The organism is Clostridium sp. CAG:221, from assembly GCA_000435835.1.
GTDB lineage: Bacteria > Bacillota > Clostridia > Clostridiales > Clostridiaceae > Clostridium.
Map to the genome: position 1 here is coordinate 1 of FR883404.1, position 52,178 is coordinate 52,178.

Genomic DNA, 52,178 nt, shown 5'->3' on the forward strand with positions numbered 1-52,178 from the left:
GTTGGCTAACAAAAGTTGCTTTCTTCGCTGAAGCGTGGCGTCAGCCACTTTTGTACTGCATAAATTTTAGTACAAATGGCAAATAATAATCGTAAATATATATAAGAGAGGAAGTTATTATGGAATACACAGAAAGAATGAAAGAAAAATATATGGCAAAGGTAGATAAGATAAATAAAATAGATGATGAAGGTACAAGAGTTCATTTAAAATTAAAATTGATGGCAGATGTTATCAATGAATTATCTAAAAATTAGATAGGAAAAGCTGGAAAAGTATTTTTCAGCTTTTTTAATTTAGTTTTTAAAAAATAAAATTTTTAGAAGGATAATAAACATAAAATGAAGAATTAAATAAATATGGTTGTAGTAAAAATTTTTGATTAAATATATAAATTAATTCATATAATTAAACTTTTGATAATAATATATAATAGTTAGAATTAAAGAGGGTGATTGATATGATTAATAATAAAAAGATTATAGAGAAATATCACAAGAAAATGGAAACGATTAACAAGATTGAAGATGAATTCACCAAATCTCAAAATAAAATCAAGTTAATAATTGATATGATGATGTATGAAAAAAATAATAAAAAATGTAAAAAAGAAGCTTGAAATAAAAAAAGCAGTAATTAATTCTTTTATAGAGTTAATTATTGTTTTTTTTATTTTTTAAAGATTGTATAATAAAAGTGATATATGATAAATTATAAATTATACATAAATGATATTATGAGGTGGTGAATTATGGCTGTTGATTTATTAGGGATAATTCAGAATATGTTTATGGATAAATACAGTAGAACAGATATAAATGGCCAATTTGCTTCATATTTTAACAGAATTATAGGTGTAAGTAATAAGGAAAATTATGATAATATTCTTAGTACATTAAATAAAAAATGTTATGAAAATAGCAATGTATCATTAATTTTTGATGGTGAGATACCTTTAAACGGTGAAATGGAGCTTATTGAATACATTTATAATGAACTTAACTCTATGAATATATTTAATATAGTTAATGAAGAAATAGTTATTTTTGATGATTTAGCAATAAATACAGCTTTTTTAGAGGCTTTACAGTATGTAATTGAATTATCTGTAAAAAACGAAAATTTCTTTAATGATTCCGTAAGAAATAATTTTATAACTAAACTTATAGTATGGGCATATTCATGGATTAAAAATCTGGATTATAAAAATTCCATTAATCCTAAATGTATATATTATGGAAAGATAAATAAACATGAAATATATTTTTTAATAATGCTTTATAAGATGGGATTTGATGTTTTATATTTAAATCCTTTAAAAGAAGGGCACTGGACTGAGGTGGATACTGATAATTTAAGTAAATGTTATGTGGAAAATAGCATTACAGATCTTGAAAGTTTTAATATTAAGGCTCATAGAGGTCATGAAATAGAAGTTATTGAAACAGTAGCAAAGCAAATTGAAAAAAGTATTCATGAAGAATTATTTTCTAATACAGGAATGTATAAACCATGGCAGTTTAGAAAAGGATTTACTAAAAGTGTATTACTAGATACAATTTTAGAAGATATATATATTTATTGGAATGAACCAGCTAAGCTTAGACCAGGATTTAAAGTTGAAGATATGGTAGTTACAGTTCCAAGCATTTTTTATAAAATTGATGGACAGTATTGCAGTATTGCTGAAAATCAGAAAATACTAAAACATTGTTTAAATGCACCAAATACATTGTTTTTTAATGGAGGAAATATTTCCAGAGATATATCAGTATCTAATGATATGTTCGAATTAATGTTTTGTCAGTTAAGTGATGGTACATTTGATGTGGAAGAAATAAAAAAGAGTAGAGTTTATACATTAGGAAAGTATAATGAAGAGTTGCAAGATTTACTATTAAATAAGTTTAACCAGTTTATTAAAGAAAATAAGATATTAAAGATGAGTTTTGATAAAAAGCTATCTTTAAAGCTTTTAGCATTAATTTTATATCTAAATGAAAGCATAATAAGAATAATAGATAATTTCGATTTTGTTTTTTCTATACCAAAGATAGTTATTTATTTAAATGGTGAAGATACTATTAATGAATGGATGGTTATCTTATTATGCTATTTACATAATATAGGTATTGATATAGTTATTTTTAATCCATCAGGATCTTTCAATATAAATAAATATATTAAGGAGAATAAGATTGTTATTAATAGATTAGAAGAAATACGCTATGATTGTAAATTTGATGAGATAATAAATTATAAGCAAAGCTTTTTTTCAAGGATTATGAATAAGTAATTAATAAAAGAAAGTAAGGAGAGAATAATAGTGAATGGAAATAATTTTAATAGCATGATGAATATGACTGATAACACTATGTTTGCTACTGAAAATAGCATGGCGGAGATCACTAATAATTTAGAAGAATATAAAGAAAGATTAAGGTCTCTTAAGGAAGTACAAGATCTTACAAGTGAAATAGAAGTACAAAATCCAAATTCAATTGTTCAATTTGGTCAAAAAGCTAGTGAAAATATATCAAAAATTTCTGATGAACTTTTAAATTCTATGAAGGAAATAAAAGCTGAGGAAACAACAGAAATGTTAGTTAATTTAACAAAAATAATGGATAAGTTTGATGTTAAAGAAATTAAAAATATAAAACAAGAAAGTTTTGTTTCTAAGATTTTCAAAAGTGCAGGAAATACTATAGCTAGATTATTCCAAAAATATGACACCATGGGATATGAAGTGGAAAAGGTTTATGTATTATTAAAGAAATATGAAAGCGATATTAAGGAATCAAATAATAAATTGAAGAGATTATATGATGGCAACATGGCTTATTATCAAGAATTGGAAAAATATATAGTGGCAGGAGAATTAGCTTTAGAAGAAGTTGAACAATACATTTATCAAATTCCTCTAAATAATACTATCAGTGAAGAGGAAAAGAATATGATGGTACAAAAGCTTGAAATGTGTAAAGAGATGTTAAACCAACGTATATATGATTTAAGAATTGCTGAAAATGTAGCAATACAAGCCGCTCCAATGTTACAAAGCATGCAAATGTCTAATTTTAATTTAATGAGAAAAATAAATTCTTCATTTATTGTAACACTTCCTATTTTTAAACAATGCCTTGCACAAGCAGTTTTATTAAAGCGACAACAAATTCAAGCTAAGTCATTAAAGCAGTTAGATGATAAAACAAATGAACTTATCATGAGAAATGCAGCTAATACTTCTAGACAATCAGTAGAAATAGCTAAAATGGCTTCAAGTAGCTCTGTTGCCATTGAAACTTTAGAAAAATCATATGAAACAATAATGAGAGGTATTGAAGAAACAAAAGCTATACAACAAAGCAATGCATTAGCAAGAAAAGAAAATACAACTAAGCTTGAAAGTATAAAAATGACAATGAAAAAAAGTATTTCCTTATAAGGGTTGAAAATTAATTCTTAAAGTGGTAATATATACTACATAAAGAGGAGAAAGAAAAGAGGTGCATTGAATATGGCAATTAATTTAGGATCTATGATGGGAAACAGAAGTGGAGAAGTAGTTAATGCGTTGAATTTGCAAAAAAATCAAATTTTAGATTTAACTAAGAAAAATCCAGGCTTAGAAAAAGTAATTTTAGGAGCAGGTTGGGATATAGCAAAGAATGGTTATGATTTTGATTTAGATATTGCTGCTTTCTTATTAAATAGCAATGGTAAAGTACAGAATATACCGCAAGATGTTATATTCTTTAATAATATGGAAGCTCCAGGTATTGTCCTTGAAGGAGATAACAGAACTGGTGCAGGTGATGGTGATGATGAAAGAATAACTATAGATTTATCACAAATTAGAAGTGATATAGCAAAAATAGTTTTTGTAACTACAATTCATGAAGCGCAAGCTAAGAGACAAACATTTGGTATGGTAGAAAACTCATATATAAGATTATTAGATGCTAAAAATAATGAAAAAGAAGTATGTAGGTTTAATTTGAAAGAAGATGGTTCTACTAGTACGTCAGTAATATTTGCCGAACTATTTAGAGATGGTTTTGAATGGCAGTTTAAGGCTGTAGGCGAAGGGAAAATGGCAGATTTAAATGGTATTTTATCGCTTTACATGTAAATAAATAAGTAAAAAAAATATATATATAGGAGAAAAAATTATGGGAATTAATTTAGGTGGAAATTTTGGTATGTCAAATAATGATTCAATGCCAGTTTTAAATTTACAAAAAAATGATATATTAGATTTAACTAAGAAAAATCCAGGATTAAAGAAAGTAATTTTAGGTGCTGGTTGGGATATATCAAGAAATGGAGCAGATTTTGATTTAGATATTGCAGCATTTTTGTTAGATAGTAATAATAAGTTCAACACTGTATCTAATGTAATTTTCTTTAACAATCCAAATGGACAAGGAATTACACTAGGTGGAGATAATAGAACAGGTGCTGGTGATGGTGATGATGAAAGAATATTAATAGACTTACAAGCAATTGACTCTAATATAGCAAAGATAGCATTTGTAGTTACTATACATAATGCACAAGCTAAGAGACAAACATTTGGAATGATAGACAATTCATATGTAAGACTATTAGATGCAGAAAATAATGAAAAAGAACTTTGTAGATTCAATTTAAAGGAAGATGGTTCTACTAGTACTTCAGTTATATTTGCTGAATTATATAAAGCAGGTTCAGAATGGGAATTTAAAGCTGTTGGTGAAGGACGTATAGCTGATTTAAATGGTATTTTAGCATTATATGCATAATAGATAAAGGAGAATTGAGGATGTTATTAAATTTACAAAAAAATGATATATTAGATTTAACTAAAAAGGATCCTTCTTTAAAAAATGTGATTTTAGCAGCAGGTTGGGATGTAGCAAAAAAAGGTTTTTTTGGATTAGGTAAAGATTTCGATTTAGATTTAGTTGCGTTACTTTTAGATGAAAGTGGAAAGCTAATAGCTAAAGATGGAATGGTCTATTTTGGTAATAAAAAAAATAATGGAATATTTCTGCATGGAGATAACTTAACAGGTCATGGAGATGGCGATGATGAAAGAGTTTCAGTTTCATTAAATAATCTTCCAACAAGATGTTGTAGAATAATGTTTGCTGTTACAATATATGAAGGAAAAGCAAGAAAGCAGTCTTTTTCAAAGGTGAAAAATGCTTATGTTAGACTATTAAATGAAGATAAATCATATGAGGAGATATGTAGATATAATTTAACTGAAGATGCAGGTAATAATACTTGTGTTAAATTTGCAGAGCTTCGTAAAGAAAATGGTGAATGGCAATTTAAAGTTGTAAGTGAAGCTTTGGAAGCATCTATACAAGAGTTATATAATAGCTATAGATAACTATAATTATTAAATAGTTAACCAAGTAATAAGTAAAGTTTTACATATTTTTAAGAACTAGGAGGAAGTAAAGTGTTGCATGGATTAAATGATGAAGAAGTTTTAGAAAGTAGACAGAAATTTGGTGATAATAAAATAATTGAAGCAGAGCCAGAAACATTCCTAGATAAGTTTAAAGATGCATTTGGAGACCCAATGATAAAATTACTATTAGCCATTGCGTGTATAATGGCTATTATGGCTTTTTTAGGCTATGCTGAATGGGGAGAGCTTATAGGAATAGTTATTTCTGTATTATTAGTTACAGGTATATCAGCTAAAACTGAAATGTCCAGTGATAATGAATATAGAAAATTAAAAGATGGAACTAAAAAAGAACTTTGTAAAGTTTATAGAAATGGTAAAATAGTTGAAATAGAAGTAGATGATGTTGTAGTAGGTGATAGAATTATCATACAAAGTGGAGATAAGATTCCAGCAGATGGAGTATTGTGTTCAGGAGCAATTGCAGTAGATAATTCAGCACTTAATGGAGAATCAGAAGAGTGTAAGAAGTATGCTATTCCTAATGACTTTATTTATAGAGAAGTTGCTATTACTGGAGATACATTTGTAGACAAGCATTCTTTATTTAGAGGTGCTGTTGTGGTAAATGGTGAAGGTGTACTAGAAGTCAAAAAAGTTGGTATGATGACTATGATGGGTGAAATGGCTAAGGACATGCAAGATGATGATGTAGAAAGCCCATTAAAAGTTAAGCTTTCTAAATTAGCTGATAGTATATCAAAGTTTGGATATATAGGAGCAGTGGTTATTGCAATAACTTTAATGATTCATAAAGTTATAGTAGCTGGAGGAGTATCTCCATATTTTGATCTTGGTATGATGTATGTATTTAAAGACTTATTAGAAGTTTTAATGTTAGCAGTTGTTATTATAGTTATGGCTGTTCCAGAAGGACTTCCATTAATGATTGCCATTGTTTTAATGCAAAATACCTCTAAGATGCTGCAAAATAATGTATTGGTAAGAAAGCCTATAGGTATTGAAACAGCTGGTTCATTAAACATACTATTTTCTGATAAGACAGGGACAATTACTAAAGGTGAGCTAGAAGTAGTTGAATTTTTTGATGGAGATTTAAAGGATAGCTATCAATCTAGCAATTATATAAAAGAATATATGGGACTTTGTATTGGAAAAAATACAGGTGCTATGTTTGATAATAATGATAAAGTTATAGGTGGAAATGCTACAGATAAAGCTTTATTAAAGTTTTTAGGTAAAAATGAAATGAACTCATTAAATGATATAAAAGTCATTAAGAGTCAAGGTTTTAACTCTGCTAATAAATATTCAGGTGCTGAGCTTGAAAATGTTACAGTATATAAAGGTGCGCCAGAAAGATTGCTTGGTAAGGCTACTAAGTATATCAATGAAAATGGACAAGTAGTACAAATAGATAAAGATAAATTAAATGCTAAAATAGATGCATTAGCTGATAAAGCAATGAGAGTTTTATCATTTGCTTATTCTCAAAGTGAATTGGTTGAAGATACATTACCAGATGATTTAGTTATTGTAGGTTTTGTTGGAATAAGAGATGATGTAAGACCAGAAGCAAAACAAGCAATTAAAGAAGTACAAAACGCTGGTGTACAAGTTGTTATGATTACAGGTGATAGAAAAGAAACAGCTGTAGCTATAGCAAAAGATAGTGGATTAATTAAGAGCGATGATGAGTTAGCATTTACTTCTGAAGAATTAAATAAGATGACTGATGATGAAATAAAAGCTGTTATTACAAAGATAAGAGTTATTGCAAGAGCATTACCAACAGATAAATCAAGAATGGTAAGAATTGCACAAGAGCTAAATCTTGTTTGTGGTATGACTGGTGATGGTGTTAATGATGCACCGGCATTAAAGAGAGCAGACGTTGGTTTTGCAATGGGATCAGGTACTGATGTTGCAAAAGAAGCAGGTTCAATAGTTATCTTAGATGATAATTTTAAATCTATAGAAAATGCTATTTTATATGGTAGAACTATTTATAATAACATATTAAAGTTTATTAAATTCCAATTAACTATAAATGTAGCAGCAGTTGCAGTATCAGCTATTTCGCCTTTCTTTGGTGTTGAAGAGCCATTAAAGATTACACATATCTTATGGATAAACTTAGTTATGGATGGATTAGGTGCTTTAGCTTTAGGAGCTGAGCCAGCTTTAAAGAAATATATGAGTGAAAAACCTAAATCAAGAACTCAAAGTTTAGTGAATAAAAACATGATGTCTCAAGTTTTATGTGCAGGGGCATGGCTTGGAGTAATAAGTTTTGCATTCTTAAAGCTTCCGTTCTTTAAAGAATTCTTTGAAAATGAAGGACAACACTTAACTGCATATTTTTCAATGTTTGTTTTTTCTGCTGTGGCCAATGGATTTAATGTACGTAGTGAAGGTATTAATATATTTGACCACATAAAAGAAAATAAAGGTTTTATAAAGGTAATGTTAACAATTGTTTTAGTTCAAATAATTTTAACATTTGTAGGTGGGGAAATATTCTCATGTACACCTTTTGGAATTAAAGGATGGTTAATTATTATAGTTATGTCATTGACAATGATACCGGTAGATATGTTAAGAAAGATAATAATGAAATCATCTAAAAAATCTATAACATATGAAAATAATGTTGAAGCAGTATAACTGAAAATAAATTAATGAAAAAGACTATTTCTTTTGAGATAGTCTTTTTTATTAATTTTCAATTGAAAATATTTATATATTTTGTTCATAATTATATTTTATATTATAGGTAATCGATAAATGGGCTGGAAAAACCTCTAGATGTCAGCGCAATAATTTTATAATATGAAGACCTTACAAGTAAGAAAGCTTTTTTTATCCATAATTTGATATACTGATGGAAATTAGGAATTGAATCAGCATCAAGACTATTATCTTTAATATATGATTTTATATCAAGCAATTTAAAGTAGCTTTCTTTGGAAAATGGAATATAGAAGCCAGGTATGCTTTTACATATATCATATACCTCATATTTATTGTAATTTATTACTCCTGCAGTATAAGCTAAAATCGTTAGTGTATTACGGATTATATAGCCAACTCGCTTAATTAAGGTAGCTTTTGAAACAGTCTTAGTATTAAAGTCATAAGATATGTTTCTTAACTTCTTATAATTTGAAGCAATATCATTAGTCATGTTGGTATATAGTCTAAGATTATATAGGCAGTATTCGAAAAAACCGCTACGAGAATAAAGGATTAAACCTTCTAGCTTGATACTCCAGAGAAAACTATCGCCATATAAGCATAAATCATAAATTTCATCGGTAGTATAAATTGATATCCATGAAGGAGGAATTTGCATTTCTTCAGCAATATTAAGTTTAGTTATTAATTTTTCATTATAGGAACAGTTATCGATTACTATTAAAAAATCAATGTCGCTATGGATATTATTATCACCACGAATAAATGATCCAAAAACTATAATACTTTCTATGGAGTAGTCTTCAGGAGTTACATTATAAATTTTATCATTTAAAGTAATTTCCATATATTTTACTCCTTTAATTTATAAATATAAGGGATTTTTATATTTATATTATATGTAATGGAAATATGATTGTCCTCTATCATATAAAAGTTATAATGGGGAATTAGTTTTTAAGATGAAAATAATTAGATAATATTGAAGTTTTGTGGTAATAAATGTATAATTATAATAAAAAAGGTAAAAGGGTTGATTTGCGTGGATAAGTGCAGGTATGATAATAAAATTATTTATATATTTGATTTTTTTGATGAAAATGAACAAATATCTTCTGAACACGTGCAATTGTTAAAAAATGCAGGCAGTGAGGGTAAGCTGATTTGTGATTATTGTGGAGAAAAACTAAGGTTCAACTATGGGAAAGTAATAAAGCCTTATTTTTCTCATGTTCATGACAATGGCAAAGGAATTTGTAAAGCACTAAAGGAAAGTGTAAGTCAAAAAAAGATCAAAAGAGTTTTTTATGAGAAAATGCTTAAAGATAATTTTGAAATTTATGGAGAAATAAATTATAGATTTAAAAATGGATTATATACTGATTTATATTTTGAATTTAAAGATGGTGAAAAAATAGCCATTGATTATATAGATGATATACATAAATTAAATAGAATGGAGAAAACCATATTCTTTAATGCTGAAAATATAAAGTATATTAAAGTGGTAAATGTAAAAGTTCCGTTATTTAAAGAGATACAAGGTGAAAGTAATCATGGATATTTATATAGTTTTGTAGATTATGATTATAAGCATTTAATTATGTTAGATGATATAAAAAATGAAATAATACTCTTTGAAGAAAAAACAAATGATGAAAGTGATAACTTTTTTAATGAAATATTATTTCAAAAATATAATTTAAATGAAATTAGTTTTAAAGGTATTGGAAATTTTAAAATTGATAATTTTATTAATGGTGATGAAAATGATAATAAATCTGAAAAAGTAAATAAATTTAAAGTTATAGTAAAGGATAAGGGAAAAGAGAAAAGTATTAATGCCATTAAAGAAAATTATCAAATTTCTATGTTTTAAATAGGTAATGTTTTTAATACTAACAATAAGTGGTTCATAAAAATCTTCCTTAATAATATTTAATTTGTAAAACCATTGTGGTAGATAAATAATAAAAATATTTTATTAAAATGGTTCTTTAGTATATAATATATCTAAAATATGTTAAGGATATTTAATGTATACTATAAAAATATTTTAAGGAGTGGTTTTTTGTTTGGTTATGTTACTCCGCTTAAGCCAGAATTAAAGATAAGGGAATATGAATCTTTTAAAAGTTATTATTGTGGAATATGCATGCATATAAAAGAAAATTTTGGTAATATACCAAGAATGTCGCTAAATTATGATATGACTTTTTTAGGGTTGCTGCTAGATGGATTACATAAAGAAGAAAGGGAGCTAAAGATACAAAGATGCATAGCTCATCCATTAAAGAAGAAGCCTATGATAATTAACAATAAAGCTTTAGCTTATGCTGCAGCAATGAATGTTTCCCTTGTATATTATAAATTATTAGATGATGTTGCTGATGATAAGAGTATAAAAAGTAAAGTAAGTTCAATGATATTATCGTCATATAAGAGTAAATTTAACAGAAATGTTACAATGATAAATGATATAATAGAAGAAAATTTGAAGAAATTATCATATTTAGAAGTTGAAAAGAAGTTTTCGTCTATTGATGAAATAGCTCATCCCTTTAGTGAAATTGTAGGGAAGATATTAAATTTATACCCTGAAAAATTTGAAGGTGATAGTGAAGAAGTAAGAGGTAATTTATATGAACTAGGATATTCACTAGGAAAATGGATATATCTTATTGATGCTCTAGATGATTTAAAAGAGGATATGGAAAAAAATAAATTCAATCCTATTGATTACTTGTATAATACTGATAGTAAAACATATGAAGAGCTAATGGAAGAAATAAGGGATAGAATGGAGTTTACAATTTTCAATTGTGGATATACATGTAGGAATGCTTTAGAAAATCTTCCTATTAAACGTAACAAAGAAATATTAGAAAATATTATAAGCTTAGGTATGATGGACAAGTACACGAAAATAACTACTGAATGTGAATGTAATAAGAGGAGTGGTAAAAATGAATCCATATGAAGTGCTTGGAGTTAAACCTGGAGCGAGCCAGGATGAAATAAAATCAGCATATAGAAAATTAGTAAAACAATATCATCCAGATCAATACGTTGATAATCCATTAAAGGATTTGGCAGAAGAAAAGCTTGCAGAAGTAAATAGAGCTTATGAAATGCTTAAAAATACTTCTGGAAGTAGCAATACTTCTTATGGTAGCAGCAGTTCTTATAATAGCAGTAGTAATACTTCATATAATAATGGAGGAAGCTATGGTTCTGATGTAGCACAATATGCTGAAATAAGAAGAATGATACAAAGTGGTAATAATGCTGCTGCAGAAAGCAGATTAAACGGTATAAGTAATAGAAATGCAGAATGGTATTTCCTATATGGAATGGTAATGTTAAATAAAGGTTGGTTTGACGCAGCTATGAATAATTTAGAAACTGCTTGCAGAATGGATCCAAATAATTTTGAATACAGACAAAATTTAAACAATCTAAGAATGAGGACTAGGAGTTATACTAATACATATAGAACTACTGGTGGAAATGCTGATGCATTTGATTGCTGTATGAACTTATGGTGTTTAGATAGCATATGTGAATGTATGGGTGGCGACTTAATTGGTTGTTGTTAGAAAAATTTAGGGGGAATAAAATGAAGTCGGGAAATATAACATTAGGTGGAATTCTTATAGCACTAACTATAATAATATTATATTCAGCATCTATATTGCCTGTAAGCACAATTTCGGTGTTGACTATTGCATCAGCAATAGTTCCTGTATGCATAATTAGAAGTGATGTTAACACTGCAGTGATGGTTTATTTAGCATCTAGTATTATATCGGTATTTTTTATTCCATTAAATATATGGCTTTTATATACTCTTATTTTTGGAGGCTATGGTATTGTAAAATACTTTATTGAAAGATTAAGAAAAGAGAAAGTGGAAATTCTTTTAAAGTTTATTTATTATAACGTAATATTTATTTTGGCAGTAATATTAGCAAAAGCTATTTTAGGAATAGATGTATTGTTAGCTGCTGAAAAGATCATTTCTAAATATATTGCAGTTGGTGGAAGGCTACTTAGCGGAGTGTTTTATTGGGGTATTGGAGCAATTGTATATTATTTATATGATTATGCTATGACTTTGATTATTACTTTCTATATGGAGAGAATCCACAATAAAATTAAGTAATGGTAAAAGATTAATTGAATTTTTTCGATTAATCTTTTTAAGTTTGGAGGATGAAAATGGATTTTAATAAAATACATCATGTGGCAATTATATGCTCAAATTATGAGATATCAAAAGAATTTTATGTAGAGAAACTTGGTTTTGAGATAATAAGGGAAATATATAGAGAAGAAAGGCAATCTTATAAATTGGATTTAAAGCTTGGAGAGTCACAGATAGAATTATTCTCTTTTCCTAATTCACCAAAAAGACCAAGCTATCCAGAAGCTTGTGGATTAAGACATTTAGCTTTTGAAGTTGATGATATTGAAGAGGCTGTAAAAGAGCTTAAGGGTAAAAATATTCAAGTTGAAGAAATAAGAATTGATGAATATACAGAGAAAAAGTTTACCTTTTTCAATGATCCAGATGGACTTCCATTAGAATTATATGAAAAGTAGTAGTATTCTTAAAATTACCATGTATAAATTCTATTACTTCATCTAATCTCTTGTTGCAAATATGGCTATAGTTTTTTTGCTAAATCCCATATTTAGTGCAATATTTAATTCTAATCATACAAAAATGATGAAAGCTTTAATTATTGGATATTTAAGTATAGAAAAATTACTATACTAATAATATGTGTATAATATATAATGATTTATATTAAGAATGAGGTGTAGCATGGCTAAAGAAAAAATGTTAAAAACAAATGCAATGAGGATTTTGGATTCTAATAAAATAAATTATGAGATTCTTATGTATGAAAGTAAGGATGGGAAGATAGATGGTATATCTGTAGCTCATAAGATAGGTATAGATGAGAAGGAAGTATTTAAAACTTTAGTAGCTCAAGGAACAAGCAAAGAATTATATGTATTTGTTATACCAGTTGCAGAAGAATTGAATTTAAAAGTAGCAGCTAGTATTACAGGAGAAAAGAAAATAGAAATGATTAATGTGAAGGATATGCTTAAATATACGGGATATATTAGGGGAGGTTGTTCACCTATTGGATTAAAAAAGAATTACAAGACATATTTAGATAAGAGTTGTAAAGTATTAAAGTACATTATTGTAAGTGCAGGTAAAATTGGATATCAAATAAAGATATCACCTAATAATTTATTGAATGTAGTATCTGGAGAAGTAGAAGAGTTAACTAAATAATTATTAAAGGGACTGTTGAAATAATTGTGTAATATCAATTCTATCAGCAGTCCATTTAAGTATGATCTATAAAATATCAGTTATTTTTATCTATTAATAGCATAATCAATAGTATCAATTTTAAAAATTTTCTTGTATTATTTTATTAACTTAATATGCTCCTTTATTCCAAAGACATCTTTTTCTGTATCAGCTACTTTATGATTCAAGAACTTAACATCTGATTTCAATTCTTGTAACTGATTATAAAGTAGATTTCTAACTTCTTTACTAACTATTTCACCTAATTTACAAGAAAGATTATTCATTGCTGTAATATTAGCTATTTCATAGCTATTTTCTTTAGTTATTGCGCTCACATTAACTTCAATTAAATTATCAGTTTGCTCTATAACACTATCTAATTTTTTTTTTAGTTTTTCTTGAGAAAGTTCAAGAGTGGTTAATCTTTCATTAGTTTTAATGTGTTCTGTCTTTAGAGCATTAATATCATTTCTTAAGCTGTTAATTCCGTTAAGTATTTCATTTAATATTTGTTCCATAAATTTCACCTATTCTATTTTTAATTTATTAGAATGAGTATAACATATTAATTAGAAAAGTTATAGTTTTTTAAATAAAGTATTTGACATTCTTGTTAAAATAGTAATAATAACCATAGTATTGGCAAATACTATGGTTATTATATTTTACCTTAAAGAATGTAGAGGTGTTTATGATGATAAAAACACGATATTTCAATTTAATGAAGGTATATGATGCAACTGGAAAATATCTAGGTTCAGTGCAGGATATTGCTATAGATTTTTATAATGGAATGGTTACGGGATTTATTATAAATAGCTTTAGCTTAAATAAGAAAAAGAATTATATAGACGTATGTGATGTTATTTCCTTAGAAAATGTAATGATAGCAAAAAAGGTAAGTAATTTTTCAGGAATGAGACTAAAGGAAATTCAATCAATTGATATTGTTAATGAGAAAAATGTATTAAAAGGTGTTCTAGAAGATTTGATAATTGATGAGCGAAGCTTTGAAATAAGAGGTATTATAATGTGTTCAGGTATATTTGACCGAATGTTTAGAGGAAAGGAAATCTTGCTTATAAAGCATTGCATTTTATGTGAAGCTTATATTCTCTATAAAGAAAATGAAGGTGTAGTATTTAAGACTTTACCTCATATATTTAGGAGTGTAGATAAATGAGAAAAGATAAAAGAAAAAAGATAATAAAGAATGCAATAATTGTAGCAATACTTTTTGTATTGGTTTTAAGTTATTTATATATTGAAGGAATAAGAGATGTGGTAAATTTAGTTGTTATATCCTTTATTGTTTCATATACTTTAAAGCCTATAAGAGATTATATTGTGGAAAAGTATAGGCTTTCTATAAAGAAAGCATCAATGATTATAGTGTTGTTTTGTATAGTATCTTTCATAGCCATAATGTATTTTATGGTTCCTTCATTGTTAAGTGAAAGTAGGAATATAGGAGGTATGTTGGATAATTTAGAAAGCTATGCTATTTTAGCAGCAGAAAAATTTGACCTTGATCAAATACCACTATTTGAGACAGCATATATTCAAATTGGTGATAAGATTAACACCATACTTACTAAAGAGGCAACAGGTCTATTTGACAATATCATTGCTATTCTAGAAAATCTAATAGGACTTGCAATAGTGCCTGTAGCTGCATATTATTTTTTAGCTGACGGAAATGTTTTGTATAATAAAGCATTGCTTATTTTTTCCACAGAAAAAAGAATAATTGTCAGAAAAATTAATTCTCATATAGATAGGGTTTTAAGTAGATATATAATAAGTCAAATAATATTGTCATTAATTATAGGTATACTTACTTTTATTTTGATGATAAGTCTTAGATTGAAAATGCCATTGGTTTTATCAGTTGTTAATGGGGTAGTTAACATAATACCTTATTTTGGTCCTATAATAGGTGGTGTGCCTATTGTATTTATTGCAATGACTTCCTCCATAACAAAAGGGATAATAGCTCTAGTAGGAGTATTTATCATTCAACAAGTAGAGGGAGATTTGTTAGCACCAAAGATTACTGGGGATTGTATAAGTATGCATCCAGTAACTATCATATTGCTTTTAATTTTAGGGGAAAAGATTGCAGGGGTAGCAGGTATGATTTTATGTGTGCCTATAGCTGTAATAATTAAAGTTATATATGATGATATTAATTATTATTTATTTTAATCATATAATTGACAGAATTCTAGAAATACAATATAATTTTCCTATAAAATAATTGTATAAATTATTTGAAAAATGTTTATAAAATTCAATAATATATTAAAGCTATGATAAGGATGAGTAGATATGATTTGAATATATTAGAGAGGAAGTGGTTGGTGGAAACTTCTTATTCTGCATATTGAAGCTACCTTGGAGCTTATTTTACTTTAAGTGATGCATAATTTTTATGCATAATTAGGGTGGTACCGCGGAAATATAGTTTTCGTCCCTTGCTGTTAATATAGTGAGAGATGAAAGCTTTTTTTATTATATAAAAACAAAAAAATGATGATTTTAGAAGATTATTAGTGAAATGTAAAGAAGAATATTTCTTTAATTCATTACTGATAATTGGTAATTCATCATTTCATAAACTGGAGGTAATTTACATGAAATTCATGGGAGCAAATGAATTAAGAGACACATTTACAAGTTTCTTTGAACAAAAAGGTCACTTAAAGATGGAAAGTTTTCCACTAGTGCCTAAAAATGATAATAGTTTATTATTAATAAATGCAGGTATGGCACCATTAAAGCCATATTTCACAGGTTTACAAAAACCACCAAGAACTAGAGTTACTACATGCCAAAAGTGTATAAGAACAGGTGATATTGAAAATGTAGGTAAGACTTCAAGACATGGTACATTCTTCGAAATGTTAGGTAACTTCTCATTTGGAGATTATTTTAAAAATGATATAATTCCATGGTCATGGGAATTTGTAACAGAAGTATTAAAACTTCCTAAAGAAAAATTATATGTAACTATATATTTAGAAGATGATGAAGCATATGATATATGGACTTCTAAAACTGATATAGATCCAAATAGAATATTTAGATTAGGTAAAGATGATAACTTCTGGGAAGTTGGAACAGTTGGTCCATGTGGTCCATGTACTGAAATACATTTTGATAGAGGAGAAGGTTTAGCTCCAGTTACTAATGTTGATGAGTTTGTTGCTGCATCTGATGCTGATAGAATAGTTGAGTTCTGGAACTTAGTATTTATACAATTCAACAAAGAAGAAGATGGAAGCTATAGTCCATTAAAGAACAAAAATATAGATACAGGTATGGGATTAGAAAGAATTGCAACTATAATGCAAGGTGTTGATAACATATTTGAAATAGATACAGTTAAGAACATATTAAATAAGGTATCAAGTCTTTCTGGTGTTGAATACGGAAAAGATAGCAACTCAGATATTTCATTAAGAATAGTAACAGACCATGTTAAAGCTGTAACTATGCTAATATCTGATGGAGTACAACCAAGTAATGAAGGAAGAGGATATGTTTTAAGAAGACTTCTAAGAAGAGCTGCAAGACATGGAAGATTACTTGGAATAAAAGGATTATTCTTAAAGGAAGTTGTTGATGCTGTTGTTGAAAACTATGGTGGAAACTATCCTGTATTAGTTGAAAATAAAGATTACATCACTAAGATAATCACTTTAGAAGAAGAAAGATTCAATGAAACTATAGACAGTGGAATGAACATATTAAATGGTTATATTGAAGAATTAGAGGCAGAAAAATCAAAAGTATTATCTGGTGAAAAAGCATTTAAATTATATGACACATATGGGTTCCCTATTGAATTAACAGAAGAAATCCTAGAAGAAAAGGGAATGTCTGTTGATAATGACGAATTCAAAAAAGAAATGGAAGCTCAAAGAGAAAGAGCAAGAAGTGCAAGAGGAGAAACTTCTTATATGGGAAGTGAAGAAACTCCAATCAATAAAATAAAGGCAGATGTTGAAACAGAGTTTGTAGGATATGGTTCTACTGAAGGAAAAGGTAATATACTAGTACTTGCAACAGATGATGCTTTTGTAGATGAATTAAAATCAGGAGACAAAGGTTATATAGTAATTGATAAGACTGTATTCTATCCTGAAATGGGTGGACAAATCGGTGATAAGGGTATAATTGAAGGAAGAAATGGTAAAGCTTATGTTGTAAACACAAAGAAAAATGTTTCTGGAAAGATTATTCACTATGTTGAAGTTAAAGAAGGAAGCTTTAGTGCAAGTGAAGAAGTTAATTTATTTGTTGAAAAACAAAGAAGAAGCTTTATAGCTAAGAATCATACGGCAACACATATGTTACAAGCTGCTTTAAAAGAAATAGTAGGTTCACATGTTCATCAATCAGGTTCATATGTAGATAATGAAAGATTAAGATTTGACTTTACTCACTTCCAAGCTTTAAGTTCTGAAGAACTTCAAAAAGTTGAAGATTTAGTAAATGAAAAAATCATGGAAGTTGCAAATGTAGAAACTAATCTTATGACTATTGAAGAAGCTAAGCAAAGTGGAGCAACAGCTTTATTTGATGAAAAGTATGGTGATAAGGTAAGAGTTGTAGCAGCAGGGGAATTCTCAAAAGAACTTTGTGGTGGAACTCACGTTTCAAATGTAGGAGAAATAGGATTATTCAAGATTGTAGCTGAAACAGGAGTTGCTGCTGGTATAAGAAGAATTGAAGCTGTAACAGGAATACAAGCTATCAAATTTATGGAAGATAAGCAAAGGCTTTTAAGAGAAGCTTGTGCTGGATTAAAATGTACAGAAAAAGACATATTAAAGAAAATTTCATCACAAAATGCTGAATTAAAGGAAAAAGATAAAGAAATAGCAGAACTTAAATCAAAATTAACTTCAGGAGCTGAAGATGATATCTTAAATTCTGCAAAAGATATAAATGGTGTAAAAACTGTAGCGTATGCTTTAGAAGATGTTGATGGAAATGCACTAAGAGATTTAGCAGATAAGATTAGAAATAAGATGGGAAGCGGTGTAGTGGTACTTGTAAGCAAGATGAACGATAAAGTAAATCTTGTGGCAATGTCAACTAAGGATGTCCTTGATAAAGGTGTTCACTGTGGAAAAATTATTAAAGAAGTTGCAGCTGTAGTAGGCGGTGGCGGAGGAGGAAGACCAGATATGGCGCAAGCTGGTGGTAAGAATCCGGAAAAAATTAATGAAGCTGTAGAAAATGCATATGAAATAATAGAAAAATTAGTTAAGTAGTATACATTTGCAGGAAAATAGGTTATAATTATTATAAGATAAGTGAATACAAAATATAATAAATGTTGATAATTAAGTATAGGTATTAAACTTCGTAAGGGGGTGAGCTGCTTTAGCAGCAAAGAATATGGATAATAACATTGATAAAACTATGCAGTTCGACTTGAATGTTAATAAAGAGGATATGACAAAAGCCATCTTAAATGATGTATATAATGCATTAAAGGAGAAAGGATATAATCCTATAAATCAATTAGTAGGTTATCTAATTTCCGGAGATCCTTCTTACATTACTAGTTATAACGGAGCAAGAGCTTTATTAAGAAAGCTTGAGAGAGATGAAATTATTGAAGAAGTAATAAAATCTTATTTAGAGATAAAGTAGAAAAGTGCCCGTATTTATCGGGCACTTTTAGTTTAAGGAGTACCATATGAGAATATTAGGATTAGATGTAGGATCTAAGACAATAGGAGTAGCAATAAGCGATCCTTTAGGATGGACTGCTCAAGGTATAGATACCATAAGAAGAAAGAATAAAGAGCAGGATATAGAGTTGGTCCACAAGATATGCAAGGATTATGGTGTTGAAACTATAGTTATAGGATTGCCTAAAAATATGAATGGAACTATAGGTGAATCAGGAGAGAGAGTTTTAGCATTAGCGGAACTTATCAAGGAAAAGACTAATCTGCCTATAGAAATGTGGGATGAAAGATTAACTACTGTTGCAGCACATAGAGCTATGCTTGAAGCAGATCTTTCAAGAGGAAAGAGAAAGAAAATTGTTGATAAGGTAGCAGCAACTTATATATTGCAAGGATATCTTGATAAATTAAGACTAAGTAAATAATGTTATATAATATAAAATCTAAGGAGAATTCAAAATGAAAAAAGACGATAAAGTTATTAAATTATTTGATGAAGAAGGAAATGAAGTAAAATTTAACGTAGTAGCTTTCTTTGATATAGTAAATCCAGAAACAGATGAAAAAAATGAATATGTAATTGTTTATGAAGATGGATATAGTGAAGATGATGCATTTGCATTAAAAGTTATTAATGGAGAAGATGGAGAAGAGTTATTAGAAGCAATAGATAATGAAGTAGAGTTAGCAGCTGTACAAGAAGCTTATAACACTATTTTCATAGATGAAGAATAATTAAAATAGAAAGAGGTGTTAGTGTGAGTGCTGTAAATATTGATATAGAAGCATTAAAAGAAAGTTTAAAGCAAAAAGGTTATAAGTTAACGCCTCAAAGAAGATCAATTTTAGATATCATAATTGAAAAAGAAGGAATGCATTTAACAGTTGAAGAAATATATGACGAAGTTAAGAAAGTGTGTCCAGAAATTGGTTTAGCAACAGTATATAGAACTGTTCTATTATTTGAGGAGCTAAATGTTATTTACAAATTAGATTTAAATGATGGATGTAGTAGATATGAATTAGTACATGAAGATGAAGAACATAGGCATCATCATTTAATATGTAATGACTGTAAAAAAGTTATTGAAGTGCAAGACGATCTTCTAGAGGAATTGGAAGAAAGAATTCGAAATACCTATGGCTTTGACATATTAGATCACAGTGTGAAATTTTTTGGAATATGTTCTGAATGTAAAAATAAAAAAGAAAAGTAAGAGAAAAGGTATAACTCAAAAGTGTTGAGAGAAACCCTTTTATATACATATTAAAGAAGAAAAAGGAGGGGACATATGAAAGGAGAAAAAGCCAAGGTTAAGATTATTCCATTAGGGGGACTTAATGAAATAGGAAAGAATATGACTGCTATTGAGTATAAAAATGATATAGTTATCATAGATTGTGGTTTGAAATTTCCAGATGAAGATATGTTTGGAATAGATGTTGTTATACCAGATATAACATATTTATTAAAGCATAGAGATAAGGTTTCAGGTATATTCTTAACTCATGGTCATGAAGATCATATAGGTGCATTACCGTATGTTTTAAAACAACTTAATGTGCCGGTATATGGTACAAAATTAACTTTAGGAATTGTACAAAGTAAATTAAAGGAACATAATTTATTAAGTGCAACTGAACTTATTACAGTAAAACCAAGAGATGTAGTAAGATTGAATTCTGTATCGGTAGAATTTATTAAAACTAACCATTCAATTGCAGATTCTGTTGCTATAGCAGTTCATACACCACTAGGTGCTGTTCTGCATACAGGAGATTTTAAGGTGGATTATACACCAATTGATGGAGAGCCAATGGATTTTGCAAGATTTGCAGAGTTAGGAAAAAAGGGAGTATTATTAATGATGGCTGATTCTACAAATGTAGAAAGGCCAGGATATACTATGTCTGAAAAAATAGTTGGTGAAAGCCTTTGTCGTATTTTTGGTAAGAGCAAAGGTAGAATTATAGTTGCAACATTTGCATCTAATATTCATAGAATACAACAAATAATTGATGCTGCTGCTATGTATGGAAGAAAGGTAGCTGTATCAGGCAGAAGTATGGAAAATATAGTACAAGTAGCTATTGAACTTGGCTATATTAAGATAGAAAAAGAAAACTTAGTAAGTATTGATCAAATCAATAAGTACAATAATGATCAGATAGTTATCATTACAACAGGAAGCCAAGGGGAGCCAATGTCAGCACTGGCAAGAATGGCTACTTCTGAGCATAGAAAAGTAAATATAGTTCCAGGAGATACAATTATTATTTCAGCTACTCCTATTCCAGGAAATGAAAAATTAGTATCTAGAGTTGTTGACCAGTTATTTAAGAAAGGTGCCGAAGTTGTTTATGGATCTTCAGAAGCAGTGCATGTATCAGGGCATGCTTGTCAAGAAGAATTAAAATTAATGCAAACTTTAGTTAAGCCTAAGTATTTCATTCCAGTTCATGGAGAATATAGACATCTTAAACAACATGGTGAATTAGCCAATAGTATTGGAGTTCCAAAATCAAATATATTAATACCTGAAATTGGTGATGTAATTGAAGTTACAAGAAACAGCATTAAGAAGAGTGGTACTGTAATTTCAGGGCAAATATTTGTTGATGGTCTTGGTGTTGGCGATGTTGGAAATATAGTTATCAGAGATAGAAAACATTTATCTCAAGATGGTATATTGACAGTGGTTGTTACATTATCAAAAGAAAATAAAGCTATAATTGCAGGTCCAGACATTATTTCAAGAGGATTTGTATATGTAAGAGAATCTGAAAAATTAATGGATGAAGCAAGAGATATAGTTAGAGATGTATTCACTAAATGTGAAGAGCGAAAAATAACTGACTGGTCTACTTTAAAATCAACAGTTAGGGATGAACTTAAATCGTTCCTGTATGAAAAAACTAAGAGAAAACCTATGATTTTACCAATAATCATGGAAATTTAACACTTAGTTGACAAGAATACTATATGATAGTAAAATGTCTAAGAGATTTTAAATTGGGTACTTGTGTATCCAATTTTATTTTTGGGTAAAATATTTATAGGTTTACATAGTAAGAATCAAATTATTCATTTAAAATTAATTGGAGGAAAATAAATGGAATTAGTTACGAGAAATGATATTAGAAATATAGCGATAATAGCCCACGTTGACCATGGTAAAACTACATTAGTTGATGCCATGTTTAAGGCAAGCCATGTTTTTAGAACAAATGAAAAGATGGATGAGAGAGTAATGGACTCTAACGACTTAGAAAAGGAAAGAGGGATAACTATCCTTTCTAAAAATACAGCTGTTATGTACAACGATATAAAGATTAATATTGTTGATACACCAGGACATGCTGATTTCGGTGGAGAAGTTGAACGTGTACTTAAGATGGTTGACTCAGTTTTATTAGTAGTTGACTCTTATGAAGGACCAATGCCTCAAACAAAGTTCGTTCTTAAAAAGGCATTAGAATTAAAATTAAAGCCAATCGTTGTAATTAACAAAATTGATAAACCAAATGCAAGACCAGAAAATGTTATTGATGAAGTGTTTGATCTATTCTTAGAATTAGGAGCAGATGATGAACAATTAGACTTCCCAATAATTTATGCATCAGCTAGAGAAGGATTTGCAAGATTCAATGTTGAAGATACTAACGAAGATATGGAACCACTATTCAAAACAATAGTAGACCATGTTGAACCACCAAAAGGTGAAATGGATGGGCCTTTCCAAATGTTAGTTACTACATTAGATAGCAGTGAATATGTTGGAAAGATAGCCATAGGTAAGATACATAGAGGTACAGTAAAGAAGAACCAAAATGTTGCCTTAGTAAGACAAGATGGAACTAAATCAAACTACAGAATTACAGCTGTATTCGGATATAATGGATTAAAGAGAGAAGAAGTTGAAGAAGCAGGACTTGGAGATATCATTGCTGTAAGTGGTGTTTTAGATGCTAACATAGGTGAAACTATTGCAGATGCTCAAAATCCAGAAGCTTTACCATTCGTAAAGATTGATGAGCCAACTCTTAGCATGAACTTCATGGTTAATGATTCACCATTCGCTGGTAAAGAAGGTGAGTTTGTAACTTCAAGACACTTAAGAGATAGATTAATGAAAGAATTAGAAACTAACGTAAGTTTAAGAGTTAAAGAAATAACTCCAGATTGCTTCGAAGTTTCAGGAAGAGGGGAACTTCACTTATCAGTACTTATTGAAACAATGAGAAGAGAAGGATTTGAATTACAAGTTTCTAAACCATCTGTTATATTTAAAGAAGAAAATGGTAAGAAAGTTGAACCTATGGAACACTTAACAATTGATGTACCAGAAGAATTCATGGGAGCTGTAATGGAAAAAATGGGTCCTAGAAAAGGTGAAATGGTTAATATGACATCAGCTGTTAATGGATATACAAGATTAGAATTTAGTATTCCAGCAAGAGGACTTATAGGATTTAGAAATGAATTCATGACTGATACAAAAGGTAATGGTATAATGAATCACGTATTTGAAGGATATGCTCCATACAAAGGAGAAATTGATTCTAGAAGTAGAGGTTCAATAGTATCATTCGAACAAGGTGATGCAATTGCTTACGGATTATTCAATGCACAAGAAAGAGGAAGATTATTCATAACTCCAGGAACTCCAGTATACCAAGGTATGGTTGTTGGTGAATGCTCAAGAGCAGAGGATTTAGATATAAATGTTTGTAAAGGAAAGAAACTTACAAACACTAGAGCTTCTGGTTCAGATGATGCAGTTAAATTAGTTCCAGTTACTCCAATGACTCTAGAACAATCAATAGAATTCATAGGAAATGATGAATTAGTTGAAGTAACTCCAGAAAGTATCAGAATAAGAAAGAGATACTTAGATGCTGCTGAAAGAAAGAGAATGATTAGTAGAGGAAAAAAATAATATCGAAAATCATCTAAAAAACTTTTAAAATTCATCAATAAGGTTTATAATAGTGAATAGTCATACGGCTATTCACTAATTATATATAGGGGGTATTTATGAAGAATAATAAAAAGATTGTTAACGTTACAACAATCATTGTAATAATGATAATCATAATTACTATTTGGCAATGTTTTAAGATAGTAGATACACCGCTTAAAATAAAAGATGAAGAAATCATTGAAGTAGCTGAGGGCGATAGCTTTTATGGAGTTCTTAACAAATTATCAGAGGAAGATAAAATAAAAAACGAATTCTTAGTAAAATTGTATTTAAAGATACGTGGGATAAAGCCAGAGGTTTTAGCAGGTACATATAAATTAGATAAAAGTATGACATTAGATGAAATTATTACACTTTTATCTAATGATTCAACTATAGGTAAGATTTACATAACTATTCCAGAAGGATATACAATTGATGATATTGCAACGGAATTAGAAGAAAATAATATATGCAGCAGCGAAGATTTTATTAATTCAGTAAAGAATTACGATTTGCCTGCGTATGTAAGTAATAACCCTAACAAAAGATATAATTTAGAAGGATTTTTATTTCCAGATACATATAGTTTTAATGAAAATGAAAATGCAGATTTTGTAGTAAAAACAATGATTAATAGGTTTGAAGAAGTTTGGCAAGAACTTGTTCAAAGCCTTAATTTATCAATTGCAGATGATGAAATCGAAAAAATAGTTAATGTAGCTTCTATAATTGAAAAAGAAGCAGTAGTTGATAGTGAAAGAAGCTTAATTTCTTCGGTAATATATAACAGAATTGCAATAGAAATGCCTCTTCAAATAGATGCAACGGTGATATATTCATATGGATATCATATTGAAAAGATGTATGAAAAACATTTAGAGATTGATTCTCCATATAACACATACATGTATTATGGACTTCCTATAGGTCCTATTTCAAATCCAGGCAGAGCATCATTAATGGCAGCTTTGAAACCGGAAAAAACTGATTATCTTTATTATCTTTTAGAAAGTGAGTATACACACTATTTTACTGATAATTATGATGATTTCCTTAGAAGGAAAGAAGAATTAGGATATTAATGGAGGAATATGATGAGTGGAATAACATATGATTATATGGAACAATATATTAGAAATTTAATACCAGATAGTACAGGAAAGTTTAGTGAATTAGAAGCGTTTGCTAAAGAAAATGGTGTGCCTATTGCTCAAAAAGAGACAATAAAGTTCTTAGAATTTATGGTTAGCATGAAAAAGCCACTTAGAATTCTTGAATTAGGAACTGCAATAGGTTATTCTGCCATAAAGATGTATGAAGCTGCAGGAACTGAGCCACATATTACAACTGTGGAGAGAAGTGAAGAAATGATTAACTTAGCTAAGGAAAATATCAAGAGCTTTAATTTAGAAAACAAGATAGAAATTAAAGAAGGAGATTGTTTAGAAATTTTAGAAGCCTTAGATGAACCATACGATTTAATCTTTATGGATGCTGGAAAAGGACATTACAATCACTTTTTACCACATTGCTTAAGGTTATTAAAGGAAGATGGAATAATAATAGCAGATAATGTGCTATTTAGAGGAATGGTTGCAAGTGATGAACTTGTAAAAAGAAGAAAGATTACAATTGTAAAGAGAATGAGAAAATATTTAGAATTAGTTTCAGAAGATGAAAGTTTAATTACATCAGTTATTCCTATGGGAGATGGCATAGCTGTAACAAAGAGGAGGTAACTTAATGAGAAAGCCGGAAATACTAGCTCCAGCTGGTAATTTAGAAAAATTAAAGATAGCAATAGATTATGGTGCAGATGCTGTATATTTAGGTGGTTCAAAACTAAATTTAAGAGCATTTTCTAATAACTTTAGCAATGAAGAAATGATTGAAGGTATTAAGTATTGTCATGATAGAGGAAGAAAAGTATATGTTACTTTAAATGTTTTTGCTAGAAATCACGATTTAAATGGAGCAGAAGAATATATAAAAGGGTTATATGATATGGGGGTAGATGCAGTTCTTGTAGCAGATCCAGCATTAATTGCAATTTGCAAGGAAGCAGCACCAGATCTTGAAATACATTTAAGTACTCAAGCAAATACAGTAAATTGGAAAGCAACAAAGTTCTGGTATGATTTAGGAATCAAAAGAATAGTATTAGCTAGAGAGTTAACTTTTAAAGAGATAAATGAAATTACATCTAAGATTCCAAAGGAATGTGATATCGAAGCATTCGTACATGGATCAATGTGTGTAGCTTATTCAGGAAGATGTTTAATATCTAACTACATGATTAAAAGAGATGCTAACAAAGGAATTTGTGGAAATGTATGTAGATACAAATATCATTTAGTTGAAGAAACAAGACCAGGTGAATATTATCCAGTGGTAGAAGATGATAATGGTACATATATAATGAACGCTAAAGATTTATGTATGATTCACTATATTCCTGAGCTAGTTAAGAGTGGAATATATTCATTTAAAATAGAAGGAAGAATGAAGAGTGAGTTCTATGTTGCTTCTGTAGTTAAGGCTTATAGAGAAGCTTTAGATAGCTATTGGGAAAATCCAAGTGCTTATAGATTTAAAGAAGAATGGATGGATATGCTTAAGAAAGTAAGTCATAGACCATATCATACAGGATTCTACTTAGGTATAAACGGTGAGCAAAACTATGAAGATTCATCATATGTTAGAGATTATGAAATAGTTGGAATGGTTAAAGAGTATGATGCTGAAACTCAAACTGCTACAATACTTCAAAAGAATAGAGTATTTGAAGGAGATGAAGTAGAAGTGCTAAGACCAGATGTTCCTTATTTCAAAATTAAATTAGAAGATATGTATGATTTAGATAAAAATAAGAAAACTGATGTAGCTAATAGAGCACATATGATGTTTAAGGTAAAAGTAAATGAGCCATTAAAAGTAAATGATATGCTTGTAAAAGCAAATAATACAATTAATATAAACAATAACTAAGGAGGATCATATAATGGAAAAGCCTATTTTAATTGGTATTACTGGAGGGACAGGTTCAGGAAAGAGTACCATTGCAGATGCATTATATTCTAATTTTTCAAAGGATCGTATCACAATGATACAACAGGATATGTACTATAAAGATCAAAGCCATTTATCTATGGAAGAAAGAGTTAAAACTAATTATGATCATCCAATGGCTTTTGATAATGATCTTTTAGTAGAACACTTACAAAAACTAATTAAGGGCGAAGCAATAGAAAAGCCAAGATATGATTTTACTATCCATAATAGAGCGAAAGATACTACAACTGTAGAACCAAGGGAAATAATAATTGTAGAAGGTATCTTAATTTTAGAAGATGAAAGAATAAGAGACCTTTTAGATATTAAGGTATATGTTGATACTGATGCCGATATAAGAATATTAAGAAGATTAGTAAGAGATATCGATGAAAGAGGAAGAACAGTTGAGTCAGTTATAGATCAATATTTAAAGATGGTTAGACCAATGCATATGGAATTTACAGAACCAACTAAAAGATATGCAGATATAATTATTCCAGAAGGTGGACATAATTATGTGGCAATAGACATTTTAATGGCTAAAATTAGAGATATATTGAAATAATTGTATAGAAACCATTTCCAAGGGCTAGAATTTAGCTGAAGGAGATGGTTTTTTTGTTTTTTAAGAAAAGTATAATAGATAGAAGCAAAGTTATAGCTATGGTATTTTTTGCTTTACTTTTTATGCTTGTTTTAAGACTATATTATATTCAAGTACATCCTGCAAAGTTAGTGCAAGGAGAACTTAAAAACTATCAGACAGAAGTTTTTAATGGAAGCAGATATTCAGTGATAGATACCAATGGTGAAAGTTTAGTAAATGATATTGAAAAATATGTTTTAGTCATTGACTCAAAACCATTTAGGTTAAATAACTACGAGGATACTATTGAAGATTTGCTAGCTTTAAATTTTATAATGAAATCAGAATATTCGGAGTTTTCCTATACAGACGTTATGAGTTCAAGTGGGAAGTTGTATTATTATCTTACTTATGAAAGTTATGAAAAGATTAACAGATTAAGTAATATTAAAGGGATTTATACTTATGTATATACAGAAAGAGAAGCTGCTGAAGCAGGTAAAATAGAAGATATAATAGCAACAGTTGAAGAAAGTCAAGTTCCTGAAGATTCATTGCAAGAAAAAATATATAACTATATAAAGGATAACCAGTATGAAGAAGGAGAATATTCATTAAATGATAAATCTATCTATGAACTTACCAATAAAAGTGATACCTCTGAAAATAAGAATATTCAGCTTACAGTAAACAAGGATTGGACGGAGAAGATTAAGGATGTATTAAATAGTAAAAACTATAGTTTTCTAGACAATGTAGGGGTGGTACTTTTAGAAAGTAATAGCGGGAAAATAAGAGCATTGGTGCAAAAGGATGATGCAATGGCCAATGTTGATTTAGGCATAGGTAGTATAGGGTATGAGCCAGGTTCAATATTTAAGGTGTTAACAGAGTCCATAGTTCTTGATATGGGTCTTACTGATAGTAATGATGTTTATTGTTGTAGTGGAGAAATATGTAGTAAAAATGGAGAACCTTATGCCCATGGACCATTGAGTGTGGATGAAGCATTACAGATATCATGTAATGACATATTTGCACAACTAGGTACTATGGTGGGATATGATAATATGCTTAGATATACTGAGAAACTAGGCTTATATCAAAAAGTTTTAGGGTTAAGTGGTGAGAATAAAGAGGAAGCATTAGGTATAAAGCCAACTTTATCAGAAGGCGTTTCTAACTTCTCTATAGGCCAGTGTATAACAGTTACACCTCTTCAAATAGCTGGAGCTATTAACGCTGTAGTAAATAATGGCGTATATATTAAGCCATATATAATAGAGAATATTGTTGATAATGATGGTAATGTAATTTCTACAGAAGAAAGTGAGAGCAGAAGGGTTTTTAGTACTACAACAAGTGAAATAGTACAGAAAAGCATGAGTGATGTTATATGGCTAGGTACAGGATATGAGGCCAAAGTAGAAGGCATAAATGAAGGTGGTAAAACAGGGACATCTACAGGAGAAGGTGGAGGCACCAATCATGGATGGTTTGCAGGATATTTTGAGTATAACGGACAAAAATATACCTTAGTTGTGGTAGCACCTAATATAGGAGAAACTCATCCTGATGGTAGGGAACTAGGTGGAGGAAATACTGGAGCACCTATATTTAGAGATATAGTAAATTCACTGATAAAATAATTTAGTTATTATAAGCAATATTTTAGCATAGCTTCATATGATATAATAAGCACTATTAGGAGGAACTCTAAGTGATATTATTATCAAATTTCATGGAGTTTTTATGCAGCAATATATTCTTAACAGGATATATATCTGGAAATAATACATTTCCCAAACCTTTAGATGAAAAAGAAGAGGAAAAATATTTACAACTTTTAAAAACTGGTGACAAGAAGGCTAAGAGCATATTAATTGAAAGAAACCTTAGATTAGTAGCACATATTGTGAAGAAATATCAAATCCCCAATAAGGATATAGATGAGTTAATTTCTATAGGCACTGTGGGACTTATAAAGGCAATTGATTCATTTGATGTAACTAAAGGAACTAGATTGGCAACTTATGCATCAAGGTGTATAGAAAATGAAATTTTAATGCTTTTTAGAAATAATAAGAAGCAGAAAAGTGAAACTTTCCTTCAGGACCCTATAGGTGTGGATAAGGAAGGAAATGAAATTAGTTTAATTGATGTGTTAAGCAGTGAAAAAGATTCGGTTATAGATAAAGTTGAAATGAAACTACAGATAAAAGCTCTCTACAATAAGATGAATAGTGCTCTTACTGAACGAGAGGGGGAAATTTTAAAAATGAGATATGGTTTAAAGGATGGTAAATGTAAAACACAAAGAGAGATTGCAGGTATGCTAGGAATTTCTAGATCCTATGTTTCTAGAATAGAGAAAAAGGCTTTAAAAAAATTAAAGAAAGAGTTGTATCCTAAATAGAATTTTTGCATATTTTGCTAGAATATGTTGAATTTATAGAAGAAATGGAATAAAATAAACAATAGAATATGTTTTTTAACATTAGGAGGAATAATAATGTACTTATTAAAAGATTTACTAATAAAAACAATAGAGCTAGGTGCATCAGATCTACATTTAACTGTTGCGTTACCTCCTACAATTAGGGTGAACGGAAAGTTTAGCCAAATAGGTAGCGAGAAATTATTGCCTGATTATATAGAGACATTTGCCAAAGAAATATTAAATGATAACTATGATGAATATTTAGCAAATGGAGAGTTTGATACTTCTTATTCATTACCAGGTATAGGTAGATTTAGAGTAAATGTATTTAAACAAAGAAATAGTGATGCTATAGCAATAAGAGTAATAGCGCCAAAAGCTCCTACAATAGATGAATTAAAACTTCCTGCCACATTAAAAGAAATTGTGAAGGAACAAAGAGGATTAGTGCTAGTAACTGGACCTACAGGATGTGGAAAGAGTACAACTTTAGCAGCTATGGTAAATGAAATCAATAGTACTAGACAAGGTCATATAGTAACTTTAGAAGATCCAATAGAATATCTTCATAAGCACAATAAGTGTATAGTAAATCAAAGGGAAATAGGTAAAGATACAAAAAGCTATCAAAGTGCTTTAAGAGCGGTTTTAAGAGAAGATCCTGATGTAATTTTAGTTGGAGAAATGAGAGATTTTGAAACTATATCTGTAGCAATTACAGCAGCAGAAACAGGACATTTAGTATTTTCAACATTGCATACCATTGGAGCGGCAAAGACAATTGAGAGAATAATTGATGTTTTTCCACCACATCAACAACAACAAATTAAAATACAATTAGCTTCTGTACTTAAGGCAGTAGTATCCCAACAATTAGTGGAAACTATTGATGGAAATGGACGTGTACCTTCTATGGAGATAATGGTTACTACTCCAGGAATACAAAATTTAATTAGAGAAGGTAAAACTCAACAAATAGAATCAGCTGTACAAACAGGAAATAAATATGGTATGAGAACCATGGATATGTCTCTTGCTGAATTATGTAAGAGAGGTGTTATTTCTCAAGATACAGCAATGACATATGCAGTTGATGGAGAAACTTTAAAAAGATTATTAATGTTATAACATATAAAAGATGCACATGATGCATCTTTTTTTACTTTAATTTAAGAATAAGATATATATAAAGGAAAATTTTGATTTTTGTGGAATAATTATTTATAATAAAAAAGTATTGTGAGAGATATTATAGTATTAAATTTTTTATTTATTTATGGTATTATATATTAGGTATAAAGAAATGCTACATAATTACGACAATATAATCGTAATTATGTAAAATGTAGTAATCTGTAAAAATAGTATATTTTACTTATATTTTACAAAACTTTCGATTTCGTTACAAAATTCTAAGATAATTAGCATTTTTACTATTGTTAAATAAGGCAAAAATGTTGTAAAATATAGAATATACTATATTTTATATTGTTGAGTATTATATGAAAATTAAAGGATTATGAGATAGTCAAGAGAGTAATATGAGAATATTAAACTTACAAATAGAGATATTTTAAAGGAGGAGTTTATTTTGTTAGATTTTGAACTAGATATGCAAGAGTTAACTAATATAAAAGTTATTGGCTGCGGTGGTGGCGGTGGAAATGCCGTTAATAGAATGATTTTAGAAGGACTTAAGAATGTAGAATTTATTGTGGTTAATACAGACAAGCAGGCTTTATTATTATCTCAAGCTAATACAAAGATTCAAATTGGAGAAAAGTTAACAAGAGGGTTAGGTGCTGGTGCTAACCCAGAAATAGGTAAGAAAGCAGCTGAAGAAAGTAGAGATGAAATTTCTGAAGCAATTAAAGGTGCAAACATGGTATTCATAACTGCCGGAATGGGTGGTGGAACAGGTACAGGTGCAGCACCAGTAGTAGCTGAAGTAGCAAAATCAATGAACATATTAACAGTAGGTGTAGTAACTAAGCCTTTCCCATTTGAAGGAAAGAGAAGAATGAGACATGCTGAAATGGGAATCGAAAACTTAAAACAAAAAGTTGACACTTTAGTTATTATTCCTAATGAAAGATTATTATCTATGGCTGATAAGAAAACGACTCTTTTAGATTCATTTAGATTAGCTGATGATGTATTAAGACAAGGGGTTCAAGCTATTTCTGACTTAATTACTATTCCTGGGGTAGTAAATGCCGATTTTGCAGATATTGAAACAGTAATGAAAAACAAAGGTTTAGCACACATGGGAGTTGGATATGGTAAAGGTGATAACAAAGCACAAGATGCTGTTAGACAGGCTATATCATCACCGCTTCTAGAAACATCAATAGATGGTGCAACAGGAGTTATCATTAACTTCACAGGTGGAGTTGATTTAGGAGCTATCGAAGTTTATGAAGCTGCAGAAATTGTTAGAGAAGCAGCAGATATTGATGCAAATATAATCTTTGGGGCTGTTATTGATGAAACATTAAATGATGAAATCAGATTAACAGTAATTGCTACTGGTTTTGAAGATGATAGCGATAAGAGCGTTTTATCAACTCCAGAGCAAAAAGTAGAGCATAAGATTGAGACACCTGTTAAGCCTAAAGAAGAAGTAAATACTGAAAAGATTGATCCATTACTTGACTTAGATAGAGAAAGTGTTAATATACCAAGCTTCTTAAGATCAAGAAAGTAGTATAATAAGAGAAACTGTCACAAAAGTGGCAGTTTTTTTATTGCTTTAAAATATTATGATTTTTTTGTGAAGTATATGTAAAAAAAGGTTGAGTGAAATTTTGAATTATCGTATCATTTATGACAAAAAAATTTTTGGTATGAATGTATAATTTAATGCATAGGAGGAAGTTGAATGGAAGTATATTTAGATATTATTTTTATAGAAAATGCTATTATTGACTTATTCCTAATGCTAGTTACTTTACGATTGTTACGATTAAAATATAGAAAAGATGGAATTTATATTGCTGCAATTATTGGAGGTATATATGGATTGGCACCTATTGTAGGCTCAGCAGTTTTAAGTAGTACTTTATTAAAGATTATTGTTGCTATAATTATGATAATTTTATCGCTTAAAGAAAAAGTTTTAAGCAATATATTTAAGGCTACAATAATGTTTTTTATGGTATCATTTATATTATGTGGAGTGACATTCATGAGCTTATTGTCATCTAGTACATATACGATATATGGAGGAATGAGTACATCAGATTATTCTATTAGATGGATTTTGATTTCTATTTTATTTGTAGGGGTCATAGCTATAAGGGTTTATGATACTATAAAAGAACGAGCTGTGATAGATAACTTTATTTATGATATTTATATTAAAAATGATGAGAAAATATTAATGCTTAAAGGATTTTTAGATACAGGAAATGAATTAAGAGAGCCAATAACAAATTTACCGTGCATTTTAATTGAAAATGAATACTTTTTACAGCTTGAATTTAATAAAAAGGATGAGTATGTTATAAGATATAAGACAATAGACAGTAGTGATGTATTACATGGGTTTAGAAGTGATTTTATCAAGATTAAGGGAAAAGATGATTCTGCTTGGAGGGAAATAGATGCAATAATTTGTGGGTGTAAAACTACATTAAGCAAAGAAAATGATTATCAAGTACTATTATCAAGAGGAATTATTTAGGAGGGTTTATGAGAAAATTAATTTTATTTATAAATAGGTTATTTGCTAAATTAAATATATTTTCAAAGAAAGTATATTATGTAGGAGGAAATGATTCTTTACCTCCACCATTAAAAAAAGATGAGGAAGAAGAACTAGTACAAGAACTTATAAATGGAAAAGAAGGTGTACGAGATATACTTATAGAAAGAAATCTTAGACTTGTGGTATATATAGCTAGAAAGTTTGAAAATACAGGAGTTGGTGTGGAAGATTTAATATCAGTGGGAACCATTGGATTAATAAAAGCTGTAAATACTTTTAATCCTGAGAAAAAGATAAAGCTTGCCACATATGCTTCTAGATGTATAGAAAATGAAATTTTAATGTATCTAAGAAGAAATAGCAAGATTAAAGCAGAGGTATCTTTTTATGAGCCTTTAAATATAGATTGGGATGGTAATGAATTGTTATTATCAGATATATTAGGTACAGATAATGATACTGTGTATAATTTGATTGAAGATGAAGTAGACAAGCAATTATTATTTTTAGCACTTAAGAATTTAAATGACAGGGAAAAAGAAATTGTTCGTTTAAGATTTGGACTTAATGGAAAACGAGAAAAGACACAAAAAGAAGTTGCCGATATGCTAGGTATTTCTCAATCATATATTTCAAGACTAGAAAAAAAGATAATAAGTAGACTTAAGAAAGAAATAAATAAGATGATTTAAAATATATTTAGTATAAAAGTACTTTATACAGGGAATAACTATAAATGCAGTATGTTATTACTTCATAAGGAGTTGATGATTTTGATCATTAACAAAGTCGAAATTTGTGGAGTTAATACTTCAAAATTACCTGTAATAAAGGAAAAAAAAGAGTTAATTATTAAGATGAGAGAAGGCGACAAAAAGGCAAGAGAAACTTTTATCCAAGGAAACCTACGATTAGTATTAAGTGTTATACAAAGATTTAATAACAGGGGAGAAAATGTAGATGACTTATTTCAAGTGGGATGTATAGGATTAATGAAGGCTATAGATAATTTTGATTTAGAGCAAAATGTGAAATTTTCTACATATGCAGTTCCAATGATAATAGGTGAAATTAGAAGATATCTTAGAGATAATAATGCTATAAGAGTAAGTAGGTCATTACGAGATATTGCTTATAAAGCATTATTAGTAAGAGATCGTTTGGTGAAGGATAATAATCAAGAACCTACTATGTCGCAAATTGCTAAGGAGCTAAATATTCCTAGAGAGGAAGTTGTTTTTGCATTAGATGCAATTCAAGATCCAGTATCTTTGTTTGAACCTATTTATCATGATGGTGGAGATGCTATATATGTAATGGATCAAATTAGTGATTCTAAAAATAGTGATGATAGCTGGCTAGAGAATATATCCATTAGGGAGGCGATGAAAAAGTTAAATAATAGGGAAAAATTAATTTTAACCCTACGTTTTTTTAATGGCAAGACTCAGATGGAAGTAGCAGATGAAATAGGAATTTCACAAGCACAGGTTTCAAGATTGGAGAAAACAGCTCTAAAGCACATGCGTAAATATGTTTAGGACTCGAAAGAGTCCTTTTTTTATGGGAAAAAGCAAATTTGTACCAATGAACCTTCAATAAGTATATTCAGTAATAAATATACATATTAATTAAATATATAGATTGTAAAAGGGGGTACATTAAAATTGGAAGATGAATTATTATATTCATTAAATGCCGTTAGAAATATGGAGGTAATTGATATAAGTACAGGCAGTAAGATTGGTTATGTTAAGGATTTTAAAGTTGATATAAATACCAAGAAAATTATATCTATATTTCTACCATCACCTGTGAAATCATGGTTTAATAAAGCAGAGGATATAGAGCTTTCGTGGGATAAGATAGTGAAAATAGGGGTAGATGTGTTAATAGTAGATGCATCAAGTGTCATAGAAGAGTTTAAAGAAAATAATGTCTAGTAAATTCCTATGAAAAATTATATAATTAAGATAACATATTACAAAAGTGAAAGGCGGAGAGAATATGAAGTGTCCTTTTTGTTTTAATGATGAAAGTAAAGTAGTAGATTCAAGATCAACAGATGATAATACAACAATAAGAAGAAGAAGAGAGTGTACTAAATGTAATAAAAGGTATACTACATATGAAAAGATAGAGGATATTCCGGTATTAGTTATTAAGAGAGATTTAGCAAGAGAAAATTTTAACAAGGAAAAGATAATTAATGGTCTTATTATTGCATGTCAAAAAAGACCAGTTTCAAGAAAGCAAATTGAAGAAATTGCTGAAGATATTGAAAAGAAGATATCTAATAAGATGTTAACTGAAATAGAATCAGAAACAATTGGTGAAATGGTTATGGAGAAACTAAAAGAAATTGATGAAATATCATATGTAAGATTTGCCTCTGTATATAGGCAGTTTAAGGATATAAATACTTTCTTAGAAGAGATAACTAGGCTTATTATAAAATAAATATATATTTAGAAGTTGCCTTTGGTTTTTCAAGGCAATTTTTTTACTATGTAAAGTTAAAAGTAAGTTAAATAAGTACTGTAGGTAATGGAAATGATATGTTTTAAATGATACTATTATTGTGTTAATAAAATTTAATATTAAGCATGAGGTGTATAATGAATTATTTGAAATTGAATTCTTTTAAAAAGGGAAATGATTTTATAAAATTTCAAGAAGGAAAATTTGAAGTAGTATTTTCTACTGCGGAAAATAATAAAAGCTTTAATAGGAATACAGAAGAGGGTATAAAGGAATTAGAAGCATTAATTGATAAGTTCCATGGTGAAAATGTAGAATATTTGAAACAAATTCATAGCAACAAGGTATATACATATAGAAAAGGAAGTAATGAATTTAAAGACAATGAAGGCGATGCACTTATTACTAATGAAAAAAAAGTAATTATAGGGGTTTTTACAGCTGATTGTGTTCCAGTGATACTTGTTGATAAAGAAAATGAAGCTATTGCAGCAATTCATAGTGGATGGAAAGGAACATTTTCATCTATAGTAACTGAAACTATTTTAAGAATGAAAGAAGAATATAATAGTAAGGCAGAAAATATAGTGGCATATATAGGACCTCATATTAGACAATGCTGTTATGAAGTATCAGAAGATTTAAAAGAACAGTTTTTAAAGAAGTTTGATATAGAAAAAGATAAACTCTTTGATGGAAGAAATTTAAGCTTGGAAGAATGTATTAATAATGATTTAATAAATAGTGGGGTATTAGAAGAAAATATACATTCGCTAGGCCTTTGTACAAACTGTGAAAAAGAAGTCAAACTACATTCTTATAGAAAAAGTAATGGAGCTTATGGACGATTATTTTCGTTTGTATATATTAAAGAATAAGAGAGGGAAGAAAGATGGCTAAAGGAAAAATATTAGTGGTAGATGATGAAGAACATATATTAGAGCTTATTAGATATAATCTTGATGCGTCAGGCTATGAGGTAATAGAAGCCAGTGATGGTGATGACGCAGTGAAGAAGGCAATTAATGAAGTACCTGATTTAATTTTATTGGATTTAATGTTGCCTGGTAAGGATGGTTATGATGTATGTAGAGAGTTAAGGAGCAATGGCAAGACTAAAGCTGTACCTATAATTATGCTTACAGCTAAAAGTGAAGAAATAGATAAGATATTGGGCTTAGAGCTAGGATCAGATGATTATATAACAAAACCTTTTTCTGTTAGAGAACTGATGGCAAGAGTAAAAGCTGTACTTCGTAGATACACAAAGACTCCGGAAAGTAGTGAAAAGTTTATCTTTGGTGATATAGAGGCAGATTTTGAAAACCATTCCGTAATTTGTGGTGGGGAAAAAATAGAATTGACTTTAAAGGAGTTTGAACTTTTAGAAGTGCTAGTTAAAAATAGAGGTAAGATATTAACTAGAGAAATGCTTTTAGATAAGGTATGGGGATATGAATACATTGGTGAAAGTAGGACAGTAGATGTTCATATAAGGTATCTCCGTAAAAAAGTTGAAAAAGATGATAAAAATCCAAAATTTATTGAAACTATAAGAGGAGTTGGGTATAGATTTAACCCTCATGTATAACAATGAAGAAGAGAATAATAGTATCCATTTTAATAACCATAGTATTGGCAATTGCTATATTAAGCAGTGTTTTTGTTGCAGTGGTTAATATTAAAGAAGTGGATAGAACCAAAGAACTTTTATCGCTTTATAATAAGCTTATAACATATGATATACAAAAAGGAAATGATGATTTTAGTAGTTACAAAATAAATGGACAAGATATAAGAGTAAGCATCATAGATAAAGAAGGACAAGTATTATATGATAGTCTTGGAAATGTAGAAGATAACCATGGAAATAGAGAAGAAATAGCGGAAGCCTTCAATAAAGGGGAAAGCTCTATAGTTAGATTTAGTGATACCGTAGGTAATGATTTGGTTTATTATGCCACTAGAGTCAATAATGATATAGTTATAAGGACGTCAGCACAAGTTAGTGATACTAAGTTAATTACCAGAAGAAGTTGTAAATATTTCATTCTTGTGATAGTAGGAGTAGTAGCCATATCAATAGCATTATGTGAAAAATTGTTGAAGATAATTGTGCAGCCAGTTAGGGAGTTGGAAGAAGTAACAAAAAAAATAGCCAGTGGCGATTTAAATAAGCGACCTGTCATATATTATAATGATGAAATAGGATCGCTGGCTCGAACTTTTAATGAGATGGCTGATATGCTAGAAATTAAGATAAGTGATTCTTTAGATAAGCAAAATAAATTAGAAGCTATACTTGAAAGTATGGAAAGTGGTGTCGTAGCCATTACGGCAACTGGCAAGGTAATGTTGATTAATCCATATGCCAAAAGTCTTTTTGGAATTAACGAAGATATAATTGGCAAAAATATTTCTAATTATATTATTGATCATGATCTTTTAAGTTTTATAAGAGATATAACGAACATTGATTCAAAGGAAATTAAATTATTCCATCCTGTTGAAAGAGAAATAAAGGTAAAGAAAGCACCGATTATTGGACAAAGAGGAAGTGAAATTGGTATTGTTATTTCTATACAGGATATTACAGATATAAAGAGGTTAGAAAATATGAGAAGCCAATTTGTGGCTAATGTGTCCCATGAATTAAAAACACCTCTTACATCTATAAAAGGGTTTTCAGAGACATTGAGAATAGTAGATGATGAAAATACTAAAAATAAATTCTTAGATATAATAGATAAAGAAACAGATAGGCTGACACTACTTATTGAGGATATATTAATTTTGTCTAATATTGAAAATATGAATAAGCTTTCTAATGAAAAATTTAATCCTAATGAAGTTGTTGATGATGTTATAAACATGGTAAAGAAAGAAGCTGCCAAGAAGAATATATCTATTGAAGCTGAAAAGAAGTTTAAAGGATTACTTGTAGGAGATAAGAATAAGTTCTATCAAGTGGTTTTAAATTTAGTAACCAATGGTATAAAGTATTCTAATGAAAATGGAAATGTAAAAATATTTACCAATAAAAGTAAGAATAAATTTGTTTTAATGGTTAAGGATGATGGTATTGGAATACCTAAAGAAGATTTGCCTAGGATATTTGAAAGATTTTATACTGTTGATAAGTCTAGAACATCAAAGAGTACAGGTTTGGGATTAGCTATAGTAAAGCATATTGTTAAATTATTTAATGGTGAAATATTTGTTGAATCGGAAGTTGGTAAAGGAAGTAAATTTACGGTAGTTAGTAAAAATGTATATTGTGAATAAATAAAAAAGGAATCTTGATTATTTCAAGATTCCTTTTTTTGTTAAATTTAATATGGTTTTAACAAGAGAAGATGTTCTTTTAACAATTGCATAATATTGAATTAACTTTTAGATAATAATATTAATATATAAAGTAAATCAAGGAAAGAAATTAATAAATATATATAACTTGTGTTTATGGAGGAGATAGAGATGAAAAGAAAAAAAATTAAATTATTAGCAGGAGTAATGATAATAGCAATGACAGGAGGGGTTTTCGTAGGTTGCGGAAATAATTCAGCTTCAAATGAAGGAAAAGTTACAATTACAGTTTCAGGATCAACTTCAGTGGGACCACTAATGGAAAAAATAGCAGAAAAGTATGAAGAAGAAAATTCAGATGTGTCAATTGAAATTAATCAAACAGGTTCATCTGCAGGAATTAAGGATGCTATGGATGGAATTTCTGATATAGGACTATCTTCAAGAGATTTAAAAGATGAAGAAGCAGTAAAGGTTAAATCTACAGTATTAGCATATGATGGAGTTGCTGTAATTACAAACACTAGTAATCCAGTAAAAGAATTAACTATAGAACAAATAAGAGATATATTTACAGGCAAGGTTACAAATTGGAGCCAAATAGGCGGAAGCAATGGACCGATAGTTGTAGTCTCAAGAGAAACAGGTTCAGGAACTAGAACAGCATTTGAAGAAGGTGTTGGTTATAGCGAAGAAGAATTGGTTAAAACCGCCACTATATCAAAAGGAAATGGTGATGTTAAGACAACTGTTTCTACCAATGAAAATGCCATTGGATTTGTCTCATTTGAATACTTAGATGATGCAATATCAGCAATAAATGTTAACGGTATAAAACCAACAGCAGAAAATGTTAAAGCAGGTTCATATGTACTATCAAGGCCTTTCCTTGCTGTAACAAATGAACAGTATGTTACAGAAGATGCTAAAAATTTAATAGATTATATAACTGGGAAAGAAGGACAACAAATCGTTAAAGATAACAAATTAATAACAATTGATTAATCTAGTTGACTTAATTTTGTTTTTAGCCACTAGTTTTGGAGGAATAAAATGCAAAATATAAATAATAAAAATAGTGAAGAATATATGGCAGATGAAAAAGTTAAATCTGTTAAAACTTTTAATATGAAAAAAGCTGTGGATAAAGGTTCAAAGTGGATATTTTTACTAAGTGCTTTAATTGCGGTATTTAGTTTGTTGTTAATCATGGGATTTGTATTTTATAAAGGATTAAGGCCATTTTTTGCAGAGGGATATTCATTTGTTGACTTTATTATAGGAACAGATTGGTACCCAAGTTCTAGTAAATTTGGCATATTACCTATGATTATTGCAACTATATTAGGAACAATAGGAGCTTTACTTATTGGTGTGCCTATAGGCTTATTAACATCAATTTTTATTTCAGAAATTGCACCTAAGAAAGTAGCAAATATAATTGTACCAGCTGTAGAATTGTTAGCAGGAATACCTTCAGTATTGTATGGAGTTTTTGGACTTGCAATAATTGTACCTTGGATTAAGAATACATTTAACTTGCCCAAAGGACAGAGTTTATTAGCAGTAATAATTGTTTTAGCAATAATGATGTTACCTACAATAATTTCAGTGGCTACTACAGCCATAAGAGCTGTGCCAAAAAGCTATAAAGAAGGATCACTAGCCTTAGGAGCATCACATATCGAAACAACATTTAAGGTTGTAGTTCCAGCAGCTAAATCAGGTATTTTAGCAGCAGTTATCCTTGGAATTGGTAGAGCTGTAGGAGAAACAATGGCAATAATTTTAGTGGCAGGAAACTCTGCAAATATTCCAACATCAATATTTGACGGAGTAAGGCCTTTAACAAGTAATATCGCCTTAGAGATGGGATATGCTTATGGTACACATCAAGAAATGCTTTTTGCTACAGGAGTAGTGTTATTCATATTTATTTTGATATTAAACTTAGTAATAGCAAAGCTTTCTAATAAGGAAGGTAAATAATCATGAGGAAATTTAAAGAAAATATATTAAAAATACTATTGTATTTATCAGCTATTTTTACAGTTGGAATTTTAGTATTTATATTAGGATTTATATTGGTAAAAGGATATAAGGAAATTACGCCTACATTTATTTTTAGTGGGTATTCTGCTTCAGGTAATGGTGGAATAATGCCAATGATAGTTTCTACTTTATATGTAGTTGGAATATCAATTTTAGTAGCAACACCAATTGGAGTGTTGGCGGCAGTTTATTTACAAGAGTACGCAAAACAAGGAAAAGTGGTTAAAATAATAAGATTCTGTACAGAGTCCCTTTCAGGAATACCTTCAATAGTATATGGTCTTTTTGGTGCAATTTTTTTTGTAGGATTTTTAAAGTTTGGTTATTCATTATTATCAGGTGCACTTACTGTTTCAATTATTATTTTACCTGTAATAATACGTACTACAGAAGAAGCATTAAAAGTAGTGCCAGCATCTTATAGAGAAGCTTCACTGGGGCTTGGAGCTACAAAATTTCAAACACTTTACAAAGTAATTCTTCCAAGCTCAATTCCTGGAATATTATCAGGGATAATACTTTCTATAGGACGTGTAGTTGGAGAATCAGCAGCTATATTGCTTACAGCAGGAAGCGTTGCTAAAATGCCTAAAGGAATTTTTTCAAGTGGAAGAACTCTTACTGTACACTCATTCTTAGTGGCACAAGAAGCTGGAGATATTGCAGAAGCTGCAGCTGTAGGAATTGTATTAATTATTATTATTTTATTGCTAAATAGCATAGCTAAGATCATAACAAAGAAGTTTAATAAAGCTAATTATTAGTAGGTTTCAGAGGTGAAAATATGACAAGTGGTAAAGTGCCTGAGATACAGGTAAGAAATTTAGAATTATTTTATGGAGATAATAAAGCTTTAAAAAATATAAATTTAGATATAGAATCAAAGAAAGTTACAGCTTTGATAGGACCATCAGGATGCGGAAAATCAACATTTTTAAGAACTTTAAACAGAATGAACGATTTAATTGATAATGTTAAAATTACTGGTGAGATAACTATTGGAGGTAAGAATATTTATAAAGATATTGATGAAATAGATTTAAGAAAAAAGGTTGGTATGGTATTTCAAAAGCCAAATCCATTTCCTATGTCAATTTATGACAATGTAGCGTATGGACCAAGGCTTCATGGTGTTAAAGATAAAAAAACTCTAGATGGAATTGTGGAAAAAAGTTTAAAAGGTGCTGCACTTTGGGATGAAGTTAAGGATAGACTTAAGAAAAGTGCATTAGGATTATCAGGTGGTCAGCAACAAAGACTATGCATAGCTAGAACAATTGCTGTTTCTCCAGAAATAATCCTAATGGATGAACCAACATCTGCATTAGATCCAATATCAACTATTAAAATGGAAGAATTGATGTATGAGCTTAAAAAGAAATATACAGTTATTATTGTTACTCATAATATGCAACAGGCAGGAAGAATTGCTGATAAGACAGCATTTTTCTTAAGTGGGGAAGTAGTAGAGTATGGAGATACTAGCGATATTTTCTATAAACCAAGGGATAAAAGAACAGAAGATTATATAACAGGAAGATTTGGATAAAATATCAGGAGGATATGCTATATGACAAGAAATATTTTAGATAAGCGACTTAAAAGCTTGACATCAGAACTTGCAGAAATGGGAAGCCTTGTTGAAAAGCAGATTTATGATTCAATAAAAGCTTTAAAAAATCATGATATAGAATTGTCAGAAATAGTTATTAAAAACGATGATAAGGTAGATGCTTTAAACAAGAGAATTGAAGAAAAGTGCTTAATATATATGGCAACACAATCACCAATGGCATCTGATCTTAGAAAGATGTTTGCAGCTTCAAAAATTGTAACAGATTTAGAGAGAATAGCAGATTATGCAGTAGATATATGCAAGATTAATAAAAGAGTAGAAATAGATCCACTAGGTGAAGCTGAAATACCTTTATGGAACATGGTTGAAATATTGAGTAAGATGATTAATATGTCTGTAGAGGCTTTTGTTAATAGTGATGTGGAAGAGGCATATAGAATTTGCAAGCTTGATGATGAAGTTGATGTAATTTATCGTAAGTTATTTAATGATGTTATTAAGAAGATGAGCAAGGATGAAAATCTTCTTAATAAAGGAACGCAGATACTTTTTGCTTCAAAATATTTAGAAAGAATAGGAGATCATATAACAAATATATGCGAGTGGATTATTTTTTCTAAAGAAGGGGATTATGTTGATTTAAATGAGTAAATAATAAGAGAAGAGGAAGCCCTCTTCTCTTATTATTTATCTTAATATTTAATATAAAAATATAGTAAAATAGTAGAAATGTATGATAAAATAAGTTGTTTATTGACTGAATATAATAATTGAGTTAATATATCATAGAGTAGATAGGTAATTATAGGAGTGAAATATATGAAAAATGTAGTAACTAGTGTAATGCCTGATAGTATTGCTGAAGAAGTCGGCATTGAAGTAAATGATATTCTATTATCAATTAATGGAGAAAAGATAGTTGATATTATTGACTACAGGTTTTTAACTGCAGATGAAGAAATAGTTTTAGAAATTCAAAAACCAGATGGTGAAGTTTGGGAATATGAAATAGAAAAGGATTATGGTGAAGAAATAGGATTAGAATTTGGCGGAGGAATAATGGATAAAGCCAAAAGATGTAGCAATAAATGCATGTTTTGTTTCATAGATCAAAATCCAAAGGGAATGAGAGAAAGTATATATTTTAAAGATGATGATTCACGTCTTTCATTTTTACAAGGAAACTTTGTTACATTGACAAATATGAAGGATGAAGATATAGATAGAATAATTAGATATAGAATCAGTCCAATAAATATTTCTGTACATACAACAAATCCTGAATTAAGGGTTAAAATGCTTGGAAATAGATTTGCAGGGCAAGTTTATGAAAGACTTAAACGTCTAAGTGATGCAGGTATTGAAATGCATTGTCAGATAGTGCTTATCCCAGAGGTAAATAATGGAGAAGAGCTTAAAAAGACAATTGAAGACTTATATAAGCTATATCCAGCAGTGGAAGATGTTGCAGTAGTACCTATAGGAGTAACTAAATATAGAGATGGATTAGTTCAAGTTAAGACTTTCACAGAAGAAACATCTAAAAAGGAATTAGAAATGGTTATGAAATTCCAAGAGAAATTTATGGAAGAGATAGGAGATCCTTTTGTAAGATTTTCTGATGAATTTTATTTAGTTGCAGGAATAGATGTGCCTGATGAAGAATTCTATAAGGGATATGCACAAATTGAAGATGGAATAGGTATGATTAGATGCTTTAGAGAATCAATCAATAACACTATAGAACACTTAAAGAAGGATATAAAGGGAACTTTTAGTATAGCAACAGGAAAGCTAGCTTACAATGAAGTTTCCAGTGGTGCTGCAAAAATTATGGAAGCTAATAATAATATCAAGATAGATACATATGAAATAACTAATGATTTCTTTGGTGAATCTATAACTGTAACAGGGCTTTTAACTGGTAGAGATATTATTAACCAAATTAAAGATAAAATAAGCAGCGATTATTTAATAATGTCTAGTAACATGTTTAGAAAAGGATATGAGTTAGCTCCAGCTGATTTCATAATGCTTGATGATACTAGATTGGAAGAAATTGAAAAAGCGCTAAATGTAAAAGTACTTGTATGTGATCATACAGGTGAAGATTTAGTGGATATAATAAATAAAGCTTGTCAGGAGGAAAAATAGTGGCAAAACAAATAGTAGCTATAGTAGGTAGACCTAATGTAGGTAAATCTACATTATTTAATAAATTAGCAGGAAAAAGAATTTCAATAGTACAAGATACACCTGGTGTTACAAGAGACAGAGTATATGCAGAAGCAGAATGGTTAAACCATACATTTACAATGATTGATACTGGTGGGATTGAACCTGAAAACCAAGATATTATCTTAACTCAAATGAGAAGACAGGCAAATATAGCCATTGAAACAGCTGATGTAATAGTATTTATTGTTGATGGTAAAGAAGGTCTTACAGCAGCAGATCACGAAGTTGCAACAATGCTTAGAAAGAGTAAGAAACCAATAGTTCTTGTTGTTAACAAAGTTGACTCTATTAAAGAGGAAGATAATGCATGGGAATTCTATAATTTAGGCATAGGTGACCCAATAACTATATCTGCATCTCAAGGTTTAGGACTTGGGGATATGCTTGATAGAGTAGTTGAAAACTTTGAAGAGGAATCAACTGGTGATGAAGAAGAAGAAAATATAAAAATTGCTATGATAGGTAAACCAAATGTTGGTAAGTCTTCTCTTATTAATAAATTATTAGGTGAAGAAAGATTAATAGTTTCAGATGTTGCAGGTACAACTAGAGATGCAATAGATAGTAAGCTTGAAACTGAGTTTGGTAAATTTACTCTTATTGATACTGCAGGTCTTAGAAGAAAGAGCAAAGTTAAAGAAGAAATTGAAAGATATTCAGTTATTAGAACTTATGCTGCCATAGAAAGAGCTGATGTATGTATACTTATGATAGATGCAACAGAAGGTGTAACTGAGCAAGATGAAAAGATAATAGGTTATGCTCATGAACTAGGAAAAGCAATAATGGTTATAGTAAATAAATGGGATCTTATTGAGAAAGATGATAAGACAATGGATATTTATAAGAAAGACCTTGCAAACAGCTTAAAGTTCTTAAGCTATGCTAAATACTTATTTATTTCAGCAAAAACTGGCCAAAGAACACATAAAGTTTTAGAAATGGCAAAAGAATGTTATGATAATTACAACAAGAGAATAGGAACTGGTATATTAAACGATGTAATAAGTAAGGCAATATTAATGAAAGAGCCTCCAGTAGTTGCATTAAAGAGACTTAAGGTTTATTATGCTACGCAAGTGGCTACAAAACCACCAAAGTTTGTATTCTTTGTTAATGATGTAAATGCAAGACATTTCTCTTATGAAAGATACTTAGAAAATAGATTAAGAGATAGTTTTGATTTCAGTGGAACTGGAATTCAAATTGAATATAGAGAAAGAAAGGATAAATAATTATGAGTAGAGTGGCTTTTTTAGGTGGAGGTAGTTTTGGAACTGCCCTAGCTATTTTATTGGCAAACAAAGGAAATGATGTTTCTATTTATGATAGAGATATTGATGTTGTAAATGATATAAATAGTGGGAAAAACGATAAATATATTAAAGGTTTAAAGATACCTAAAAATGTCATTGCTTATAATGATCAGGATAATGCATTAAAGGGATGTGAATATTTAGTTTTAGCTGTTCCTTCACATATTATAAGAATGGTATCTAATAGCCTTAAGGGTAGAATACCGGAATCTGTTCCTGTAATATGCATAGCAAAAGGAATAGAAGAAGGAACAAATAAAACTTTAGCAGAAGTTATTGAAGAAGAACTACCAAATCCAGTGGTTATACTTTCAGGACCAAGTCATGCTGAAGAAGTGGCTTTTGGAATTCCAACAACAGTATTAACTACATCACATAATATGAAATATGCTGAAGAAGTACAAGATTTATTTATGACTAAAGAATTTAGAGTATATACTAATGATGATATTATTGGTGTTGAAATAGGTGGAGCTGTAAAAAATGTAATAGCTTTGGCTTCAGGTGTATGTGATGGTATTGGTTATGGAGACAATACAAAGGCAGCGTTAATGACAAGAGGTATGGCTGAAATTGTAAGAGTAGGATTAAAGTTAGGTGGAAAGATTGAAACCTTCTTAGGACTTACTGGAATGGGAGATTTAATAGTAACTTGTACGAGTGTTCATTCTAGAAATAGAAAAGCTGGTTATCTTATTGGTACAGGAAAGACCATGGAAGAAGCTGTGGAAGAGACAGGTATGGTGGTTGAAGGTATTAAAGCCTGCAAAGCTTTTTATGAATTAAAAGAAGAGCTAGGTATTGAAATGCCAATTACTGATGCATTATACCAAGTGCTATTTAATGGCAAGAATGCTAAAGAAATGGTAAATAAGCTTTTACAAAGAGATAAGAAATCAGAAATATATTAGAGAAAATAGCTACAAAATCATTGGATTTTGTAGCTATTTTTTTAAATAAAAAATACAAAACAGTATACTTTTTTTTGAAATAGAATATATATATAGTGTTAAAAATAAAAGGGGGTATACTTGTGGATAGTTTCAACATATACAGAGACATTGCAGAAAGAACTCAAGGCGACATATATGTAGGTGTTGTTGGCCCAGTAAGAACAGGAAAGTCAACATTCATCAAGAAATTTATGGACACCATGGTAATACCTAAGATAAATAATACTTATAAAAAAGAAAGAGCTAAAGATGAACTTCCACAAAGTGGATCAGGAAAAACAATTCATACTACAGAACCCAAGTTTGTACCTAATGAAGCTATTGAAATAACTATAGATGATGATGTGAATTTTAAGGTAAGATTAATTGATTGTGTAGGATACATTGTTAAAGGAGCCTTAGGATATTTAGAAGATGATGAACCTAAAATGGTAAATACCCCATGGTACGAATATGAAATACCTTTTGAAGATGCAGCAGAAATAGGAACAAGAAAGGTTATTACAGATCATTCAACTATAGGACTTTTAGTTACTACTGATGGTAGTATAACAGGCCTTGCAAGAGAAGATTATGTAGAAGCTGAAGAAAGAGTAGTTGAAGAGCTTAAATCAATAAATAAGCCTTTTGTAGTCGTACTTAATACTAAAAACATAAACTCCCCTGAAACAGAAATCTTAAAAAATGATCTTGAAAAGAAATATGACGTAACAGTACAGGTTATGGATGTATTTAATATGACAGAAAAAGATATAGAAAAATTGTTTAATCAAGTACTTACTGAATTTCCAGTTAAAGAGATAAATATAGATATGCCTGTATGGGTTGAAAAACTAAGTCCTGATCACTGGTTGAAAAAAGAATTTTTTAAGATTGTTAAGGGCATGTGTCAAAATATTAATAAGATTAAGGATATTAAACCAATATTTAATGATGCCAAAAATACAGAAAATTTAGGAGCGTCTGCTTTAGAGCAAATTAATTTAGGGGATGGAACAGCTAAAATGCTTTTAAAGCCAAGTGAAGACATATTCTATAAGGTATTAAGTGAGAATTGTGATGTTAATGTATCGTCAGAAAGCGATTTAATAGTATTAATAAAGGAATTAAACGCAGCTAAAAAGGAATATGATAAGATAAAGGATGCATTGATAGATGTTAAAGAAACAGGCTATGGACTTGTAGCACCACAATTATCTGAAATGTCATTTGAGGAGCCAGAGATAGTTAAGCAAGGCAGTAAGTTTGGCGTTAAGTTAAAAGCAAGTGCACCATCATTACACTTTATTAAAGCCGATATAAAGACAGAAATAAGTCCGATAATGGGCTCTGAAAAGGAAAGTGAAGAATTGGTAAAAGCTTTAATGGAACAGTATGATAAAGATCCTGCATCATTATGGCAAAGTAATATGTTTGGCAAATCTTTAGAAGTATTGGTTAAAGAAGGACTTCAAAATAAATTATATAAAATGCCAGAGGATGTTCAGACTAAGATTCAAAAAACATTGCAGAAGATTATAAATGAAGGCAGCGGTGGCTTAATCTGTATTATTTTATAGAAATATGTATATAAATAATCTGTTGCTTTAATAAAGTGGCAGATTATTTGATTTTATAAAATTAAGCTTAAAAAGTGGTAAATAATATACCTGTATTGAATAAAATGTATTAAGCAGATACTATAAAGTGCTTAATATAAAAAGTTAAGAGGGATATTATGGATAGCAGATTTTGTACCTATAAAAGAGTAGGGTATTTAAAAAGCCATATTGCCAATATGATAGGTATAGATTTTACTGGAATAATATATGCTTCTCCAGGGGTATTAAAGCATATTAATAAGAGGCATGGAAAGCAATTTAATACAAAGTCTAATGATACCATCATAATGTGGATGAGAGATATAATCGAAAAGCCGGATTATATAGGAGTGTATACTAATAAAAGGGGACAGACTGCTGTGCAAATAATAAAAAGGATGTATAGAACTATCCTTGTAGGTGTTGAAATAGATAGAGAGAAAAAATATATATATGTTGCAACTATGTATCCTATCAGTGAAAAGAAAATTAATAATAAGCTTCAAAGTGGAAAAATAATTGATATAAGAGAAGATATTGAAATGGTTGAAAGTTATATTATATAAATGTATAATTTAATTTAGGATAAGCTATGATTTTAAATTTAGCAATGCTTAAGATTTTTGAGGTGAGAAATGGCTCCTCATACGCTGATGTGATGTATTCTATCAGTAAATAGAGATGCAGGACAAGCCGACCTGCCAATAATCAAAGTATGATTAAATATAGATGAGATTTATGGTAACTAAAGTGTAATATGGAGGAACAACATGAAAAAGATAGCAATAATATTTAATGGTGGCACAATATCTATGAAAATAGATGAGAAAATAAAAGCAGCTGTACCAAGTTTGTCAGCTGAAGAAATTATGTCTATGATTCCAGGAGTAGAGGAGTATGCAGAAATTGAGGCATATACTTTTTCAAGTATGCCATCACCACATATGACTTTGGAAACAATGCTTAAATTAAGTAAATTTACTACGGAACTTGTTGAAAGAGAGGATATAGATGGTGTTGTAATAACTCACGGAACGGATACTCTTGAAGAAACAGCATATCTTTTAGATCTTACTGTGAGAACAAAAAAACCAGTAGTTGTTACAGGGGCTATGAGAAGTGGTTCAGAACTTGGATATGATGGTCCTTTTAATTTAGCAACTTCAATTTGTACAGCTATTTCTGATGAAGCTGTAGGAAGAGGTGTGTTAGTATGTTTTAATGGGGAATTGAATTCTGCTTCAGAAGTAACAAAAGCAAATTCAATGGCTCTTAATGCATTTAGAACACCAAACTTTGGACCAATAGGTATTGTTGATAATGATAATGTCATTTTTTATAGAGATGCCAATTATTCAGAAAAATATGATGTTTCGGAAATAAAAAAACAGGTTGCTCTTATAAAGTGCGTTGTAGATATGGATTCAAGCTACATAGACTATTTAATTGAAAAGGGATGTGGCGGAATAGTTATAGAAGCTTTAGGTAGAGGGAATGTACCACCAAAGATGGTAGATGGTATAAAAAAAGCCACTGAACTTAATATACCAGTAGTAGTAGTTTCTAGATGTTTTGAAGGTAGAGTTTTTGAGTCGTATGGATATGAAGGTGGCGGAAAGCAATTAAAGGACTTAGGAGTAATATTCGGTGATACTCTTCCAGGGCAAAAAGCAAGAATTAAGCTCATATTAGCAATTAATAGTGGAATGAATATTCATGAGATTGCAAGAGCTTTCTAAAAATATAAAAGATATTTTTATTATTTATAGTTATATTTGACAAAGAAGTCATAATAGATTGTTTTATGAATAAATCTATTATGACTTTTATTTTTTTATGGAGGTGTTGATAATGAAAATTTCACAAGGAAAAGGACATTTCTTATCAATTATGAACAATGAAAAAGTCAATATGAAAAAAGAAATGCTAGCAGGGCTTACAACATTTTTAACTATGGCATATATAATTGCAGTAAACCCAAGCATACTTTCAAGTACAGGGATGCCAGCAGGAGCACTGGTTACGGCTACATGTCTTGCAGCAGCCTTAGGATGCTTCATAATGGGCATATATGCTAATCTTCCTTTTGCTTTAGCATCAGGTATGGGATTAAATGCATATTTTGCCTATACGGTAGTTGGTCAGAAAGGAGTTTCATGGCAGGTGGCTTTAACAGCTGTATTTGTAGAAGGAATCATATTTATTATACTGTCATTATTTAAAATTCGTGAAGCTGTGGCCAATGCAATTCCAAAGAATATGAAGCTGGCAGTCAGTGGAGGTATAGGTTTGTTCATTGCCTTCATTGGTATGATAAATGGTGGGATAATTGTGGCTGACGAAAGTACCTTGGTTGCTTTAGGAAAAGTAACGCCAGCTGTTCTCATCACTTTAGGAGGTTTAATTCTTATAACTATTTTAGATAAACGTAAGGTAAGAGGTTCAATTTTATGGGGAATCATTGTTTCTGCCGCCATTGCATGGGTGTATGCATACTTTAATAAAGATACTGCAGCTTCACTTGGTATTACTGTTCCGCAGGGGATAATAAAATTTGAAAGTATAAATAAAATCGCAGGTAAAATGGATTTTTCATATATGTTAAATTTAAATAATATGAAGAGCTTTGTTACTGTAATTTTTACTTTTTTGTTTGTAGATTTCTTTGATACTGTAGGGACATTAGTTGGAGTGTGTTCAAAAGCTAATATGTTAGATGAAAAAGGTGAAGTTCCTAATGTAG

General features: G+C 29.5%; 53 protein-coding genes and 1 other annotated feature. Of the genes, 51 read left to right on the plus strand and 2 right to left on the minus strand.

Going from position 1 to position 52,178, the window contains the following annotated elements:
* Positions 1–119: 119 nt before the first annotated feature.
* From Q5O44_RS08395 to Q5O44_RS08430, 8 genes are all read left to right on the plus strand, one after another.
* Positions 120–257 carry a hypothetical protein gene (locus Q5O44_RS08395; RefSeq protein ID WP_022167963.1) on the plus strand — a complete coding sequence of 46 codons (138 nt, stop codon included), beginning with the start codon at positions 120–122 and terminating at the stop codon, positions 255–257.
* 203 nt (positions 258–460) lie between these two features.
* On the plus strand, positions 461–619 hold the full coding sequence (locus Q5O44_RS08400) for a hypothetical protein (RefSeq protein WP_022167964.1): 159 nt from the start codon (positions 461–463) through the stop codon (positions 617–619).
* A 132-nt stretch (positions 620–751) separates the two neighbouring features.
* Positions 752–2,296 (plus strand): YceG family protein, encoded by a 1,545-nt coding sequence (locus Q5O44_RS08405; protein WP_022167965.1) that lies wholly within the window; start codon positions 752–754, stop codon positions 2,294–2,296.
* 30 nt (positions 2,297–2,326) lie between these two features.
* A complete protein-coding gene (locus Q5O44_RS08410; RefSeq protein ID WP_022167966.1) occupies positions 2,327–3,448 on the plus strand; it encodes a toxic anion resistance protein in 1,122 nt (373 codons plus the stop codon).
* A 72-nt stretch (positions 3,449–3,520) separates the two neighbouring features.
* Positions 3,521–4,135 (plus strand): TerD family protein, encoded by a 615-nt coding sequence (locus Q5O44_RS08415; RefSeq protein ID WP_022167967.1) that lies wholly within the window; start codon positions 3,521–3,523, stop codon positions 4,133–4,135.
* Positions 4,136–4,175: 40 nt separating this feature from the next.
* On the plus strand, positions 4,176–4,787 hold the full coding sequence (locus Q5O44_RS08420) for a TerD family protein (protein ID WP_022167968.1): 612 nt from the start codon (positions 4,176–4,178) through the stop codon (positions 4,785–4,787).
* 20 nt (positions 4,788–4,807) lie between these two features.
* Positions 4,808–5,383, plus strand: a complete 576-nt coding sequence (locus tag Q5O44_RS08425; RefSeq protein ID WP_022167969.1) for a TerD family protein — start codon at positions 4,808–4,810, stop codon at positions 5,381–5,383.
* A gap of 72 nt (positions 5,384–5,455) precedes the next feature.
* Complete coding sequence (locus Q5O44_RS08430; protein WP_022167970.1) at positions 5,456–8,095, plus strand: calcium-translocating P-type ATPase, PMCA-type; 2,640 nt, start codon at positions 5,456–5,458, stop codon at positions 8,093–8,095.
* 103 nt (positions 8,096–8,198) lie between these two features.
* On the opposite strand, the gene Q5O44_RS08435 is transcribed toward Q5O44_RS08430, so the two are convergent.
* Complete coding sequence (locus tag Q5O44_RS08435) at positions 8,199–8,972, minus strand: nucleotidyltransferase domain-containing protein (protein WP_022167971.1); 774 nt, start codon at positions 8,970–8,972, stop codon at positions 8,199–8,201.
* A 195-nt stretch (positions 8,973–9,167) separates the two neighbouring features.
* On the opposite strand from Q5O44_RS08435, the gene Q5O44_RS08440 reads away from it, so the two are divergent.
* The 6 genes from Q5O44_RS08440 (at position 9,168) to ybaK (ending at position 13,442) form a co-directional block, all read left to right on the plus strand.
* Positions 9,168–10,004: a hypothetical protein gene (locus tag Q5O44_RS08440; protein WP_022167972.1), complete on the plus strand. Its 837-nt coding sequence runs from the start codon at positions 9,168–9,170 to the stop codon at positions 10,002–10,004.
* A 192-nt stretch (positions 10,005–10,196) separates the two neighbouring features.
* Entirely contained in the window at positions 10,197–11,105 is a 909-nt protein-coding gene (locus Q5O44_RS08445) for a DUF5685 family protein (protein WP_022167973.1), read from the plus strand.
* Positions 11,092–11,724, plus strand: a complete 633-nt coding sequence (locus Q5O44_RS08450; protein WP_022167974.1) for a J domain-containing protein — start codon at positions 11,092–11,094, stop codon at positions 11,722–11,724. The genes Q5O44_RS08445 and Q5O44_RS08450 overlap by 14 nt, the downstream gene beginning before the upstream one ends.
* Before the next feature lie 20 nt (positions 11,725–11,744).
* On the plus strand, positions 11,745–12,290 hold the full coding sequence (locus Q5O44_RS08455; RefSeq protein ID WP_022167975.1) for a hypothetical protein: 546 nt from the start codon (positions 11,745–11,747) through the stop codon (positions 12,288–12,290).
* 56 nt (positions 12,291–12,346) lie between these two features.
* Complete coding sequence (locus tag Q5O44_RS08460) at positions 12,347–12,730, plus strand: VOC family protein (RefSeq protein WP_022167976.1); 384 nt, start codon at positions 12,347–12,349, stop codon at positions 12,728–12,730.
* Between the two features lie 226 nt (positions 12,731–12,956).
* A complete protein-coding gene (gene ybaK, locus Q5O44_RS08465; protein ID WP_022167977.1) occupies positions 12,957–13,442 on the plus strand; it encodes a Cys-tRNA(Pro) deacylase in 486 nt (161 codons plus the stop codon).
* A gap of 137 nt (positions 13,443–13,579) precedes the next feature.
* Here ybaK and Q5O44_RS08470 read toward each other — a convergent pair whose 3' ends face one another.
* Entirely contained in the window at positions 13,580–13,984 is a 405-nt protein-coding gene (locus tag Q5O44_RS08470; protein WP_022167978.1) for a hypothetical protein, read from the minus strand.
* A gap of 173 nt (positions 13,985–14,157) precedes the next feature.
* Here Q5O44_RS08470 and Q5O44_RS08475 point away from each other — a divergent pair, with 173 nt between their 5' ends.
* The 37 genes from Q5O44_RS08475 to Q5O44_RS08655 all read left to right on the plus strand — a co-directional run.
* On the plus strand, positions 14,158–14,649 hold the full coding sequence (locus tag Q5O44_RS08475) for a PRC-barrel domain-containing protein (protein WP_302637676.1): 492 nt from the start codon (positions 14,158–14,160) through the stop codon (positions 14,647–14,649).
* Positions 14,646–15,674 (plus strand): AI-2E family transporter, encoded by a 1,029-nt coding sequence (locus Q5O44_RS08480; RefSeq protein WP_022167980.1) that lies wholly within the window; start codon positions 14,646–14,648, stop codon positions 15,672–15,674. The genes Q5O44_RS08475 and Q5O44_RS08480 overlap by 4 nt, the downstream gene beginning before the upstream one ends.
* A 95-nt stretch (positions 15,675–15,769) precedes the next feature.
* Positions 15,770–15,947 (plus strand) — a binding site (T-box leader).
* Between the two features lie 155 nt (positions 15,948–16,102).
* Positions 16,103–18,751: an alanine--tRNA ligase gene (alaS, locus tag Q5O44_RS08485; protein WP_022167981.1), complete on the plus strand. Its 2,649-nt coding sequence runs from the start codon at positions 16,103–16,105 to the stop codon at positions 18,749–18,751.
* A 127-nt stretch (positions 18,752–18,878) separates the two neighbouring features.
* Positions 18,879–19,136 (plus strand): IreB family regulatory phosphoprotein, encoded by a 258-nt coding sequence (locus Q5O44_RS08490; protein WP_022167982.1) that lies wholly within the window; start codon positions 18,879–18,881, stop codon positions 19,134–19,136.
* 46 nt (positions 19,137–19,182) lie between these two features.
* Positions 19,183–19,602, plus strand: a complete 420-nt coding sequence (gene ruvX / locus Q5O44_RS08495; RefSeq protein ID WP_022167983.1) for a Holliday junction resolvase RuvX — start codon at positions 19,183–19,185, stop codon at positions 19,600–19,602.
* A gap of 34 nt (positions 19,603–19,636) precedes the next feature.
* Positions 19,637–19,912, plus strand: a complete 276-nt coding sequence (locus tag Q5O44_RS08500; RefSeq protein WP_022167984.1) for a DUF1292 domain-containing protein — start codon at positions 19,637–19,639, stop codon at positions 19,910–19,912.
* A 23-nt stretch (positions 19,913–19,935) separates the two neighbouring features.
* Complete coding sequence (locus Q5O44_RS08505) at positions 19,936–20,394, plus strand: Fur family transcriptional regulator (RefSeq protein ID WP_022167985.1); 459 nt, start codon at positions 19,936–19,938, stop codon at positions 20,392–20,394.
* A gap of 75 nt (positions 20,395–20,469) precedes the next feature.
* Positions 20,470–22,137, plus strand: coding sequence for a ribonuclease J (locus Q5O44_RS08510; protein ID WP_022167986.1), 1,668 nt, complete (start codon positions 20,470–20,472; stop codon positions 22,135–22,137).
* A 153-nt stretch (positions 22,138–22,290) separates the two neighbouring features.
* The gene (gene typA / locus Q5O44_RS08515) at positions 22,291–24,117 is read left to right on the plus strand and encodes a translational GTPase TypA (RefSeq protein ID WP_022167987.1); all 1,827 of its coding nucleotides are present in this window, start codon (positions 22,291–22,293) and stop codon (positions 24,115–24,117) included.
* A gap of 98 nt (positions 24,118–24,215) precedes the next feature.
* The gene (gene mltG, locus Q5O44_RS08520; protein WP_022167988.1) at positions 24,216–25,226 is read left to right on the plus strand and encodes an endolytic transglycosylase MltG; all 1,011 of its coding nucleotides are present in this window, start codon (positions 24,216–24,218) and stop codon (positions 25,224–25,226) included.
* A 12-nt stretch (positions 25,227–25,238) separates the two neighbouring features.
* Positions 25,239–25,883: an O-methyltransferase gene (locus Q5O44_RS08525; RefSeq protein ID WP_022167989.1), complete on the plus strand. Its 645-nt coding sequence runs from the start codon at positions 25,239–25,241 to the stop codon at positions 25,881–25,883.
* 4 nt (positions 25,884–25,887) lie between these two features.
* On the plus strand, positions 25,888–27,132 hold the full coding sequence (locus Q5O44_RS08530; protein WP_022167990.1) for a U32 family peptidase: 1,245 nt from the start codon (positions 25,888–25,890) through the stop codon (positions 27,130–27,132).
* Between the two features lie 13 nt (positions 27,133–27,145).
* Entirely contained in the window at positions 27,146–27,763 is a 618-nt protein-coding gene (gene udk, locus Q5O44_RS08535; protein WP_022167991.1) for a uridine kinase, read from the plus strand.
* Between the two features lie 53 nt (positions 27,764–27,816).
* A complete protein-coding gene (locus tag Q5O44_RS08540) occupies positions 27,817–29,433 on the plus strand; it encodes a penicillin-binding transpeptidase domain-containing protein (RefSeq protein WP_022167992.1) in 1,617 nt (538 codons plus the stop codon).
* 71 nt (positions 29,434–29,504) lie between these two features.
* Positions 29,505–30,200, plus strand: a complete 696-nt coding sequence (gene sigK, locus Q5O44_RS08545; RefSeq protein ID WP_022167993.1) for an RNA polymerase sporulation sigma factor SigK — start codon at positions 29,505–29,507, stop codon at positions 30,198–30,200.
* Positions 30,201–30,296: 96 nt separating this feature from the next.
* Positions 30,297–31,352, plus strand: a complete 1,056-nt coding sequence (locus Q5O44_RS08550; RefSeq protein WP_022167994.1) for a type IV pilus twitching motility protein PilT — start codon at positions 30,297–30,299, stop codon at positions 31,350–31,352.
* Between the two features lie 463 nt (positions 31,353–31,815).
* A complete protein-coding gene (ftsZ, locus tag Q5O44_RS08555) occupies positions 31,816–32,931 on the plus strand; it encodes a cell division protein FtsZ (protein WP_022167995.1) in 1,116 nt (371 codons plus the stop codon).
* A 174-nt stretch (positions 32,932–33,105) separates the two neighbouring features.
* A complete protein-coding gene (locus Q5O44_RS08560) occupies positions 33,106–33,909 on the plus strand; it encodes a sigma-E processing peptidase SpoIIGA (protein WP_022167996.1) in 804 nt (267 codons plus the stop codon).
* Between the two features lie 8 nt (positions 33,910–33,917).
* Complete coding sequence (sigE, locus tag Q5O44_RS08565) at positions 33,918–34,625, plus strand: RNA polymerase sporulation sigma factor SigE (RefSeq protein ID WP_022167997.1); 708 nt, start codon at positions 33,918–33,920, stop codon at positions 34,623–34,625.
* Positions 34,626–34,706: 81 nt separating this feature from the next.
* On the plus strand, positions 34,707–35,474 hold the full coding sequence (sigG, locus tag Q5O44_RS08570; RefSeq protein ID WP_022167998.1) for an RNA polymerase sporulation sigma factor SigG: 768 nt from the start codon (positions 34,707–34,709) through the stop codon (positions 35,472–35,474).
* 126 nt (positions 35,475–35,600) lie between these two features.
* Entirely contained in the window at positions 35,601–35,876 is a 276-nt protein-coding gene (locus Q5O44_RS08575; RefSeq protein WP_022167999.1) for a YlmC/YmxH family sporulation protein, read from the plus strand.
* A 64-nt stretch (positions 35,877–35,940) separates the two neighbouring features.
* A complete protein-coding gene (gene nrdR, locus Q5O44_RS08580) occupies positions 35,941–36,393 on the plus strand; it encodes a transcriptional regulator NrdR (RefSeq protein ID WP_022168000.1) in 453 nt (150 codons plus the stop codon).
* Between the two features lie 158 nt (positions 36,394–36,551).
* Complete coding sequence (gene pgeF, locus Q5O44_RS08585) at positions 36,552–37,292, plus strand: peptidoglycan editing factor PgeF (RefSeq protein WP_022168001.1); 741 nt, start codon at positions 36,552–36,554, stop codon at positions 37,290–37,292.
* A 14-nt stretch (positions 37,293–37,306) separates the two neighbouring features.
* A complete protein-coding gene (locus Q5O44_RS08590; RefSeq protein WP_022168002.1) occupies positions 37,307–38,005 on the plus strand; it encodes a winged helix-turn-helix domain-containing protein in 699 nt (232 codons plus the stop codon).
* Positions 38,006–38,007: 2 nt separating this feature from the next.
* On the plus strand, positions 38,008–39,699 hold the full coding sequence (locus tag Q5O44_RS08595) for an ATP-binding protein (RefSeq protein ID WP_022168003.1): 1,692 nt from the start codon (positions 38,008–38,010) through the stop codon (positions 39,697–39,699).
* A 192-nt stretch (positions 39,700–39,891) separates the two neighbouring features.
* Entirely contained in the window at positions 39,892–40,725 is an 834-nt protein-coding gene (locus Q5O44_RS08600) for a phosphate ABC transporter substrate-binding protein (RefSeq protein WP_022168004.1), read from the plus strand.
* 123 nt (positions 40,726–40,848) lie between these two features.
* Positions 40,849–41,709 (plus strand): phosphate ABC transporter permease subunit PstC, encoded by an 861-nt coding sequence (gene pstC, locus Q5O44_RS08605; RefSeq protein WP_291661334.1) that lies wholly within the window; start codon positions 40,849–40,851, stop codon positions 41,707–41,709.
* 2 nt (positions 41,710–41,711) lie between these two features.
* Positions 41,712–42,536, plus strand: a complete 825-nt coding sequence (pstA, locus tag Q5O44_RS08610) for a phosphate ABC transporter permease PstA (RefSeq protein ID WP_022168006.1) — start codon at positions 41,712–41,714, stop codon at positions 42,534–42,536.
* A gap of 20 nt (positions 42,537–42,556) precedes the next feature.
* Positions 42,557–43,321, plus strand: coding sequence for a phosphate ABC transporter ATP-binding protein PstB (pstB, locus tag Q5O44_RS08615; RefSeq protein ID WP_022168007.1), 765 nt, complete (start codon positions 42,557–42,559; stop codon positions 43,319–43,321).
* 21 nt (positions 43,322–43,342) lie between these two features.
* Complete coding sequence (phoU, locus tag Q5O44_RS08620) at positions 43,343–43,999, plus strand: phosphate signaling complex protein PhoU (RefSeq protein WP_022168008.1); 657 nt, start codon at positions 43,343–43,345, stop codon at positions 43,997–43,999.
* A gap of 168 nt (positions 44,000–44,167) precedes the next feature.
* Positions 44,168–45,502 carry a DUF512 domain-containing protein gene (locus Q5O44_RS08625; RefSeq protein ID WP_022168009.1) on the plus strand — a complete coding sequence of 445 codons (1,335 nt, stop codon included), beginning with the start codon at positions 44,168–44,170 and terminating at the stop codon, positions 45,500–45,502.
* Positions 45,502–46,821 carry a ribosome biogenesis GTPase Der gene (der, locus tag Q5O44_RS08630; protein WP_022168010.1) on the plus strand — a complete coding sequence of 440 codons (1,320 nt, stop codon included), beginning with the start codon at positions 45,502–45,504 and terminating at the stop codon, positions 46,819–46,821. Before Q5O44_RS08625 ends, der begins: the two co-directional genes overlap by 1 nt.
* Positions 46,822–46,823: 2 nt before the next feature.
* Positions 46,824–47,813 carry an NAD(P)H-dependent glycerol-3-phosphate dehydrogenase gene (locus tag Q5O44_RS08635; RefSeq protein WP_022168011.1) on the plus strand — a complete coding sequence of 330 codons (990 nt, stop codon included), beginning with the start codon at positions 46,824–46,826 and terminating at the stop codon, positions 47,811–47,813.
* Positions 47,814–47,935: 122 nt separating this feature from the next.
* The gene (gene spoIVA, locus Q5O44_RS08640; protein WP_022168012.1) at positions 47,936–49,414 is read left to right on the plus strand and encodes a stage IV sporulation protein A; all 1,479 of its coding nucleotides are present in this window, start codon (positions 47,936–47,938) and stop codon (positions 49,412–49,414) included.
* Positions 49,415–49,572: 158 nt separating this feature from the next.
* Positions 49,573–50,001 (plus strand): PBECR2 nuclease fold domain-containing protein, encoded by a 429-nt coding sequence (locus tag Q5O44_RS08645; protein WP_022168013.1) that lies wholly within the window; start codon positions 49,573–49,575, stop codon positions 49,999–50,001.
* Between the two features lie 204 nt (positions 50,002–50,205).
* On the plus strand, positions 50,206–51,174 hold the full coding sequence (locus tag Q5O44_RS08650) for an asparaginase (protein ID WP_022168014.1): 969 nt from the start codon (positions 50,206–50,208) through the stop codon (positions 51,172–51,174).
* A 112-nt stretch (positions 51,175–51,286) separates the two neighbouring features.
* Positions 51,287–52,178 (plus strand): NCS2 family permease (locus Q5O44_RS08655; protein ID WP_302637687.1); only part of this gene is annotated, 892 nt, incomplete at its 3' end.

What these genes read in the sequence shown, in the direction of transcription:
- Q5O44_RS08395 (WP_022167963.1), top strand. Translation starts at nt 120, where the DNA reads ATGGAATACACAGAAAGAATGAAAGAAAAATATATGGCAAAGGTAGAT.
- Q5O44_RS08400 (WP_022167964.1), top strand. Translation starts at nt 461, where the DNA reads ATGATTAATAATAAAAAGATTATAGAGAAATATCACAAGAAAATGGAA.
- Q5O44_RS08405 (WP_022167965.1), top strand. Translation starts at nt 752, where the DNA reads ATGGCTGTTGATTTATTAGGGATAATTCAGAATATGTTTATGGATAAA.
- Q5O44_RS08415 (WP_022167967.1), top strand. Translation starts at nt 3,521, where the DNA reads ATGGCAATTAATTTAGGATCTATGATGGGAAACAGAAGTGGAGAAGTA.
- Q5O44_RS08420 (WP_022167968.1), top strand. Translation starts at nt 4,176, where the DNA reads ATGGGAATTAATTTAGGTGGAAATTTTGGTATGTCAAATAATGATTCA.
- Q5O44_RS08425 (WP_022167969.1), top strand. Translation starts at nt 4,808, where the DNA reads ATGTTATTAAATTTACAAAAAAATGATATATTAGATTTAACTAAAAAG.
- Q5O44_RS08435 (WP_022167971.1), bottom strand. Translation starts at nt 8,972, where the DNA reads ATGGAAATTACTTTAAATGATAAAATTTATAATGTAACTCCTGAAGAC.
- Q5O44_RS08450 (WP_022167974.1), top strand. Translation starts at nt 11,092, where the DNA reads ATGAATCCATATGAAGTGCTTGGAGTTAAACCTGGAGCGAGCCAGGAT.
- Q5O44_RS08455 (WP_022167975.1), top strand. Translation starts at nt 11,745, where the DNA reads ATGAAGTCGGGAAATATAACATTAGGTGGAATTCTTATAGCACTAACT.
- Q5O44_RS08460 (WP_022167976.1), top strand. Translation starts at nt 12,347, where the DNA reads ATGGATTTTAATAAAATACATCATGTGGCAATTATATGCTCAAATTAT.
- ybaK (WP_022167977.1), top strand. Translation starts at nt 12,957, where the DNA reads ATGGCTAAAGAAAAAATGTTAAAAACAAATGCAATGAGGATTTTGGAT.
- Q5O44_RS08470 (WP_022167978.1), bottom strand. Translation starts at nt 13,984, where the DNA reads ATGGAACAAATATTAAATGAAATACTTAACGGAATTAACAGCTTAAGA.
- Q5O44_RS08475 (WP_302637676.1), top strand. Translation starts at nt 14,158, where the DNA reads ATGATGATAAAAACACGATATTTCAATTTAATGAAGGTATATGATGCA.
- Q5O44_RS08480 (WP_022167980.1), top strand. Translation starts at nt 14,646, where the DNA reads ATGAGAAAAGATAAAAGAAAAAAGATAATAAAGAATGCAATAATTGTA.
- alaS (WP_022167981.1), top strand. Translation starts at nt 16,103, where the DNA reads ATGAAATTCATGGGAGCAAATGAATTAAGAGACACATTTACAAGTTTC.
- Q5O44_RS08490 (WP_022167982.1), top strand. Translation starts at nt 18,879, where the DNA reads ATGGATAATAACATTGATAAAACTATGCAGTTCGACTTGAATGTTAAT.
- ruvX (WP_022167983.1), top strand. Translation starts at nt 19,183, where the DNA reads ATGAGAATATTAGGATTAGATGTAGGATCTAAGACAATAGGAGTAGCA.
- Q5O44_RS08500 (WP_022167984.1), top strand. Translation starts at nt 19,637, where the DNA reads ATGAAAAAAGACGATAAAGTTATTAAATTATTTGATGAAGAAGGAAAT.
- Q5O44_RS08510 (WP_022167986.1), top strand. Translation starts at nt 20,470, where the DNA reads ATGAAAGGAGAAAAAGCCAAGGTTAAGATTATTCCATTAGGGGGACTT.
- typA (WP_022167987.1), top strand. Translation starts at nt 22,291, where the DNA reads ATGGAATTAGTTACGAGAAATGATATTAGAAATATAGCGATAATAGCC.
- mltG (WP_022167988.1), top strand. Translation starts at nt 24,216, where the DNA reads ATGAAGAATAATAAAAAGATTGTTAACGTTACAACAATCATTGTAATA.
- Q5O44_RS08525 (WP_022167989.1), top strand. Translation starts at nt 25,239, where the DNA reads ATGAGTGGAATAACATATGATTATATGGAACAATATATTAGAAATTTA.
- Q5O44_RS08530 (WP_022167990.1), top strand. Translation starts at nt 25,888, where the DNA reads ATGAGAAAGCCGGAAATACTAGCTCCAGCTGGTAATTTAGAAAAATTA.
- udk (WP_022167991.1), top strand. Translation starts at nt 27,146, where the DNA reads ATGGAAAAGCCTATTTTAATTGGTATTACTGGAGGGACAGGTTCAGGA.
- Q5O44_RS08550 (WP_022167994.1), top strand. Translation starts at nt 30,297, where the DNA reads ATGTACTTATTAAAAGATTTACTAATAAAAACAATAGAGCTAGGTGCA.
- Q5O44_RS08560 (WP_022167996.1), top strand. Translation starts at nt 33,106, where the DNA reads ATGGAAGTATATTTAGATATTATTTTTATAGAAAATGCTATTATTGAC.
- sigE (WP_022167997.1), top strand. Translation starts at nt 33,918, where the DNA reads ATGAGAAAATTAATTTTATTTATAAATAGGTTATTTGCTAAATTAAAT.
- nrdR (WP_022168000.1), top strand. Translation starts at nt 35,941, where the DNA reads ATGAAGTGTCCTTTTTGTTTTAATGATGAAAGTAAAGTAGTAGATTCA.
- pgeF (WP_022168001.1), top strand. Translation starts at nt 36,552, where the DNA reads ATGAATTATTTGAAATTGAATTCTTTTAAAAAGGGAAATGATTTTATA.
- Q5O44_RS08590 (WP_022168002.1), top strand. Translation starts at nt 37,307, where the DNA reads ATGGCTAAAGGAAAAATATTAGTGGTAGATGATGAAGAACATATATTA.
- Q5O44_RS08595 (WP_022168003.1), top strand. Translation starts at nt 38,008, where the DNA reads ATGAAGAAGAGAATAATAGTATCCATTTTAATAACCATAGTATTGGCA.
- Q5O44_RS08600 (WP_022168004.1), top strand. Translation starts at nt 39,892, where the DNA reads ATGAAAAGAAAAAAAATTAAATTATTAGCAGGAGTAATGATAATAGCA.
- pstC (WP_291661334.1), top strand. Translation starts at nt 40,849, where the DNA reads ATGAAAAAAGCTGTGGATAAAGGTTCAAAGTGGATATTTTTACTAAGT.
- pstA (WP_022168006.1), top strand. Translation starts at nt 41,712, where the DNA reads ATGAGGAAATTTAAAGAAAATATATTAAAAATACTATTGTATTTATCA.
- pstB (WP_022168007.1), top strand. Translation starts at nt 42,557, where the DNA reads ATGACAAGTGGTAAAGTGCCTGAGATACAGGTAAGAAATTTAGAATTA.
- phoU (WP_022168008.1), top strand. Translation starts at nt 43,343, where the DNA reads ATGACAAGAAATATTTTAGATAAGCGACTTAAAAGCTTGACATCAGAA.
- Q5O44_RS08625 (WP_022168009.1), top strand. Translation starts at nt 44,168, where the DNA reads ATGAAAAATGTAGTAACTAGTGTAATGCCTGATAGTATTGCTGAAGAA.
- Q5O44_RS08635 (WP_022168011.1), top strand. Translation starts at nt 46,824, where the DNA reads ATGAGTAGAGTGGCTTTTTTAGGTGGAGGTAGTTTTGGAACTGCCCTA.
- Q5O44_RS08645 (WP_022168013.1), top strand. Translation starts at nt 49,573, where the DNA reads ATGGATAGCAGATTTTGTACCTATAAAAGAGTAGGGTATTTAAAAAGC.
- Q5O44_RS08650 (WP_022168014.1), top strand. Translation starts at nt 50,206, where the DNA reads ATGAAAAAGATAGCAATAATATTTAATGGTGGCACAATATCTATGAAA.